The sequence below is a fragment of the Caryophanon tenue genome (genome assembly GCF_001700315.1).
Taxonomy (GTDB): Bacteria; Bacillota; Bacilli; order Bacillales_A; family Planococcaceae; genus Caryophanon; species Caryophanon tenue.
In genome coordinates this window covers 57,672-115,342 of record NZ_MASJ01000007.1, presented here as the reverse complement: position 1 = coordinate 115,342, position 57,671 = coordinate 57,672, and the positions used below count along the sequence as shown (strand labels likewise).

Annotated in this window: 50 protein-coding genes and 1 riboswitch (2 of these 51 cut by a window edge); of the genes, 47 read left to right on the top strand and 3 right to left on the bottom strand. The window is 40.6% G+C overall.

Annotation, left to right across the window (positions count from 1 at the left end; all coding sequences use genetic code 11):
• From A6M13_RS06930 to A6M13_RS06795, 28 genes are all read left to right on the top strand, one after another.
• Nucleotides 1-119: the 3' portion of an NETI motif-containing protein gene (locus A6M13_RS06930; protein WP_066544282.1), read on the top strand. The gene continues 70 nt to the left of window position 1, outside the view; the window shows 119 of its 189 coding nt (coding positions 71-189); the start codon falls outside the window, past its left edge; its stop codon occupies nt 117-119.
• Between the two features lie 101 nt (nt 120-220).
• Nucleotides 221-318, top strand: a riboswitch (purine riboswitch).
• Between the two features lie 208 nt (nt 319-526).
• A complete protein-coding gene (purE, locus tag A6M13_RS06925; RefSeq protein ID WP_066544278.1) occupies nt 527-1,015 on the top strand; it encodes a 5-(carboxyamino)imidazole ribonucleotide mutase in 489 nt (162 codons plus the stop codon).
• On the top strand, nt 1,012-2,136 hold the full coding sequence (purK, locus tag A6M13_RS06920) for a 5-(carboxyamino)imidazole ribonucleotide synthase (protein ID WP_066544275.1): 1,125 nt from the start codon (nt 1,012-1,014) through the stop codon (nt 2,134-2,136). Before purE ends, purK begins: the two co-directional genes overlap by 4 nt.
• Before the next feature lie 15 nt (nt 2,137-2,151).
• Nucleotides 2,152-3,447, top strand: coding sequence for an adenylosuccinate lyase (purB, locus tag A6M13_RS06915; protein WP_066544272.1), 1,296 nt, complete (start codon nt 2,152-2,154; stop codon nt 3,445-3,447).
• A 17-nt stretch (nt 3,448-3,464) separates the two neighbouring features.
• Nucleotides 3,465-4,175 (top strand): phosphoribosylaminoimidazolesuccinocarboxamide synthase, encoded by a 711-nt coding sequence (gene purC, locus A6M13_RS06910; RefSeq protein ID WP_066544269.1) that lies wholly within the window; start codon nt 3,465-3,467, stop codon nt 4,173-4,175.
• 5 nt (nt 4,176-4,180) lie between these two features.
• The gene (purS, locus tag A6M13_RS06905) at nt 4,181-4,426 is read left to right on the top strand and encodes a phosphoribosylformylglycinamidine synthase subunit PurS (protein ID WP_066544264.1); all 246 of its coding nucleotides are present in this window, start codon (nt 4,181-4,183) and stop codon (nt 4,424-4,426) included.
• A gap of 4 nt (nt 4,427-4,430) precedes the next feature.
• Complete coding sequence (gene purQ, locus A6M13_RS06900) at nt 4,431-5,114, top strand: phosphoribosylformylglycinamidine synthase subunit PurQ (protein ID WP_066544262.1); 684 nt, start codon at nt 4,431-4,433, stop codon at nt 5,112-5,114.
• Complete coding sequence (gene purL / locus A6M13_RS06895) at nt 5,101-7,332, top strand: phosphoribosylformylglycinamidine synthase subunit PurL (protein ID WP_066544260.1); 2,232 nt, start codon at nt 5,101-5,103, stop codon at nt 7,330-7,332. The genes purQ and purL overlap by 14 nt, the downstream gene beginning before the upstream one ends.
• On the top strand, nt 7,308-8,729 hold the full coding sequence (purF, locus tag A6M13_RS06890) for an amidophosphoribosyltransferase (RefSeq protein ID WP_066544256.1): 1,422 nt from the start codon (nt 7,308-7,310) through the stop codon (nt 8,727-8,729). Before purL ends, purF begins: the two co-directional genes overlap by 25 nt.
• Before the next feature lie 104 nt (nt 8,730-8,833).
• Nucleotides 8,834-9,889, top strand: coding sequence for a phosphoribosylformylglycinamidine cyclo-ligase (gene purM / locus A6M13_RS06885; RefSeq protein ID WP_066544253.1), 1,056 nt, complete (start codon nt 8,834-8,836; stop codon nt 9,887-9,889).
• Nucleotides 9,889-10,470 (top strand): phosphoribosylglycinamide formyltransferase, encoded by a 582-nt coding sequence (purN, locus tag A6M13_RS06880; RefSeq protein WP_066544250.1) that lies wholly within the window; start codon nt 9,889-9,891, stop codon nt 10,468-10,470. Before purM ends, purN begins: the two co-directional genes overlap by 1 nt.
• A 109-nt stretch (nt 10,471-10,579) precedes the next feature.
• Entirely contained in the window at nt 10,580-12,115 is a 1,536-nt protein-coding gene (purH, locus tag A6M13_RS06875; RefSeq protein WP_066544247.1) for a bifunctional phosphoribosylaminoimidazolecarboxamide formyltransferase/IMP cyclohydrolase, read from the top strand.
• Between the two features lie 420 nt (nt 12,116-12,535).
• The gene (gene purD / locus A6M13_RS06870; RefSeq protein WP_066544244.1) at nt 12,536-13,792 is read left to right on the top strand and encodes a phosphoribosylamine--glycine ligase; all 1,257 of its coding nucleotides are present in this window, start codon (nt 12,536-12,538) and stop codon (nt 13,790-13,792) included.
• A 529-nt stretch (nt 13,793-14,321) separates the two neighbouring features.
• Nucleotides 14,322-16,052 carry an adenine deaminase C-terminal domain-containing protein gene (locus A6M13_RS06865; RefSeq protein ID WP_141680912.1) on the top strand — a complete coding sequence of 577 codons (1,731 nt, stop codon included), beginning with the start codon at nt 14,322-14,324 and terminating at the stop codon, nt 16,050-16,052.
• 192 nt (nt 16,053-16,244) lie between these two features.
• Nucleotides 16,245-16,571, top strand: a complete 327-nt coding sequence (locus tag A6M13_RS06860) for a YerC/YecD family TrpR-related protein (protein ID WP_066544242.1) — start codon at nt 16,245-16,247, stop codon at nt 16,569-16,571.
• Between the two features lie 129 nt (nt 16,572-16,700).
• The gene (gene pcrB / locus A6M13_RS06855; protein WP_066544239.1) at nt 16,701-17,393 is read left to right on the top strand and encodes a heptaprenylglyceryl phosphate synthase; all 693 of its coding nucleotides are present in this window, start codon (nt 16,701-16,703) and stop codon (nt 17,391-17,393) included.
• Nucleotides 17,394-17,438: 45 nt separating this feature from the next.
• Nucleotides 17,439-19,649, top strand: a complete 2,211-nt coding sequence (pcrA, locus tag A6M13_RS06850; protein WP_066544237.1) for a DNA helicase PcrA — start codon at nt 17,439-17,441, stop codon at nt 19,647-19,649.
• Between the two features lie 13 nt (nt 19,650-19,662).
• Nucleotides 19,663-21,660: an NAD-dependent DNA ligase LigA gene (gene ligA, locus A6M13_RS06845; protein WP_066544235.1), complete on the top strand. Its 1,998-nt coding sequence runs from the start codon at nt 19,663-19,665 to the stop codon at nt 21,658-21,660.
• A 10-nt stretch (nt 21,661-21,670) separates the two neighbouring features.
• Nucleotides 21,671-22,807, top strand: a complete 1,137-nt coding sequence (locus A6M13_RS06840; RefSeq protein WP_066544230.1) for a CamS family sex pheromone protein — start codon at nt 21,671-21,673, stop codon at nt 22,805-22,807.
• Nucleotides 22,808-22,945: 138 nt separating this feature from the next.
• Nucleotides 22,946-23,236 carry an Asp-tRNA(Asn)/Glu-tRNA(Gln) amidotransferase subunit GatC gene (gene gatC, locus A6M13_RS06835; protein WP_066544226.1) on the top strand — a complete coding sequence of 97 codons (291 nt, stop codon included), beginning with the start codon at nt 22,946-22,948 and terminating at the stop codon, nt 23,234-23,236.
• 14 nt (nt 23,237-23,250) lie between these two features.
• A complete protein-coding gene (gene gatA / locus A6M13_RS06830) occupies nt 23,251-24,714 on the top strand; it encodes an Asp-tRNA(Asn)/Glu-tRNA(Gln) amidotransferase subunit GatA (protein WP_066544219.1) in 1,464 nt (487 codons plus the stop codon).
• Between the two features lie 2 nt (nt 24,715-24,716).
• On the top strand, nt 24,717-26,165 hold the full coding sequence (gene gatB, locus A6M13_RS06825) for an Asp-tRNA(Asn)/Glu-tRNA(Gln) amidotransferase subunit GatB (RefSeq protein ID WP_066544218.1): 1,449 nt from the start codon (nt 24,717-24,719) through the stop codon (nt 26,163-26,165).
• Nucleotides 26,166-26,432: 267 nt separating this feature from the next.
• Nucleotides 26,433-26,987, top strand: a complete 555-nt coding sequence (locus A6M13_RS06820; RefSeq protein ID WP_066544216.1) for a thioredoxin family protein — start codon at nt 26,433-26,435, stop codon at nt 26,985-26,987.
• Nucleotides 26,988-27,029: 42 nt separating this feature from the next.
• On the top strand, nt 27,030-27,959 hold the full coding sequence (locus tag A6M13_RS06815; protein ID WP_066544215.1) for a diacylglycerol kinase: 930 nt from the start codon (nt 27,030-27,032) through the stop codon (nt 27,957-27,959).
• 138 nt (nt 27,960-28,097) lie between these two features.
• Nucleotides 28,098-29,459 (top strand): 23S rRNA (uracil(1939)-C(5))-methyltransferase RlmD, encoded by a 1,362-nt coding sequence (gene rlmD / locus A6M13_RS06810; protein ID WP_066544213.1) that lies wholly within the window; start codon nt 28,098-28,100, stop codon nt 29,457-29,459.
• 30 nt (nt 29,460-29,489) lie between these two features.
• A complete protein-coding gene (locus tag A6M13_RS06805) occupies nt 29,490-29,789 on the top strand; it encodes an EAL domain-containing protein (RefSeq protein WP_083998255.1) in 300 nt (99 codons plus the stop codon).
• Between the two features lie 173 nt (nt 29,790-29,962).
• Entirely contained in the window at nt 29,963-31,444 is a 1,482-nt protein-coding gene (locus tag A6M13_RS06800) for a methyl-accepting chemotaxis protein (protein WP_066544208.1), read from the top strand.
• Between the two features lie 221 nt (nt 31,445-31,665).
• The gene (locus A6M13_RS06795) at nt 31,666-32,178 is read left to right on the top strand and encodes a GGDEF domain-containing protein (RefSeq protein WP_066544206.1); all 513 of its coding nucleotides are present in this window, start codon (nt 31,666-31,668) and stop codon (nt 32,176-32,178) included.
• Nucleotides 32,179-32,264: 86 nt separating this feature from the next.
• On the opposite strand, the gene A6M13_RS06790 is transcribed toward A6M13_RS06795, so the two are convergent.
• On the bottom strand, nt 32,265-33,977 hold the full coding sequence (locus A6M13_RS06790; RefSeq protein ID WP_066544202.1) for a methyl-accepting chemotaxis protein: 1,713 nt from the start codon (nt 33,975-33,977) through the stop codon (nt 32,265-32,267).
• A 466-nt stretch (nt 33,978-34,443) separates the two neighbouring features.
• Here A6M13_RS06790 and A6M13_RS06785 point away from each other — a divergent pair, with 466 nt between their 5' ends.
• From A6M13_RS06785 to A6M13_RS06760, 6 genes are all read left to right on the top strand, one after another.
• Complete coding sequence (locus tag A6M13_RS06785) at nt 34,444-35,295, top strand: hypothetical protein (RefSeq protein ID WP_066544199.1); 852 nt, start codon at nt 34,444-34,446, stop codon at nt 35,293-35,295.
• Nucleotides 35,296-35,543: 248 nt separating this feature from the next.
• Entirely contained in the window at nt 35,544-35,744 is a 201-nt protein-coding gene (locus A6M13_RS06780; RefSeq protein WP_066544196.1) for a cold-shock protein, read from the top strand.
• A 159-nt stretch (nt 35,745-35,903) separates the two neighbouring features.
• Nucleotides 35,904-36,875 (top strand): tRNA dihydrouridine synthase, encoded by a 972-nt coding sequence (locus A6M13_RS06775; protein WP_066544193.1) that lies wholly within the window; start codon nt 35,904-35,906, stop codon nt 36,873-36,875.
• A 373-nt stretch (nt 36,876-37,248) separates the two neighbouring features.
• Nucleotides 37,249-37,629: a hypothetical protein gene (locus A6M13_RS06770; protein ID WP_066544192.1), complete on the top strand. Its 381-nt coding sequence runs from the start codon at nt 37,249-37,251 to the stop codon at nt 37,627-37,629.
• A gap of 18 nt (nt 37,630-37,647) precedes the next feature.
• Nucleotides 37,648-38,358, top strand: coding sequence for a hypothetical protein (locus A6M13_RS06765; RefSeq protein ID WP_066544190.1), 711 nt, complete (start codon nt 37,648-37,650; stop codon nt 38,356-38,358).
• A gap of 15 nt (nt 38,359-38,373) precedes the next feature.
• Nucleotides 38,374-39,522, top strand: coding sequence for a methyl-accepting chemotaxis protein (locus A6M13_RS06760; protein WP_066544187.1), 1,149 nt, complete (start codon nt 38,374-38,376; stop codon nt 39,520-39,522).
• A gap of 575 nt (nt 39,523-40,097) precedes the next feature.
• Here the strand turns inward: A6M13_RS06760 and A6M13_RS06755 are convergent.
• Nucleotides 40,098-40,994 carry a LysR family transcriptional regulator gene (locus tag A6M13_RS06755; protein ID WP_066544186.1) on the bottom strand — a complete coding sequence of 299 codons (897 nt, stop codon included), beginning with the start codon at nt 40,992-40,994 and terminating at the stop codon, nt 40,098-40,100.
• Between the two features lie 176 nt (nt 40,995-41,170).
• On the opposite strand from A6M13_RS06755, the gene A6M13_RS06750 reads away from it, so the two are divergent.
• From A6M13_RS06750 to A6M13_RS06725, 6 genes are all read left to right on the top strand, one after another.
• Entirely contained in the window at nt 41,171-41,674 is a 504-nt protein-coding gene (locus A6M13_RS06750; RefSeq protein WP_066544184.1) for a YehS family protein, read from the top strand.
• 96 nt (nt 41,675-41,770) lie between these two features.
• Nucleotides 41,771-43,171 (top strand): GGDEF domain-containing protein, encoded by a 1,401-nt coding sequence (locus tag A6M13_RS06745; protein WP_066544182.1) that lies wholly within the window; start codon nt 41,771-41,773, stop codon nt 43,169-43,171.
• The gene (locus A6M13_RS06740; protein WP_066544180.1) at nt 43,172-44,554 is read left to right on the top strand and encodes a GGDEF domain-containing protein; all 1,383 of its coding nucleotides are present in this window, start codon (nt 43,172-43,174) and stop codon (nt 44,552-44,554) included.
• A gap of 79 nt (nt 44,555-44,633) precedes the next feature.
• Nucleotides 44,634-45,521, top strand: coding sequence for a radical SAM/SPASM domain-containing protein (locus A6M13_RS06735; protein ID WP_066544178.1), 888 nt, complete (start codon nt 44,634-44,636; stop codon nt 45,519-45,521).
• Nucleotides 45,521-45,718 (top strand): cysteine-rich CWC family protein, encoded by a 198-nt coding sequence (locus A6M13_RS06730; protein ID WP_169817419.1) that lies wholly within the window; start codon nt 45,521-45,523, stop codon nt 45,716-45,718. Before A6M13_RS06735 ends, A6M13_RS06730 begins: the two co-directional genes overlap by 1 nt.
• 42 nt (nt 45,719-45,760) lie before the next feature.
• Entirely contained in the window at nt 45,761-47,083 is a 1,323-nt protein-coding gene (locus A6M13_RS06725) for a DUF2252 domain-containing protein (protein ID WP_066544174.1), read from the top strand.
• A gap of 39 nt (nt 47,084-47,122) precedes the next feature.
• Here the strand turns inward: A6M13_RS06725 and A6M13_RS06720 are convergent, their stop codons facing one another.
• On the bottom strand, nt 47,123-47,704 hold the full coding sequence (locus A6M13_RS06720; protein ID WP_066544171.1) for a metallophosphoesterase family protein: 582 nt from the start codon (nt 47,702-47,704) through the stop codon (nt 47,123-47,125).
• A gap of 172 nt (nt 47,705-47,876) precedes the next feature.
• Here A6M13_RS06720 and A6M13_RS06715 point away from each other — a divergent pair, with 172 nt between their 5' ends.
• The 7 genes from A6M13_RS06715 to A6M13_RS06685 form a co-directional block, all read left to right on the top strand.
• On the top strand, nt 47,877-49,016 hold the full coding sequence (locus tag A6M13_RS06715) for an acyl-CoA dehydrogenase family protein (protein ID WP_066544162.1): 1,140 nt from the start codon (nt 47,877-47,879) through the stop codon (nt 49,014-49,016).
• Between the two features lie 145 nt (nt 49,017-49,161).
• Nucleotides 49,162-50,082, top strand: coding sequence for a C39 family peptidase (locus A6M13_RS06710; RefSeq protein WP_066544160.1), 921 nt, complete (start codon nt 49,162-49,164; stop codon nt 50,080-50,082).
• Between the two features lie 128 nt (nt 50,083-50,210).
• A complete protein-coding gene (locus A6M13_RS06705) occupies nt 50,211-51,422 on the top strand; it encodes a DEAD/DEAH box helicase (RefSeq protein ID WP_066544156.1) in 1,212 nt (403 codons plus the stop codon).
• Nucleotides 51,419-52,648: an aminopeptidase gene (locus tag A6M13_RS06700; protein ID WP_066544154.1), complete on the top strand. Its 1,230-nt coding sequence runs from the start codon at nt 51,419-51,421 to the stop codon at nt 52,646-52,648. The genes A6M13_RS06705 and A6M13_RS06700 overlap by 4 nt, the downstream gene beginning before the upstream one ends.
• Before the next feature lie 15 nt (nt 52,649-52,663).
• On the top strand, nt 52,664-53,554 hold the full coding sequence (locus A6M13_RS06695; protein ID WP_066544152.1) for an SGNH/GDSL hydrolase family protein: 891 nt from the start codon (nt 52,664-52,666) through the stop codon (nt 53,552-53,554).
• 97 nt (nt 53,555-53,651) lie between these two features.
• A complete protein-coding gene (locus A6M13_RS06690; RefSeq protein ID WP_066544149.1) occupies nt 53,652-54,800 on the top strand; it encodes an exonuclease SbcCD subunit D in 1,149 nt (382 codons plus the stop codon).
• Between the two features lie 2 nt (nt 54,801-54,802).
• Nucleotides 54,803-57,671, top strand: the 5' portion of a protein-coding gene (locus tag A6M13_RS06685) for an AAA family ATPase (protein WP_066544146.1). It continues 212 nt past the right edge of the window; 2,869 of the gene's 3,081 nt are visible here — the first part of the coding sequence; it begins with the start codon at nt 54,803-54,805; the stop codon falls past the right edge of the window.

Genomic DNA, 57,671 nt, shown 5'->3' with positions numbered 1-57,671 from the left:
AGCAACAAGGCTATATGCCAGTGGGGCGACGTGAAGAACCAATTTTTCATATCGTAAATGGTGAACCGACAGTATTACGTCAAAAAATACAGTTTAAAGGCTTAAAAGTAGAAGAATAATTAATGTACAGTTGAAAAACCGAACAATATTGTTTTCTGAAAATTTATCGTTCGCATTTTTTCGTTGACGCACTGCAAATGTGTTGTTAAAATGTGAGAAGGAAAAACATTATTGAATCCCTCATATATGCTAGAGAATTGGCTCTAGTGTTTCTACCCGGCACCGTAATGCTGGACTATGTGGGAAAGCAACTTTTGGTGCGGTAACGATAGAAAGGTGTGAGCTTCATGGAGAAACCACAAACTTTATTATCACAAGGTGTCCTCAAGTAATCTGCTTTCTTATCATAGATATGATGAGAAGTAGATTGTTTGAGGACTTTTTTTGTCTTACTACATCTGAACAAGAGATTCATTAATGAGAACAAGTAAATCTACATTTTTGGAACTTTAAAGGAGCGTAATTTATGAATCCGAAAATCGGTGTCATTATGGGCAGTTCAAGTGATTGGGAAACGATGAAGCATGCTTGCGATATTTTAGACGAATTACAAATTCCGTATGAAAAGCAAGTTGTTTCAGCACACCGTACGCCAGACTTAATGTTTGAGTACGCAGAAGCTGCACGAGGGCGTGGCATTCATGTCATTATTGCCGGTGCAGGCGGTGCAGCACACTTACCAGGAATGGTTGCAGCAAAAACGACATTACCTGTTATTGGCGTGCCGGTACAATCACGTGCGTTAAATGGCTTAGATTCATTATTATCAATCGTACAAATGCCTGGGGGAGTGCCAGTTGCTACTGTAGCAATCGGTAAGGCTGGTGCAACGAATGCAGGTTTACTTGCAGCACAAATTCTTTCAACGACTGACGAAGCGATTGCAGCGCGTTTAGAAGCGCGTCGTGAAGCAACAAAACAGCAAGTGCTAGAAAGCTCAGGTGACTTACTGTGACAAAAATGATTTATCCAGGGCAAACAATTGGTATTATCGGTGGCGGTCAACTCGGTCGTATGATGGCAATTGCCGCGAAAGAAGCAGGCTTTAAAGTAGCGGTGTTAGAACCTTCAATGGATTCACCGTGTGGGCAAGTAGCAGATATTCGCATCGTTGCCAATTATGACGATGAGGCAGCGTTAGAGGAATTAGCAGAAGTAAGTGATGTCATCACGTATGAGTTTGAAAACATCGATTATGACGGCTTAAAACGTTTAACGACAATCGCCTATGTACCACAAGGCGCAGAGCTTGTTCGCATTACGCAAAACCGTGTAACGGAAAAAGCAGCGATTGTTGAAGCTGGATGTCCAGTAGCACCTTATATTGTAGCTAATACATATGAAGAATTAGTTGCGCAAATTGAAACGATTGGCTATCCTTGCATCGTGAAAACAGCACGAGGCGGTTATGACGGTAAGGGACAGCAATTATTAAAAAGTAACGAGGATTTACCACTTGCAGAAAGTTTATTTGAACATTCACAATGCATCGCAGAAGGATTTGTACCATTTACAAAAGAAATTTCAGTGATTGTTCAGCGTAACGGTAACGGCGAAACGTGTTGCTTACCGGTAGGCGAAAACATTCATGTTCATCATATTTTACACGAAACAATCGTGCCAGCACGTATTGATGAAACGACAGCACAAAAAGCAGAGAAAGCGGCGACACAAATTGCAGACTATTTAGATTTAGTCGGTACAGTCGCTGTAGAAATGTTTGTATTAGAGAACGGGGATATCGTTATTAACGAATTAGCACCGCGTCCGCATAACTCAGGGCATTATTCAATCGAAGCTTGTAATGTGTCACAGTTCCATCAGCATATTCGCGCTGTGTGTGGTTGGCCATTACGTAAACCGAAGCTATGGGCACCGTCGATTATGGTGAACGTTCTAGGACAGCACGTAATGCCACTAAGCAACTCCATTTCGAACTACCCGGATTGGTCACTTCACTTATATGGCAAGGCGGAAGCGAAAGTAAACCGCAAAATGGGCCATGTGACGATCATGACGGAAGATGTTGAGAGAACATTAGTTGAAATTGAAAAATCTGGTATTTGGCCAGAATAAAGGAGCAAACTACAGATGATTGAACGTTATACGAGACCCGAGATGGGCGCAATTTGGACAGAGCAAAATCGTTATCAAGCATGGTTAGAAGTGGAAATTTTAGCATGTGAGGCATGGGCTGAGCTTGGTGATATTCCGAAAGAGGATGTTAAATTAATTCGCGAAAACGCGTCATTTGACATTGACCGTATTTTAGAGATTGAGCAAGAAACACGTCACGATGTAGTAGCATTTACTCGTGCGGTATCTGAAACACTGGGTGAAGAGCGCAAATGGGTTCACTACGGATTAACGTCAACAGATGTAGTCGACACAGCACTTTCATATTTAATTAAACAAGCGAATGATATTTTACGTAAAGACATTCAAAACTTTATCGACATTATTGAAGCGCGCGCAAAAGAGCATAAAAACACGGTTATGATGGGACGTACGCACGGTGTACATGCAGAGCCAACAACATTTGGCTTAAAACTTGCATTATGGCGTGAAGAAATGCTGCGTAACCAAGAGCGTTTTGAAGCAGCAGCAAAAGTAATCGAAACAGGTAAGATGTCAGGTGCGGTTGGGACATATGCCAATATCGACCCAGCAGTAGAAGCATACGTTTGTAAAAACTTAGGTTTAGCTGCCGCAACGATTTCAACGCAAACATTACAGCGTGACCGTCACGCACAATATATGTCGGCATTAGCATTAATTGCTGCATCAATTGAAAAGTTTGCGACAGAAATTCGTGGCTTACAAAAATCAGAAACGCGTGAAGTGGAAGAGGCATTTGCAAAAGGCCAAAAAGGCTCGTCTGCAATGCCGCATAAACGTAACCCAATTGGTTCTGAAAATATGACAGGTATGGCACGTTTAATGCGCGGTTACATGGTAACAGCGTTTGAAAACGTAGCGTTATGGCATGAGCGTGATATTTCACACTCGTCAGCAGAGCGCGTAATCATTCCTGATGCAACAATCACATTAAATTATATGTTAAACCGCTTTGGCAACATTGTGAAAAACTTAACGGTATTCCCTGAGAATATGAAGCGCAATATGACACGTACATTTGGCTTAATTTATTCTCAACGTATTTTACTAGCGTTAATCGACAAAGGATTATCACGCGAGGAAGCATACGATACAGTTCAGCCACTAACAGCACGTGCATGGGATGAGCAAACGCAGTTCCGTCCACTGGTAGAAGCAAATGAAACAATTACTTCGCATTTAACACCGGAAGAAATTGAAGACTGCTTCGACTACAACTATCATATTCAACAAGTTGATATGATCTTTGAACGTCTAGGACTAAACTAAACTGGGGGAATCACACAATGAATAAAGGTCAGCTTTTATATGAAGGTAAGGCAAAACGTTTATACGCCACAGAGGATGAGCAAATCCTCTTTGTGGAGTATAAAGATAGCGCAACAGCATTTAACGGTGAGAAAAAAGCCGAAATTGATGGTAAAGGTAATCTTAATAACAAAATCACAACCTTAATATTCGAAAAATTACAAGCAGCCGGAATTGCGTCACATTTCGTAAAACAATTGTCGCCAAACGAACAGCTTGTACGTCGTGTAGATATTATTCCAATTGAAGTTGTAGTGCGCAATATTGCAGCAGGCAGCTTATCGAAGCGTTTAGGCTTTGACGAAGGAACAGCACTACCACGTCCAATTGTTGAATATTATTACAAAGATGATGCACTTGGTGATCCACATATCACAACGGAGCATATTGATGTATTAGGGATTGCAACTGCAACAGAAGTAGAAGAACTGTATAAGCAAGGGTTAGCAGTAAACGATATTTTACGTCCACTATTTGCGGAGGTAGGTGTTGAGCTAATTGACTTTAAGCTAGAGTTTGGACGCGATGGAGCAGGCAATGTGTTATTAGCAGATGAAATTTCACCAGATACATGTCGCTTATGGGATGCTACTACAGGACAAAAGCTCGACAAAGATGTATTCAGACGTGACCTAGGTAACTTAACAGAAGTATATGAAATCATTCTTGAAAAACTTGGAGGCAAATAATAGTCATGAAAAAGGTTAAAATTTACGTAACGTTAAAAGAGAGCATTTTAGACCCACAAGGTTCAGCAGTACAAGGTTCATTACACAAAATTGGTTACGAAGAAGTTGCAGATTTACGTATCGGTAAATATTTAGAAGTAACAATCGCTGACACGGATCGCGATGTGGACGCAATCGTAAAAGAAATGTGTGAAAAAGTGTTAACTAATACGGTAATCGAAAACTACCGTTATGAAATCGAGGAGGCTTAATTCCATGAAATTTGCAGTACTCGTTTTCCCAGGGTCTAACTGTGATATCGATATGTATCATGCGATCAAAGACGAATTAGGTGAAGAAGTAGAATACGTTTGGCATACAGAAACAAGCTTAGAAGGCTTCGACGGTGCATTAGTACCAGGTGGCTTCTCATACGGCGACTACTTACGTTGTGGCGCAATGGCGAACCAATCAAACATTATGACAGCGTTAAAAGACTTTGCAGCACAAGGTAAGCCAGTATTAGGTGTATGTAATGGATTCCAAATCTTAACAGAGTCAGGTTTATTACCAGGCGCACTATTACGTAATAAAAACCTTAAATTCATGTGTCGTACAGTGACGTTAAAAGTAGAAAACAACAACACATTATTTACAAACCAATATGCGGCGGGTGAAGAAATTCAAATCCCAATCGCACACGGTGAAGGAAATTACTACTGTGACGATGCGACATTAGCGCAGTTACAAGCGAATAACCAAATCGTGTTCACATATTCAGGTGAAAATCCAAACGGTTCTTTAGAAGACATCGCAGGGATTGTAAACGAACAAGGTAACGTTCTTGGAATGATGCCTCACCCAGAGCGCGCAGCAAACGAAATCGTTGGCGGAGCAGACGGTCTAAAATTATTCAAATCAATTGTTAAGCAGTGGAGGGAACAACATGTCAACAACTAAATTCGAGCCAACAGCGGAGCAAATTAAAGAGCAACGTCTGTATGCTGATATGGGTATGACAGATGCAGAGTACGACTTAGCTGTCGAAAAATTAGGGCGTATGCCAAACTGGACAGAAATCGGTTTATTCTCTGTAATGTGGTCTGAACACTGTTCTTATAAAAAGTCAAAGCCAGTATTACGTAAATTCCCAACGTCAGGTCCTCAAGTGTTACAAGGTCCTGGTGAAGGTGCAGGGATTGTTGATATCGGTGATGAGCAAGCGGTTGTATTCAAAATGGAATCACATAACCACCCATCTGCTATCGAGCCGTACCAAGGTGCAGCAACAGGTGTAGGCGGGATTATCCGTGACGTATTCTCAATGGGCGCACGTCCAATCGCGATGTTAAACTCATTACGCTTTGGTGAATTAAAATCAGCGCGTGGTAAATATTTATTTGAAGAAGTTGTCGCTGGTATTGCTGGTTACGGTAACTGTATCGGAATTCCAACAGTTGGTGGCGAAGTCCAATTTGACCCTTGCTATGAAGGCAACCCGCTTGTAAATGCAATGTGCGTTGGATTAATCGACCATAAAGACATTCAAAAAGGTGTAGCAGCAGGTGTTGGCAACACGGTTATGTACGTAGGGGCAAAAACAGGTCGTGACGGTATTCACGGGGCAACATTCTCATCTGAAGAATTATCAGAAGAGGCTGACGAAAAGCGTTCAGCAGTTCAAGTTGGTGACCCATTCATGGAGAAGCTATTACTTGAAGCTTGTTTAGAAGTTGTAAAATCAGACGCTCTTGTTGGGATTCAAGACATGGGTGCAGCAGGTTTAACATCATCTTCAGCAGAAATGGCTTCTAAAGCAGGTACTGGTGTAGAAATGAACTTGGATTTAATTCCTCAACGTGAAACAGGCATGACGGCTTACGAAATGATGCTTTCTGAGTCTCAAGAGCGTATGTTAATGGTTGTAAAAGCTGGTCGCGAAGATGAAATTAAAGTAATTTTTGATAAATATGATTTAGACGCAGTAGCAGTAGGTCGCGTAACAGACGACAAAATGTTACGTCTTATCCATAACGGTGAAGTAGTGGCAGAAGTACTTGCTGATGCACTTGCAGAAGATGCACCAGTATACATTATGCCAGAAGCAGAGCCAGCATACTTTGCAGAGTACCAAGCAATGGAAAATGCTGAGCCAGCTGTAACGGATTATAAAGAAACATTATCTGCTTTATTACAAGCGCCAACAATCGCTTCTAAAGAGTGGGTATATGACCAATACGATTACCAAGTACGTACAAACACAGTCGTAGCACCTGGTTCAGATGCTGCTGTATTACGTGTGCGCGGTACAAATAAAGGTTTAGCAATGACTACAGACTGTAACTCTCGCTACATTTACTTAGACCCAACAACAGGTGGTAAAATTGCAGTTGCAGAAGCGGCACGTAACATCGTTGCTTCAGGCGGTAAGCCACTTGCCATTACAGACTGCTTAAACTTCGGTAACCCAGAAAAACCAGAAATCTTCTGGCAAATTCAAAAATCAGCTGACGGTATCGCTGCAGCATGTTTAGCATTAGATGCACCAGTTATCGGTGGTAACGTGTCAATGTACAACGAACGTTCAGGTGAAGCGGTTTACCCAACACCAACAATTGGTATGGTTGGTCTTGTACAAGATTTAGCACATGTAACGACACAAGATGTGAAAAACGCAGGCGACATCGTGTATGTAATCGGTGAAACGAAAACAGAATTCGGTGGTTCTGAATTACAAAAGCTTGTAGAGGGACGTATTTTCGGTCAAGCACCGACAATCGACTTAGACGTAGAAGCGAAGCACCAAGCACAAGTTCTTGAAGCGATTCAAGCAGGTGTTGTTGCATCAGCACATGACGTATCAGAAGGTGGTTTAGCAGTAGCACTTGTTGAATCAACATTCGCTGCAAACGGCTTAGGGATTCAAGCAACACTTTCAGGTTCAGCAACAACAGCATTATTCTCTGAGTCTCAATCTCGCTTCGTGATTACCGTGAAGCCAGAACATAAAGAAGCATTTGAAAAAATCGCAACAGACGCAACAGAAATTGGTGTCGTAACAGACGATGCAAAACTTACATTAAACGGAGACGCTGGCGTGTTAGTAGAAGGTTCAGTGGAGGAATTCCGTTCTGCTTGGAAAGGAGCAATCCCATGCTTACTGAAATCAGAGGCTTAAACGAGGAATGTGGCGTCTTTGGCATATGGGGCCATCAAGAAAGTGCACAGCTAAGCTATTATGGCTTACATGCACTACAACACCGAGGACAAGAAGGAGCAGGTATCGTCGTGACAGATGGCGAAACTTTGCGTCCGGTTAAAGGTGAAGGTTTAGTAAATGACGTATTTAATGAAGAAAAACTACGTGCAGCGACAGGTCATGCGGCCATCGCGCACGTACGTTATCCAACTGCTGGTGGTGGGGGCATTGAAAACGTACAGCCACTATTATTTCGTTCATCAACAGGTACTTTAGCGATTGCGCATAACGGGAACTTAGTAAATGCTAATCACTTAAAGCAAAACCTAGAGCGTTCAGGGAGTATTTTCAATTCAACATCTGATACAGAAGTAGTTATTCACTTAATTAAAAAGTCGTCGCACTCACCGTTCCGAGCGAAAGTGAAAAATGCATTATCTTTATTAAAAGGTGCATTTTCACTGCTGATTTTAACAAAAGATATGATGATTGTTGCGCGTGACCGTAACGGTTTACGTCCACTCGCATTAGGTAGATTAGGCGATGCTTGGGTTGTGGCATCTGAAACATGTGCATTTGATTTAATCGGTGCAGAATTTGTACGTGATGTACAGCCAGGCGAACTACTGTACATTACTAAAAATGGTTTAGAAGTCGATAGCATTATTGAAGAGCAACATCCGCGCGCAATGTGTGCGATGGAATATGTATACTTTGCACGTCCTGACTCAAATATTGACGGTGTAAATGTACATATGGCACGTAAACGTATGGGTCGTGAATTAGCACGTGAATGTGGCTCTATTGAAGCGGATGTTGTAACCGGTGTACCGGATTCATCGCTATCATCAGCGATTGGTTTTGCAGAAGAAAGTGGGATTCCATACGAATTAGGTTTAATTAAAAACCGTTATGTGGGCCGTACTTTTATTCAGCCAACACAAGAGCTACGTGAGCGCGGTGTTAAAATGAAGCTTTCACCGGTTGTACAAGTGGTGAAAGGAAAGCGTGTCGTGATGGTTGATGATTCAATTGTACGTGGTACGACATCAAGACGTATTGTACGCATGTTAAAAGAAGCAGGGGCAGCGGAAGTACATGTCATGATTACATCACCACCAATGACAAATCCATGCTTTTACGGCATTGATACATCAACGCCTGAACAATTAATTGCTGCGAGTCACAATGTGGAAGAAATTCGTGAAGCGATTGAAGCGGACACATTAACATTTTTAACACCTGAAGGCATGGTGCGTGCCACTGCGCGTCCATTTAATGATGCAGATGGTGGGTTATGTATGGCATGCTTTACAGGGAAATACCCAACAGAAATTTATTCAGATACAGTTTTACCACACGAAAAAGAGTGTTAACGTCATGCGCATTCGTGCGAGATGCACGAATGCGTTTTTTATAAGCGTTCAGCTAGGTATTCAAAAAGTGTGAATGATGCGTTTTAAAATTTAGGAGGATCAAGATGTCGAAAGCATATGAACAAGCAGGCGTAAATATTGAGGCAGGTTATGAGGCGGTTCAACGTATGAAGTCTCATGTTGAGCGTACAAATCGTTTAGGTGTAATGGGGACATTCGGTGGGTTTGGCGGTATGTTTGACCTGTCTACATTGAACTTAAAAGAGCCGGTATTAATTTCAGGTACAGATGGCGTTGGGACAAAATTAAAATTAGCATTTATGGTAGATAAACACGATACAATCGGAATCGACTGTGTAGCAATGTGTGTAAATGACATCGTTGCACAAGGCGCAGAGCCATTATACTTCTTAGACTACGTAGCAGTAGGAAAAGCGGAGCCAGCGAAAATCGAGCAAATCGTAAAAGGTGTGGCAGATGGTTGTGTACAATCAGGTGCAGCATTAATCGGTGGCGAAACAGCAGAAATGCCAGGGCTATATGAAGAAGATGAGTATGATTTAGCAGGGTTTGCAGTAGGTGCATGTGAGAAAGCAGATATCGTAACAGGTGAAAAGATTACAGAAGGCGATGTATTAATCGGTATCGCTTCAAGTGGTGTTCACTCAAATGGTTATTCATTAGTACGTAAAGTTGTCTTTGCAGATCATAACTATGCAGTCGATGCAGTCGTAGAAGGCTATGAAGATTTAGGCCCGATTGGCGAAGCATTACTCGTACCGACAAAATTATACGCAAAACCAGTACTTGCAGCATTAAAAGCAGCGGACGTTCATGGCTGTGCACACGTAACAGGTGGCGGTTTCTATGAAAACTTACCACGTATGATGCCAGAAGGGTTAGCGACTGAAATTGATTTAGGTTCTTGGCCAGTATTACGTATCTTTGAATTCCTAAAAGATAAAGGGCAATTAGCAGATAAAGATTTATATAATGTATTTAATATGGGTATTGGTTTCGTTATTGCCGTGCCACAAGCAGACGCAGATAAAGTAATTGCAGCAGTTGAAGCAAACGGTGAAAAAGCTTTCACAATTGGTCGTGTTGTCAAAGGTGAAGGGGTTATTTTCAACGGAGAGCATGATGGGAGCTTAGTGTAATGACAGCAAACATTGCGGTATTTGCTTCAGGAAGTGGTTCGAACTTCCAAGCGATTCAAGAAGCGATTGTACGTGGTGAACTAGATGCTAACATTGCACTAGTTGTAACGGATAAGCCAGGCGCATATGTCGAAACACGCGCAGCGAACTTTGATATTCCAGTGTTCGCGGTAAGCCCGAAAAGCTTTGCTTCAAAAGCGGCATATGAGCAAGCAATTGTCGATGAACTACGCGCAAATAACATCGAGTGGGTTGTATTAGCGGGTTATATGCGCTTAGTATCCGACACATTATTAACAGCGTATGCATCGAAAATCGTCAATATTCATCCATCCCTATTACCGTCATTCCCAGGAAAAGATGCAATCGGTCAAGCGCTAGCACACGGTGTGAAAGTAACGGGCGTAACGGTGCATTTTGTCGATGAAGGTATGGATACAGGTCCGATTATTGCACAAATAGCAGTGGACGTAATTGATGGCAACCGTGAGCTTACAGAAGCAGCGATTCATAAAGCAGAGCATAAACTGTATACACAAGCATTACAACAATTATTTGCTGGCAAAGTGCGAGTAAATTAAAGAATCGTTTCATCGTTTACAACATGAAGACGTTACGCAGCGTAGCAAGCAAAAACATGCCGCTTACGCTGATACAAAAAGCAACATTACATTCAAGGAGGCAGTCGTCGTGACTAAACGCGCACTTATTAGTGTTTCAGATAAAAATGGTATTTTAGAGTTTGCAAAAGAATTAGTAGCACTTGGCTATGAAGTATTATCAACAGGTGGTACAAAACAGTTATTACAAGATAATAACGTTGCCGTAACAGCGGTTGATGAAGTAACGAAGTTCCCAGAAATTTTAGATGGACGTGTGAAAACATTAAATCCAATGATTCACGGTGGTCTTTTAGGGAAATTTGATGAGCCAAGCCACGTTGCGCAAATGGAAGAGCACGGGATTGAGCCAATTGAAATCGTTTGTGTAAACCTTTACCCATTCGTTGAAACAATTTCAAAGCCAAATGTATCATGGGATGATGCAATCGAAAACATCGATATCGGTGGTCCAACAATGCTACGTTCTGCAGCGAAAAACCATGATTATGTAACAGTAATCGTAGATGCGAACGACTACACGCAAGTACTTGCTGAATTAAAAGCAGATGGCAAAACAACGATTGAAACACGTCGTGCATTAGCTGCAAAAGTATTCCGTCATACAGCAGCGTATGATGCATATATTTCAAATCACTTAACATCTGCTATTGGTGAAGAGTTCCCAGAAAACTTAACCGTAACGTATGAATTAAAGCAAAATTTACGCTATGGTGAAAACCCACACCAAAAAGCAGCGTTTTACCAAAAGCGTCTAGGTTCAGATTTCTCGATCGCGTATGCAACACAATTACACGGGAAAGAACTTTCTTACAACAATATTCAAGATGCAAATGCAGCCTTACAAATTGTGAAAGAGTTCGATAAGCCAGCAGCAGTAGCTGTGAAGCACATGAACCCTTGTGGTGTTGGTACAGGTGCAACAATTGAAGAAGCCTTCAACAAAGCATATGAAGCAGACCCAACATCTATCTTTGGTGGTATTATTGCACTAAACAAAGAAGTAGATGCAGCAACAGCTGAAAAGTTATCAACAATTTTCTTAGAAATTATTATTGCACCTTCATTCACAGAAGAAGCATTAACAATTTTAACAGCGAAGAAAAATATTCGTTTAATGACAATCGACTTCTCACAAGCGAAGCAAGATCAATTCAACGTAGTATCAGTTGAAGGCGGCTTACTTGTACAAGAGCCAGACCGTTTTGGCTTTAACGAAGCGGATATTAAAGTTGTGACAGACCGCGAGCCGACAGAAGCGGAGTGGGATGCTATGAAACTTGGTTGGTCAGTTGTGAAACATGTAAAATCAAACGCTATCGTTGTAACAGATGCACAAATGACGTTAGGCGTTGGTGCTGGTCAAATGAACCGCGTAGGCGCAGCGAAAATTGCGTTTGAGCAAGCGGGTGAAAAAGCAAAAGGGGCAAGCTTAGCATCAGATGCCTTCTTCCCAATGAGCGATACAGTAGAAGCAGCAATTGCAGCAGGTATTACAGCAATCATTCAACCAGGTGGTTCTATTAAAGACCAAGACTCGATTGATGCAGCAAATAAAGCAGGTATTACAATGGTATTCACAGGTGTACGTCACTTTAAGCACTAATCTTGTACAAAATCAAAAAATAATAGATTTTAATAGCAACTGACGACAACTCGCAGTATAATAGAATACATGCTTCGTTCCTATTCTGGCCGGATAGGCACGAAAAGCGTTTCAGACAATACCGTTCACATCGCCGTCTTCTGGCCGGAGACATTGCGATGTAAGGGTAAGGTTAAACCACTTTGGCCGGGGGTTTAATCGACTTAAAAAACAAAGCTATTGCTATCAACTTTGGTCGGGGGATAGCCGTAGTACATATTATGCTACGGATTATACAACACTATTCTGGTCGGATACTGGTGTATTGTTCGGCATAATAAAAAACGCTCGCCTCTTTTTAGGCGGGCATTTTTTATAAACTTTTTTAAGTAGAAGCGCTTCTATTGAGCGGTTGTCCGTTAGTCAACGGAGGAGAACAGTATGAATATTTTAGTAATCGGTAGCGGTGGTCGTGAACACGCCATTGCCAAACAATTTAACGAAGCCCCATCAGTAACGAACGTATTTGTGGCACCAGGAAATGACGGGATGAAGCAAGATGCACAAGTTGTTGCCATCGATGCGCTTGACTTTGAAGCGTTAGCAACGTTTGCAAAAGACAATGATGTTGCGTTAACATTTGTTGGTCCTGAGCAACCACTTGCAGCAGGTATTGTTGATTATTTTAACGAGCAAGGTTTGACAATTTTCGGGCCGACAAAAGCAGCGGCACAAATTGAAGGGTCTAAGTCGTATGCAAAGGAAATCATGAACAAATATGATATTCCAACAGCTGCGCACGAAACGTTTACAGAAGCTGATAAAGCAGTGGCGTACATTCAAGCACAAGGCGCACCAATCGTTATTAAAGCGGACGGTTTAGCAGCGGGTAAAGGTGTAATCGTTGCGATGACGGAAGAAGAAGCGATTGAAGCAGTACAAGATATGATTGGTAACCAACGTTTCGGTGAGTCATCATCACGCGTTGTGGTAGAAGAGTTTTTAGACGGTGAAGAATTTTCATTTATGTCGTTCGTACATAATGGACAAATTTATCCAATGGTTATTGCGCAAGACCATAAACGCGCATATGACGGTGATAAAGGGCCAAACACAGGTGGAATGGGTGCGTATTCACCAGTGCCACAAATTTCAGATGATATCGTAAAAACAGCATATGACACAATCGTTGTGCCAACTGTAAAAGCGATGGAGCAAGAAGGCGTATCGTTTACAGGGATTTTATATGCCGGTCTTATTTTAACGAAAAACGGTCCGAAAGTAATTGAGTTTAACGCGCGCTTTGGCGACCCAGAAACACAAGTAGTACTACCACGTATGGCATCTGATTTCGGTTTATTTATGCAAGCATTAATGAATGAAGAAGCATTTGATTTACAGTGGTCAGAGGAAGCAATGCTAGGTGTTGTAATCGCAGCAGACGGCTATCCAGGGGATGTTGAAAAAGGCAATGCACTACCAAACTTAGACGCATTAAGTCAATCACATGCCGTATTCCACGCAGGAACGAAAGAAGTGGACGGTACATTTGTTGGCAATGGTGGTCGCGTATTATTAGTCGGTGCAAAAGCCGCGACATTAAAAGAAGCACAGCAAAAAGTATATGCTGGTATTCAAACGGAGAAATGGACGAACTTCTTCTACCGTACAGATATTGGCTGGCGTACATTTCAGTAAATAAATGCTTATGTTATGCTGAGGTAAAGCGAGAACAGCGTGCAGGACAGAAGTAGAAGAGTGACTGGGACAAAACGAAATATCCTTCAGCAACGACAACTGCTGAAGGATATTTTTCTGCTTTGTGTGCTACTCCACATAGCGGACGCGTTTCGCAGGCATGGCTTGAGGCAAACACGATGTTTGTCACATCTGCCCTGCCACACGACGTGGCGTTCTTGGCAGATGTTCCTCTTAGGAGTCTCAAGCTCATGCTCCTGCGGTTACTCGTCGCAGAAAAACATTGCTATTCCTGCTGAAGTCGCCGCTTGTGTCGGAACGCACCAACACATTTTTATCATCTCAATACACTGATTTTCATCAAAAATAGGGTTCTGTTCCAGCTTCTTTATTTTGTCCGCACGATGTTCTTTTTAAATGACATATGTATGAAATGTAAAATTTTAACCATTAGGAGGATTGCACTTTGCTATGTTAAAGTACGGTGTGGTACTATGAAGGAAAGAGTAGCTGTAAGGAGGAATGTTGTGTGTTTGAACCGGTTTGGAAAATGGGAGAAATTCGTAATCAAGTAGCGGTTATTGATGGTCTTGTTGCACCAACAATCGTCCTACAAAACGCACGTTATTTACATAGTGTTTTTCGTGATTGGCGCTTCGGCAATATTTGGATTGCTGGCGACCGTATTGTGTATGTAGGTGCAGAAATGCCTAAAAATATAACGAATACAGAAATTGTCGATGTGGCTGGAAAAACGATTGTACCAGGCTATATTGAGCCACATGTACACCCACATCAATTATATAATCCTATCTCATTTGCGAAATATGCGATGAAGACAGGAACATCGGTTATGCTTTGTGATAACTTAGTGTTATTTTTATCTTTGCCAAATAAGAAAGCGTTTTCAATTTTAGATAGCTGGAAGAAGCTCCCGACGCAGTTTTATTGGTGGGTGCGCTTTGATTCGCAGTCTCAGCTTGAGCATGAGTCCGAAGTATTTTCAATGGAAGCGGTGCTAGAATGGATTGAACGCCCGGATGTTTTAATGGGTGGTGAATTAACAGGTTGGCCACAGCTTATGGCTGGTGACGACCAAATGCTGTATTGGATACAAGCGGCGAAATTAAAAGGCAAAAAAATTGAGGCGCATTTACCAGGAGCTTCTGAAAAGACGCTCGCCAAAATGCGTTTATTCGGTGCGAATGGTGACCATGAGGCGATGACCGTTGATGAGGTTGAGGCACGCATTAACCAAGGTTATGCTGTGACGCTACGCCATTCATCGATTCGCCCAGATTTACCAGAGCTTTTAAAAGGTATTATGGAACGTCAGTGGAATATTTTCCATCATTTAATGATGACAACAGACGGTTCAACATCAACATTTTATGAAGACGGCATTATGGATAAGTGTATTCGCGTGGCATTAGAAGCGGGCGTTTCACCAGTCGATGCGTACAATATGGCAAGTTATAATGTAGCGAAATATTACGGGGTGTCGAATATACACGGCATGGTCGGAACAGGTCGATTTGCGACACTTAATATACTTGAAGATGAATTTCATCCAACACCACAAGCAGTTATGGCAAAAGGGCAGTGGATGTACCGTGATGGTGAGGAAGTATATGACTGGCCTGAAACAGATATGGCACAACTTGGGCAATTAAATATTGATTTTGCGCTAACAGAAGAGGATTTCCAATTCTCGATGCCATTTGGAATTGAGCTTGTGAACAATGTTATTACAAAGCCGTATAGCGTCAATTTGCATCTTAATAAAGGTTCAGTTGTCCAAAATGAAGATGAATGTTATTTAATGCTGCTTGATAAATATGGGCATTGGCGTGTCAATACGTTCATTAAAGGCTTTGTCGGTAATGTAGAAGGCTTTGCGTCCTCGTATTCTACAACGGGTGATATTATTTTAATCGGTAAAGATATTCAAGCGATGAAACAAGCATTTGAACGCTTGAAGCAATTGAACGGTGGGATTGTCCTAATTGAACAAGGCGAAGTTGTACATGAAATTCCATTAACGGTGGCTGGCTGTATGTATGATGGAACGATGGAGCAGTTAATCGAAGTGGAACGTACATTAATTCATGTGTTAGAACAACGTGGATTTTCAAAAGGCGACCCGGTATATAGCTTATTGTTTTTACAGTCGACTCATTTACCGTATATTCGCATTACACCAAAGGGCTTATATGACGTCATGAAAAAGAAAATTTTAATGCCTGCAATTATGCGATAATACAACAATCAAGGAAAATAGGAATAAATTTGCTAAGGCTTTAGCAATTTAATCTGAAAAAGTGTTTTTCTCTTTTTATGCGAATCTGATTGGTGTTAATATAGGAGAAGTAATATAAAGTGTTTGTAAAATATATGTGGAGTGGCATATATGTGAAATAGAGCAGATAGCACGAAAAGGGAGGAATTTATGATGCAAATTGAAAAAATTCGAGGACATCAAACAGAGCAGCTATTTAAAGCGGTTTTAGAATTAAAGGACATCGAGGAATGCTACAAGTTTTTTGATGACTTATGCACAATTAGCGAAATTCAATCGTTAGCACAACGATTTGAAGTAGCACATTTATTACGTTTAAAAAAGACGTACGAAACAATTAAAAAGGAAACGGGCGCATCAACTGCGACAATTTCGCGTGTACGTCGTTGCTTCGACTACGGAAATGACACATATGATGAAATGTTAGGTCGTCTTTATCCAGACGAAAAACCGTTCCAACCAGGAAAAGGCACAAAATAATACTGCATAGCTGAGGTTCAAGGGACGCATACTTGGAACTCAGCTTTTTTATTGTCACGTGAAATGCATAATCATCTAAATTCCGCTATACTAAGGCAAGAACAAAATGTTAAAGGTAGGTTACGGAAAATGGATTACAAACAGTGGAGACACGTATTTAAAATAGACCCAGCAAAAACAATTTCAGATGAAGATTTAGAGCGTGTGTGTGAATCGGGCACAGACGTTATTTTAGTTGGCGGTACGGACGGCATTACACTTGATAATGTACTGGATATTTTAGTACGTGTACGTCGTTTTAGTGTGCCGGTTGCACTTGAAATTTCAACAATTGATGCGATTACACCAGCATTTGATTATTACTTCATTCCAACTGTATTAAATAGTGAGAACCCGAAATGGATTAAAGGTTTACACCATGAAGCGATTAAGCAGTTCGGCGATGTGATGGTATGGGATGAGCTTGTAGCAGAAGGATATTGCGTGCTAAATCCAGATTGTAAAGTAGCGCATGCAACGGAAGCAAAAACAGATTTAAGTATTGATGATGTTGTGGCGTATGCCCGTTTAGCAGAAAATTACTTTAAGTTACCGATTTTTTATGCGGAGTATAGTGGCACATATGGTGATGTCGAAGTGGTGAAAGCTGTAAGTGAAGTATTAGAAAATACGCGCCTATTTTACGGTGGTGGCATTACAAACGTTCAACAAGCAGCGGAGATGGCACAATACGCCGATACAGTCGTTGTTGGCAATATTATTTATGATGATTTAAAAGCGGCATTAAAAACAGTAGACGCTGTAAAAAATGTGATAAAATAAGAACAAATGTTCACTTTTGTGAGTGTAGAGTAAAGAGGTGTAAATGTGGAGCATATTACGAAAAATTTATTACAAGGTATGAATAAAGAGCAAGAAGCAGCGGTAAAGGCAACGGAAGGCCCGCTGTTATTAATGGCAGGTGCAGGTTCGGGGAAAACACGTGTATTAACACATCGTATTGCGTATTTAATTGTTGAGAAGCAAGTGTACCCATCGAATATTTTAGCGATTACATTTACGAATAAAGCAGCACGTGAAATGCGAGAGCGAATTGATGGCATTTTAGGTGCAGGTACAGGTGAGCGTATGTGGGTATCGACATTCCACTCGATGTGTGTACGTATTTTACGTTACAATATTGACCGCATTGGCTACTCGAAAAACTTTTCGATTTTAGATGGTAGTGACCAGCTTTCAGTTGTGAAAGGTGTGTTAAAGGAACAAAATATCGACCCGAAAAAGTACGACCCACGTGCGCTTTTAAATACGATTAGTTCAGCGAAAAATGAAACGATTGATGTAGCAACGTTTAAGGCGAATGCGAATATGAACAATCCATTCGAAAAAATTGCGGCGCAAGTATATGAAGGCTATCAAGAGCGTTTACAGCGCAATCAATCTTTAGATTTTGATGATTTAATTATGAAGACGATTGATTTATTTAAGCAAGTACCGGATGTGTTAGAGTACTATCAAAATAAATTCCAGTATATTCACGTCGATGAGTACCAAGATACGAATAATTCGCAGTACCAGCTTGTACAATTACTTGCGGCGAAGTTTAAAAATATTTGTGTTGTTGGTGACTCGGACCAATCGATTTATCGTTGGCGCGGAGCAGATATCGGTAATATTTTATCGTTTGAAAAAGATTATCCAAATGCGCAAGTGATTTTACTCGAGCAAAATTATCGTTCAACAAAAACGATTTTAGAAGCGGCAAACGGCGTTATTTCAAACAATTCAAGTCGCTACAAAAAAGCGTTACGCACAGACAATCCACAAGGTGAGCGCATTACGTTATTTAAAGCATCTAATGAGTTCGAGGAAACGCGTCATGTTGTCGATACGATTAAAACATTAATGCGTACAGAAGGACGTAAATTACAGGATTTTGCGATTTTATATCGTACGAACGCACAGTCACGTGGTATGGAAGAAACGCTTGTGAAATCGAATTTACCGTATCAAATTGTTGGCGGTACAAAATTCTATGACCGTAAAGAAATTAAAGATATTTTGGCGTACTTACGTCTTATCGCAAACAATGACGACGACTTATCGCTCGCACGTATTATTAATGAACCAAAGCGTAGTATTGGTGGCACATCATTTGATAAAATGCTTGATTTTGCGGTGCAGTATAACCGCTCTATTTTTGACTCCTTACAAGAAGTCGACTTTATGGGCTTAACGGCTCGTGCTGCGAATGCTGCTATGAAATTCCGCGAGATGATTGAAAACTTTACGAAGCAGTCAGAGTTTTTATCGGTTACGGAGCTTGTCGAGCTTGTGATTGACAAGTCAGGTTACCGCGCAATGCTTGAAGGTGAAAAGTCGATTGAAGCGCAAAGCCGTCTTGAGAACTTAGAGGAGTTCTTAACGGTAACAAAGGCGTTTGAGGCGCGCAGTGAAGACCAATCATTAATTGCCTTTTTAACAGATTTAGCGCTAATTGCGGATATTGATGCACTCGATGAAGAGGAAAAAGAGCAAGGCACAATTATTTTAATGACGATGCACGCTGCAAAAGGATTAGAATTCCCCGTCGTATTCATTATTGGGCTAGAGGAAAATATTTTCCCACATGCGCGTTCATTGGAAGATGATGATGAAATGGAAGAGGAGCGTCGTTTGATGTATGTCGGCACAACGCGTGCTGAGGAACGTTTATACTTATCTTGCGCAGGTTCGCGTACCATTTTTGGGCGTAGTCAATACAATCGTCCATCGCGCTTCTTGGATGAAATTCCGCAGCAGTTAATCGAGCATGTATCGAAAGCGCAACCTCGCGCGGCAACATTTGACCGCTATCGTCCGCAAACACAGCAACGTACGACGACACCGACATATAGTGCACCGAAGCCAGCAGGACAAAGTTGGAAAGCCGGCGATAAAGCGGTGCACAAAAAATGGGGTACAGGGACAGTTGTGACCGTACGCGGCGAAGCAGATGATATGGAGCTAGATATTGCATTCCCAGGTGAGGGCATTAAACGTCTACTTGCAAAATTTGCACCAATCGAGAAAGCGTAAGCAGGAGGTTTATATGAACGAATTAGAAAAACGTCTAGAAGAATTACATGAGTTATTGCATCAATACGGCTATGCGTATTATGTGTTAGACAATCCTGTTGTCCCTGATGGTGTGTATGACCAGCTAATGAATGAATTAATCGAATTAGAAACGCAAAATCCATCGTTTATTTATCCACATTCACCGACGCAGCGTGTTGGCGGTACAGTGCTCGCAGGCTTTGAAAAGGTGACGCATACAACACCGATGCTGAGCTTGTCGAATGCCTTTAATGAAGAGGATTTACGTGACTTTGACCGTAAAATCCGCCAAGCAATTGGCGATAAGTTTTCCTATGTATGTGAGCTGAAAATCGATGGTTTAGCGATTTCATTGCGTTATGAAAATGGTGTATTTGTACAAGGTGCAACGCGCGGTGACGGCTCAGTTGGTGAAGATATTACGACGAATTTAAAAACGATTAAAGCGATTCCGCTACGTTTAACGAAACCGGTGACGATAGAGGTGCGCGGCGAAGCGTATATGCCAAAATCGTCATTTGATGCATTAAATGTCCAACGTGCAGAAGATGAGCTGGAGCTATTTGCGAATCCACGTAATGCAGCGGCAGGTTCATTGCGTCAGCTGGACCCGAAAATTGCTGCAAGCCGTAATTTATCGACATTTATTTATTCGGTTGGTGGCGACGGCGAACAGTATGGCATTAGTGGGCATGATGCGATGCTGACGTATTTAGACGAGCTAGGATTTAAAACGAACCGTGAGCGTCAAGCATGTATATCGATTGACGAGGTGCTTGCTTACATTGAAAAATGGACGACAGCACGACCAGATTTACCATATGAAATTGATGGTATCGTTATTAAAGTAGATAGCTTTGCACAGCAAGACGAGTTAGGGTTTACAGCGAAAAGTCCACGTTGGGCAACTGCATACAAATTCCCAGCAGAAGAAGTTATGACGAAGTTAGTCGATATTGAATTAACGATTGGTCGTACCGGTGTGGTAACGCCAACTGCCATTTTAGAGCCAGTGCTTGTCGCTGGAACGACAGTGCAACGTGCGTCTTTACACAATGAAGATTTAATTAAGGAAAAAGATATTCGCATAGGTGATACCGTGATTATTCGGAAGGCAGGCGATATTATTCCTGAAGTTGTGAGTGTCGTATTAGAGCAACGACCAGACGGAACAATTCCGTATGAAATGCCGTCTCACTGTATAGCGTGTGAAAGTGAACTTGTGCGTATTGAAGGTGAAGTGGCACTGCGTTGTGTCAACCCGACATGCCCTGCTCAATTAGCAGAGGGGATTAAGCATTTTGTGTCACGTAATGCGATGAATATTGATGGTTTAGGTGAAAAAGTTGTTGAGCAATTATTACGTGAACAATATATTCAAGATGTGGCAGACCTATATGATTTGCAAGTAGAGCGTTTAATGGAACTAGAGCGTATGGGGCTGAAATCTGCGACAAACCTAGTGGAAGCGATTGAAAAATCAAAGGCAAATTCACTAGAGCGTTTATTATTTGGCTTAGGCATTCGTCATGTAGGTGAAAAGGCGGCGAAAATTTTCGCGGCACATTTCGGCTCATTGGATGCGTTAAAAGCTGCAACGGTTGAAGAATTAACAGCGATTCATGAAATCGGTGACAAGATGGCTGATTCTGTCATTGCGTATTTTGAGAATGAAGACGTTCAGCAGTTAATCGATAAGCTGAAGGCTGCTGGTGTGAATATGGAGTTTACAGGCAAAAAGGTAGAAGTCTCACAAATTGATAGCATTTTTGCAGGCAAAACAGTCGTGTTAACAGGGAAACTGACACAGCTAACGCGCAACGAGGCAAAGGCACAGCTTGAAGCACTTGGCGCAACGGTATCCGGTAGTGTCAGCAAAAAAACAGACTTAGTGATTGCGGGCGAAGATGCGGGTTCTAAGCTGGCGAAGGCGGAGCAGCTAGGTATTGATGTTTGGGATGAGGCACGCCTAATTGAACAATTAGCGTAAGGAGAAGGCGATGAAAAAAATCATGCCCATGGTGTTAGCATCTGCATTATTACTTGCAGCATGTACACCGGATAAAGAAGTAGATGAAGAAGTTGTACAAGAGCAGAAAAGAGTAGAAACAACGATTATTCCGAGTAACCAACTAAGCGCCAACTATTATCGTACACTTGTACCGTATAAAGAAAGCGCTGCGCGTGGTGCGGTTGTGAGTAATCTGTATACAAAATACGATGTCTCAGAAGTAGAGACAAGTTTAATGCGTTTATCACAAAGTATTTTTGATACCGAGAAATATTACTTTCAAGAAGGTCAGTATATTGACCGTGACACCGTATACAATTGGATTGGACGCTATGATGAAGAAAAAAATGAGTTCGGTTTAAATCCGGCAGCGCCAGCGGATATGGACCCGACACAACGCGCGAAGGAAGCACCGAACTATTTAGCACATATTGTCGAGCAAAACTATTTGACGAAAACCGAAGATGGTAAAGTAACGTTAGGTGGCGTCTCGATTGGTTTAGCATTAAACTCGATTTATTATTACCAGCGTGAGCAATATGGTGATTATTTTGAAGAGCCGATTAATGAAGAGAAGCTATTAGCAGAAGGAAAACGTATTGCCGAGGAAGTCGTGAAGCGTTTACGTGCGACAGATGGTTTAGGCGATGTACCGATTATGGTTGGCTTATTTAAACAGGAGTCACGCAACTCGATTGTACCAGGCACATATATGGCTACGGCTATCGCGGAGAAGGGTGCAGCGACAATAGGTGATTGGACAGCACTTAATGAACAATATGTGACATTCCCGATGTCGTCACCGGAAGATATTTACCGTGAGCTAAACACAAGCTTCCAAAACTTTAAGCAAGATATTGATAGTTATTTTGCGAACTATACAAGTGTGATCGGTCGTGCTTTTTATAAAGACAATGTTGTGCAACAATTAAATATTGAAGTACCGATTCAGTTTTATAGTAAATCTGAAATTATTGGCTTTACACAATATTTAACGGGCATTCTTTATAATGAATTCCCAGCGGATTTAAGTATCGAGGTTGATATTAACTCGATTAATGGTACGGAGGCACTTGTATTAAAAGAAGCAGGTTCAACTGAGCCAACTGTTCATATTTATCATTAAGCGCTTTTACAAATGTCTATGAAATATCTATGAATTTTACTTTAGTAGAATAGTGCAGTAGAGCATACTGTACTATTCTTTTTGTGTGAAAAATGGTATGATTATTGGCAGGTTTTAAGAATTCGGAGGTGTACAAACATGGCAAAATTATCAACTGAAGAAGTAAAGCACGTTGCGCATTTAGCGCGTCTTGCAATTACGGATGCAGAAGCAGAAAAATTTGCAGAGCAACTTGGTAAAATTACTGATTTCGCAGAGCAATTAAACGAATTAGACACAACTAATGTTGAACCAACTTCACACGTATTCCCAATCGTAAACGTAATGCGTGAAGACGTAGCTGGTAAAGGTTTAGACCGTGAAAAAATGATGCTTAACGTGAAGGAACAAGAAGCTGGCCAAGTGAAAGTTCCATCAATTTTAGAATAGGAGGTTATCATCACATGACGTTATTTGAACGTTCTTCAACAGAACTACAAGAAGGCTTACATAATGGTGAGTTAACAATTACACAATTAACGCAAGAAGCTTTTGATCGCATCGAGAAGTTAGATGGTGACGTACAAGCATTCTTAGCTTTAAACAAAGAAAAAGCATTAGCAGAAGCTGCTGAAATGGATAATACGCCTAAAGAAAACCGCGGGCCATTATTCGGTTTACCTATCGGGGTAAAAGACAATATCGTAACTGAAGGCTTAGAAACAACATGTGCTTCTAAAATTTTAGAAGGCTTCATGCCAATCTATGACGCAACAGTTGTGAAAAAATTACGTGAAGCGGGCATGGTAACTGTAGGTAAGTTAAACATGGACGAATTCGCAATGGGTTCTTCAAACGAAAACTCAGCATTTAAAACAACGAAAAACCCTTGGAACTTAAATCACGTACCAGGTGGTTCTTCAGGTGCATCTGCAGCAGCAGTAGCAGCAGGCGAAGTACCATTCTCATTAGGTTCTGATACAGGTGGTTCAATCCGTCAACCAGCAGCATACTGTGGTGTTGTAGGGATGAAACCAACTTACGGTCGTGTATCTCGTTTCGGTTTAGTTGCATTCGCATCTTCTTTAGACCAAATCGGGCCACTTACACGCAACGTACGCGACAATGCTTTATTACTTGAAGCAATCGCAGGTGTGGACGAAATGGACTCAACTTCAGCTGACGTACCAGTACCAAACTACGCAGCAGCATTAAACGGCGACATTAAAGGCTTAAAAATTGCTGTACCAACAGAATTTTTAGGTGAAGGTGTTGGCGAAGCTGCGAAGCAATCAGTATTAGATGCACTTGAAGTATTAAAAGGCTTAGGCGCAACAGTTGAAGAAGTTTCTCTTCCTCACTCAAAATACGCATTAGCAGCTTACTACATTCTGTCATCTTCTGAAGCTTCTTCTAACCTTTCTCGTTTCGATGGTATCCGTTACGGTTACCGTGCTGAAGGCGCGAAAAACTTAATGGAGCTTTACAAAGAAACACGTGCACAAGGTTTCGGTGACGAAGTAAAACGCCGTATTATGCTTGGTACGTATTCATTATCTGCAGGTACGTATGATGCTTACTACAAAAAAGCACAACAAGTTCGTACATTAATTAAAGCAGACTACGATAAAGTATTCGAAAACTACGATGTGATTATCGGACCAACTGCACCAACTCCAGCATTCGCTATCGGTGCTAACATTGACGATCCGTTAACAATGTATGCAAACGACATTTTAACAATCCCAATGAACTTAGCAGGTGTACCAGCAATCTCAATTCCATGTGGTTTTGAAGGTGGCTTACCATTAGGCTTACAAATTATCGGTAAACACTTCGATGAAGAAACACTTTACCGTACTGCTTACGCTTACGAGCAAGCAACAGACTTCGGCACGAAAACTCCAGCATTATGGGAGGGTAAATAATTATGACAAACTTTGAAACAATTATCGGTTTAGAAGTACACGTTGAGTTAAAAACAGATTCTAAAATCTTCTCTAGCTCACCAAACCATTTCGGTGCTGAACCAAACTCAAACACATCTGTAATTGACTTAGGTTATCCAGGTGTTTTACCAGTTTTAAATAAAAAAGTAGTAGACTATGCAATGCGTGCAGCATTAGCATTAAACATGGAAATCGAACAAGAAACAAAGTTCGACCGTAAAAACTACTTTTATCCAGATAACCCGAAAGCATACCAAATTTCACAATTTGATAAGCCAATCGGTAAAAATGGCTGGATCGAAATCGAAATTCCAGAAAAAGACGGTAAACCAGGTTATAAAAAGAAAATTGGTATTACACGTTTACACATGGAAGAAGATGCTGGTAAATTATCACACGCAAACGGCTACTCTTTAGTTGACTTCAACCGTCAAGGTACGCCACTTGTTGAAATCGTTTCTGAGCCAGACATCCGCACGCCAGACGAAGCGTATGCTTACTTAGAAAAATTAAAATCAATCATCCAATATACAGGCGTTTCTGACGTACGTATGGAGGAAGGTTCACTTCGTTGTGATGCCAACATCTCTTTACGTCCTTATGGTCAAGAGAAGTTCGGTACAAAAGCGGAACTTAAAAACTTAAACTCATTCAACTTCGTACGTAAAGGTTTAGAGTATGAGGAAATCCGTCAAGCGGAAGTATTATCTTCAGGCGGTATCATCGAGCAAGAAACATTACGTTTCGATGAGAAAACAGGCAAAACCATTTTAATGCGTGTCAAAGAAGGTACGGATGATTACCGTTACTTCCCAGAGCCAGACTTAGTGCGTCTTTCTATTTCTGACGAGTGGGTTGAGCGCGTACGTGCTGAAATTCCAGAGCTTCCAGACCAACGTAAAGAGCGTTACGTATCTGAGCTTGGCTTAACAGCTTACGATGCAAACGTATTAGTTATCAACAAAGAAATCTCTGACTTCTTCGATGCAACGGTATCTAACGGTGCAGACGCGAAGCTAGCAGCAAACTGGTTAATGGGTGATATTTCAGCGTACTTAAACGGTGAGCAAAAAGAGTTAAAAGATACAGCGTTAACACCAGAAAACTTAGCAGGTATGATCAAGCTAATTTCTAACGGCACAATTTCTTCTAAAATCGCGAAAAAAGTATTCACTGAGCTAGTTGAAAACGGTGGCGATGCAGAGAAAGTTGTAAAAGCAAAAGGCTTAGTACAAATCTCTGATCCAGAAGTAATCCGTGGTTTTGTAACGACTGCACTTGATGCTGATCCACAATCTGTAGAAGACTACAAAGGTGGTAAAGAGCGCGCACTTAAGGCACTTTTAGGTAAAATCATGAAAGAGTCTAAAGGACAAGCGAACCCACAATTAACAAACGAAATTCTTCTTGAAGAAATTAACAAACGTTAATTTTTTACAAGATGTCCAAGCATCCTATCCATTTTTGGATAGGGTGCTTTTTTGTATAGGGAAGATGATTTTCAGCGAGGCATGGTTTCGGGACGCACCAACTAAAATCACGAACCTTTGACAGCACATGGAAAAGTAATGGTGAAGAAAAGAAGTGTTTACGAGAAGCGCTTCTTTTTTCTTATGTATTTTGGTTTGAATAATTGTCTTTTGTACATAGAACGGGCATTATAGACATATGAACTACTTAGTTTGGGGGCGAATTTAATGAAAACAGAACAACAGTATTTTAACGAAGCAATACCGATGACCGAGTATGTAGAAAAAATGACACAGGCAGCTTTAAAAGCAGGAAGTGAAGAAATTTATGCGAAGTTTACTGTACCTGCAGATGGCTTTGTCGATACATTAAAAGGCTACCGTATTTTAACGATTACTGAAGACTGGTGTGGGGATGCGATGCTGAATAATCCAATTTTACAACGCATTGCAGAAGCAGCAGGCATTGATATTCGTTGTGTATACCGCGATGCAGATACGGATTTAATTGACCGTTATTTAACAAATGGTGGACGTGCTATTCCAATCTATTTATTTTTAAATGATGCAGGTGAAGTTGTGACAACATGGGGACCACGCGCACCGGAGTTACAACAATTAGTAGTGGATGCACGCGCGACGTTACCCGATAAAGAAGACCCGACTTTTGATGAGGCACAAGCAGCACTGTATACGAATTTACGCAATCGTTATTTAACGGACGCACAATGTTGGACATGGGTGTATGAAGACGTGAAACGTACGGTACAGGCTGCGCAATAAGACAAAAATGCGGATGAAATGTAGTAATGGAGAACGAATAATATGAATGAACAATTAAAACGAGCAAGAATTATTTACAATCCAACATCTGGTCGTGAACTATTTAAAAAGCATTTACCAGAAGTATTAGAGAAGCTAGAAGTTGCAGGGTACGAAACATCATGCCACGCAACAACGGGAGAAGGCGACGCAACAAAAGCGGCTGCGATTGCTGTTGAACGTGGTTATGATGTAGTTATTGCAGTTGGTGGAGATGGTACGTTAAATGAAGTGGTAGCCGGTATGGCACCGTATGAAAAGCTGCCGAAGCTCGGGCTAATTCCGATGGGGACAACAAATGATTTCGCGCGCGCTGTCCAAATTCCGCGTAAAATCGATGAAGCCCTTGAGATTATTATTCAAGGTGATACGATTCCAGTTGATGTTGGCGTTGTCGATGGCAATCGTTACTTTATTAATATCGCTGCAGGTGGACGTATTACTGAGCTGACGTATGAAGTGCCAAGCAAGATGAAAACAATGCTTGGACAGCTTGCGTATTATTTAAAAGCAGTGGAAATGGCGCCATCGATTAAAGCGACACATATGCGTATTGAATACGATGACGAAGTGTTTGAAGGCGAAGCATTAATGTTTTTATGTGCCTTAACAAACTCGGTTGGCGGTTTCGAGAAGCTAGCACCGGATGCGAGCATTAACGATGGACATTTCACATTATTAATTTTGAAAAAATGTAGCTTAGCGGAAATGATTATAGTTGCATCAGCGGCGGTTCGTGGTGAGCATTTAGAAAACCCGAATGTCATTTATGTAAAAGCAAAACGCGTAAAAATCGAATCAGATGAGACGGTACATATTAACTTAGACGGAGAGTTTGGTGGAGATGCACCCGTTGTATTTGATAATTTATACCGCCGTTTAAACATATTCGTGCCGATTAACGATATTCGTCCAGAAGACCGCGTTGAATAGAGGATAGTAGGAGTTGTGTCAGAAAGTGTACGCTTTCTACATAACTCTTTTTTCGTTCATGAAAATACAAGACAAGGCATTTCTTCTTCACTCAAAATCATGATACAATAGAAAAATTGAAATGGAGGATATCATCATATGTCTACACCTGTACAAAAAAATGACCGTTTAACGGTAACAATAGAAGACTTAACACATGATGGTAACGGCGTTGCGAAGGTAGATGGCTACCCGCTATTTATTCAAGGTGCGTTACCAGACGAAACAGCAGAAGTGCATGTTTTAAAAACATTAAAAAACTACGGCTTTGCAAAAGTGATTAATATCGTGACACCATCCCCAGACCGCGTGGAGGCACCTTGCGCATATTTTGCACAATGTGGCGGTTGCCAATTACAGCATATGACATACGAAGGTCAGCTGAAATGGAAGCAAAAGATGGTCGAAAATGTCATGCGCCGCATCGGTAAAATTGATGCGCCTGTACACGCTACAAAGGGTATGCAAGACCCTTGGCGTTACCGTAATAAAGCACAAATTCCGTTTGCTGAGCAAGACGGACGCATTATGGCAGGCTTCTATAAAACGAAATCACATCATATTGTCGATATGGACCGTTGCTTAATTCAAAATACAGAATCAGATGCCATTATGCGCGAATTAAAATTAACGCTGCAACAGCTTGGTGTACGCCCGTATAATGAAGAAAAGCATAAAGGTGTACTGCGCCATGTTGTTATTCGTAAAGGAAACGCAACGGATGAGGTGATGGTGGTGCTTGTGACACGCACGCACGCTTTACCTGAGAAGGAAGCGGTTATCGAAGCGATTAAAGAAATGGTGCCAAACACAGTATCCATTGTACAAAACGTAAACTCGAAAAAAACGAACGTTATTTTCGGCGATGAAACATTTGTCTTATACGGCAAAGAAGCAATTGTTGATACGATTGGCGACGTGAAATTTGAAATTTCAGCGCGCTCATTCTATCAAGTAAATCCAACACAAACAGAAGTGCTTTACAAGCAAGCACTAGACTATGCACAGCTACAAGGTGGCGAACGTGTCATTGATGCTTACTGTGGTATCGGCACAATCTCACTGTTTTTAGCACAAACAGCTGCGCACGTATCAGGTGTTGAAATCGTACCACAAGCAATTGAGGACGCAAAACGCAACGCAGAGCTAAACGGCTTTACGAACACATACTTCGAGGCAGGTCCAGCAGAAGAAGTAATCCCACGCTGGTATAAAGAAGGCAAAGGTGCTGATGTACTTGTTGTCGACCCACCACGTAAAGGCTGTGACGAGGCACTATTAACAACGATTTTAACGCAACAACCAAAACGTGTTGTCTACGTATCATGTAACCCAGCAACACTCGCCCGCGATTTACGCATTTTAGAAGATGGCGGTTACAAAACGAAGGAAGTCCAACCGGTGGATATGTTCCCACATACAGCGCACTGTGAAGCGGTGGCGTGGTTGGAGTTAGTATAAAGAGTATTGACGTTAATTTGATACTTTAAAATTGATGATTTTGGCACAGGGTACTCATCGTTTAATTATTTAAAAACATTTGAACTAGATGGTGTGAAAATTGACCGTTCATTTATTCAAAATATTGCACAACAGCCGGTAAATGCTAGTATTACGTCAGCGATGATTAAAATGGCGCAATATTTAAAGCTAGAAGTGATTGCAGAAGGTGTCGAAACGGAAGATGAACTGGCGCATTTACATGATGAAGGATGTTATATGATTCAAGGTTTTTACTACAGTAAGCCGCAGCCAATTGAACAGTTTGAACAGCGATATATAGTTGATTAACATTGATCCCCTCGTCATACAGGGGATTTTTGTTGTTTTTGAGCTAATTTTCACCAATTGTTTATCATTAATTCTGAAAGTGTCATAATTCGTGAAATTAGGACTATAATATTACTGTTTTAATGTTGTAAATCATTTTACAATTTCATGATAAATGGAAGGGGCATTACGCCGTGGAAAACAAACATTTTTCCTTTGATGTAAAGAAAGTGCATCTATTAAATTTGAAGATTACGTGCTTGATGGTTGTGCTGATCGTAGTACCGTGGATCGTACGAGATGGATTTGTGGAGACTCAATCGTATATTATTGCAGGCTTAGGCATTATCGTATTTGGCATGATTAATTATTTTTTAAACATATCTGATACGATAAAAGCAGTGCTATTTGCAGCGATGCCAGGGACGATTATTTTTATTATATTTTTAGTAGATGACTATAGCTTAAATAAACATTACTTGATGTTTATCACAATAATTATGGCAACGATTTATTTTAATCGTCGTATTTTAATTATGTATGGTGTAATTGTACAGACCTATATTTTAATACTTTACATTGTCGTTCCTGAAAAGTTATTAGGAGACGATGTGTCGTTCACTGGGTTTATCGTGCTTTTTGCGGTATATAACGGCATTCAGTATATGTTAGCAAAATTAAATGAATGGGGTGGCAGTTTAGTAACGGCCTCTCAACAGCGTGAACAGGAAGCTACTCGTTTATTAGAAGAAGCAAATGCGCTTGTGCAAAAGCTAGAACAAAGTGCACAAACACTTGGTGTAGAAACAGACAGTGTGAATCGTACGGCGACTTCATTGTCTGCGACGAGCACAACAATTTTAACGTCGACAGAGCAAATTGCACGGGCAATTCAGCAGGAAGCAGATTCAATTTCGACGATGCATCACGTTATGCACGATGCCCAATCAGAGTTATTGCATACAGTCGATTTATCGAGAGAAGCGATGGCGCAGTCACAACAAGTGAATGACCAGCTCGCCACTAATGCGCAGAGTGTCAATGAAGTAACAATGCAAATGGGTGACCTTAGTCATTCGATGGATGTAACGGTACAGACGATGAACGAACTGCAACAAAGCTTACAAACGGTCAATGAGCTACTGAGTGGCATTACAAAGATTGCAGACCAAACGAATTTATTGGCGTTAAATGCAGCGATTGAAGCGGCACGTGCTGGTGAACACGGTGCTGGATTTGCTGTTGTTGCTGATGAAGTGCGTAAACTAGCCGAGGAAAGTGCGGTAACGGCAACACAGATTACAAAAGTAACTGCCCAACTATTTCATAAGTCTACAGCAGCGCAAGAGCAGTCATTACGAGGGCAGGTAACAGCAGCTGAAGGGCGAAAGTTACTCGAAGAAATTGCAGCGGCATTTAATGAAGTAAAAGTAGTGAGTGACCATTCCAGTAATAATGTATTACAAAGTGTTAATGCAATTGAAAACATGAGCAAACAATTTGTCGAGCTGTTACAAGAAGTCGAAATGTTATCAGTGATGTCGCAACAAAATAGTGCGGCAACCGAGGAAATTGTTTCATCGATTGCTGAGGAAAATAAATTGCTAGAGGCGATTAATACGGCAACAGCGAAGCTACAACTATTAAATCGAGAGCTCGTACAAAGTACAAAGTAATGAGAAAAAGCTTAGATATGCTGATGAGGCAAATCTAGGCTTTTTGATTTTAGAATGTGCGAGGATATTCATAGGGAAACTCTATCTCCTGGCGTCTCTTTTATTAGAGTTTTTATATTATTTTGTTATTCTGTTGATATAAATGATATTTTTGTGCTATGGCAGTCGCGTTGTATTTTTGGAATTTTGTCTAAATGACACATAAGGAGATGTTCTAAGAAATGGAAGACATTTTAAAACACTACTATCATATAAATAAGCACGCTTTTGATAATTTAGACATTCCAAAAAGTTTACTTCAGGAATGGCAAAGCATCATCAATTTGCTTGCGCATCTTGGTGGCGCCTCAACGGGAATTATTATGAAAGTCGAGCAAGAGGAATTGAGCGTTCTCGTTGCGAGCCAGTCTGAAGAGAACCCATACAATGTAGGGGATAAAGCGATATACGAAGATTCAGGGCTATACTGTGTAGCGGTCATGATGAGTCAGGAAAGCCTTTATGTGTTGTTACGAAATACGACAGCGCAACAAGCGGTCGCTATTGCGGAAAATATTCGACAAAAAGTAGCGAACCATACCTATATCGGAGAACAGCATGTCACGGCAAGTATCGGTGTAGCAGAATGGCTCATGGATGAGACGGTAGCGGATTGGTACAATCGTGCTGACCACGCGTTATATACCGCTAAACGACAAGGACGCAATACAGTGCGACTATATGAAAGTGAATAAATTGGCATAAGGAACATACATGAAATCGTAAAAAAGCGTTCAGCAATGATAACTGCTGAACGCTTTTTGTTTTTTACAGATGATCGTTAAATTTTAAAGTGTTGAATCGACATCGCTAAATTGTTTGCCGTAGTGGATAAGTTCGTTGTCGAACTACTTACTTCTTCTGTTGAAGCAGCTTGTTGCTCAATTGTAGCTGTTACTGTTTCAACGGCAACTGCATTATTCGTAGCCATCGTTAGCACTTCTTGTGAATGTTTCTCTAACACTTCAAACTCCGTCACCATTGTAGAAAGAGCGTCGGTTACTTGTTGCATTTTTGGTGAAATGGCCAATGTTAGCTCCATAATCTCTTCAAATTTCGCCGCTGTTTGCTGTGATTTTTGAAGCCCGATAACAGCATCCTCATTGACGTGTTGCATCACATTTACGGTCTGTTTACTATCTTCTTTAATTTCTTCAATAATGGTAGAAATGGATTGCGTTGCATGTAAAGATTGTTCCGCGAGCTTTCGTACTTCGTCTGCGACAACGGCAAAGCCTTTTCCATGCTCGCCTGCACGTGCTGCTTCAATTGCAGCATTTAAAGCAAGTAAGTTTGTTTGGTCGGCGATATTTGTAATCGTTGTTAGTACTTCATCAATCTTCGTTGTTTTATCAACTAAAACAACAACTTGTTCATTCGAGCGTTGTACAGATGATGTAATATTTTTCATTTGCGTCACATTCTCCGTAATGAGTAATGCGCCTTCTTCAGAGTGCTGGAAATTAAGCTGAGCTAGGTTTGTCACATCTGCTAAGTGTTCTTCAATTACAACAATATCACGCTGTACACTCAGTAAACTTTGTGTATTCGCTTGAATATTTGTTTGTGTTTGGTCACTGCTTTTTGCGATGTTTTGAATGGCACTAACAACTTCCTCGATAGATGCAGTCATTTCTTCAGCGCTTGCTGCAAGTTCAGAAGACGTTGCATCTACGTCGATTGCAGAATGCTTTGTTTGATGTAGGACATGTACTAAATTATCCATTGTCTCATTATAAGCAAGCGTTAATTTCCCTAACTCATTTGTAGAAGCGTAGTCGCTACGAACGGTTAAATCACCTTGTTTCGTTTGCTCTAGCACATCCACAAGTGAATGGATTGGTTTTGCAATATGTTTAGATAGTAAGTAAATGCTACCAATTAATAAAATTGCAGCGATGAAGAAAATAATGAGAAGTACATTCACAGTTTCTTTGCCATTTTCGACCGTGTTATCGATAATTGTTGTCACTTTGCCCATTTTCAATTCATTAATCGCTAATAATGCATCAATTAAATCACGGCGAGGTTGTTGTACTTCGGCTATATATAGCGCAAATGCCTCTGCATTTTTATTTTGACTTGCTAATGTCATTACTTCTTGCTGAGGCGCTTCAAATTTGTCCACAGCTACGTAGAAATTTTCAATTAATGTACGTTCTTCTGCTGATAAATCCATCGCTTCAAATTTTGCGAAGTTTGCTAACACTTCATCAATACCTTCGTTTGTTTCATCATGTAGTTGCTGCTTTTTCTCAATATCTGTAATAAGCATCATTTCTAATAACACGGCATCTAAGCGCTGATTAAATTCAACCGCGGCTGACACCCATTGAGATGGGATATATTGTTGTTCGTTAATGATTTGCATATTTTTCGTAGTAGATGAAATCGTCAAATAGCTAAACATGCCAATGATACCGATACAAATGAGCCCGATAATCGCGTTAATCATCATCTTTGGCATGATGTTCAAATTATTAAATAGTTTCACGTCATAAAAATTCCTCTCTGTTTTACATTCCTTGTGTATTATACACATTCTTATTTACTAGGTCTATTGGTATGTTTTTCTAATAGAGAATTATACTAAAGATATAATTTTGCTGTTACATTTAATGAAATTCAAAAAATATATGAAAAGAGCATGATTTTTTTTGACAAAAGAGTGAATAAAGAACGGGATTTTTAAGAGGAGATAGTGAAAATAAATGTAGTGAAAAAATATTAAATTTTTAATTCTATAGTACAGATTAATGGCTGTCAATAATATTGTGGCAGTTTTTTTGAAAAATGGTATAATAGAAAGAAGCCGTATTTGAATTCCGCTGTACTTGAAGCAGATAGGAGAGCAAAACGGCTTTTATTTTTTTATGTCAACAGCTTTGTGAACTTCAAGGGTGGGCAGCCACCGCAACAGCATACACGAAATGTGTTGCTATTTTAAGGAGGATTAACCAATGGACTTTATCGGTAAAAAGGTTACACATAAAACGTTCGGTGAGGGTACTGTAACAAAGCACGAAGAGGATAGTTTAGAAGTTTCATTCGGCACGGAAACAAAGTTTTTCATTTTTCCAGATGCTTTTGAGAAATTTTTAACGTTATCAGATCCAACAGAGGCACAGCAGTTTCATGATTTAACTGTCGCAAAAGAGCAAATTATGCAGGCAGAGCAATTAAAGGCACAGGAAGAGGCGACATTACGTCGCACAAAACAAGAACGTCAAGTAACAAAAGAGAAGTTATTGAGCACATATAAAGTTCATCCGAAGTCACAAGTTGTATTTCGTTGTGATGCAACGGAGCAAAAAGAAATTTTTACAACATGGACGATGTTTGCAGGGACAATTAAAAGTGGCGTGCATAAAGGTGAGCCGAGTAAGTTAATTCGTCTTTATCCAAATAGTGCCGTTTTATTGACAGCACTAGCACACGGACGCCCTGAGGAAGAGCGACGCATTATTGGTGCATATATGGTGCCAGCCAATTATATTGGAAAATTTGCGACGAATGGTGCGATTCCAGCAAACGAATCATATAAATTACAATTATCTACGGAAGCATCAAAGCAACTATTGTTTTGGAATTATTATACGAGCGATAAAGGCAATGGCAAAGCAACGTGGAATTCAGGCAAGCATCGTTACTTTGATAATGAGTGGATGGCACAAATTTTAGCAGATGCCGAGCACTTCGAAGAAACATCTGAACAGAAAGAGCAGGCGGCGAAGTTTTTAGCCTACTTCTGTAAATTAAATGAACTACACCCACCAAAAAGTACGAAAAACCAGCCACAATTAACGCTTTAAAATAGCGCAAAACCCTATAAAGACGGCGTTTCACAAGGCCGTCTTTCATTTTAAAAAAATTTCTGAACAGAAAATGTAGACAAGCTAAAAAAAATGATGTATAATTACGGTAATACAGATTATGACGAATTCACCTATTACAAAGCGTATTTGTTGTTCTTAAAATACTTTTTGTAATATGTGAATTTTTTTCTTTCTCAAGAAGAAATGTGATCTTATTAATTTTAATCAAATGGAGGTCATTCAACATGACACAAGGTACAGTTAAATGGTTTAACGCAGAAAAAGGTTTCGGTTTCATCGAGGTTGAAGGTGGAGCAGACGTATTCGCTCACTTCTCAGCAATCCAAGGTGACGGTTTCAAAACTTTAGAAGAAGGCCAAAAAGTTGAGTTTTCTATCGAAGACGGTCAACGTGGTCCTCAAGCTACAAACATCGTAAAACTTTAATTTTATGATCCAAAAAGGCATCCTTTTATAGGGTGCCTTTTTTTGTGTTGTTTACACGCATATCGCAAATCTACTCCTTTGCGATATGCGTGTAAACACGTTAAAATGGAAAGGTTGATTATCGAGAATATGAACAATCATGAGAGGATTGAAAGAAATATGAAAGAAAATTTCTGGCAAGATTTACCGAAGCCATTTTTTGTATTAGCCCCAATGGAGGATGTAACAGACGTAGTATTCCGTCATGTTGTCGCTGAAGCGGGACGACCAGATGTATTTTTCACGGAATTTACGAACTCAGAAAGCTATTGCCATCCAGAAGGAATTCAAAGCGTACGTGGTCGCCTATTATTCACGGAAGATGAACAGCCAATGGTCGCGCACATTTGGGGAGACAACCCTGAAAACTTCCGTAAAATGAGTATCGGTGTAGCGGAGATGGGCTTTAAAGGCATCGATATTAATATGGGGTGCCCTGTACCGAATGTTGCGCAACGTGGTAAAGGTAGTGGTTTAATTTTACGTCCAGACGTTGCAGCGGAATTAATCGAAGCAGCAAAGGCAGGCGGTTTACCAGTAAGTGTGAAAACACGTTTAGGTTTTAAAGAAGTGGATGAATGGAAAGAATGGTTAACGCATATTTTAAAACAAGATATTGCGAACTTATCAATCCACCTACGTACACGTAAAGAAATGAGTGCCGTTGATGCACACTGGGAGCTAATCCCTGAAATTAAAGCGTTACGTGATGAAATTGCACCGCATACATTATTAACGATTAATGGTGATATTTTAGACCGTCAAATGGGCTTAGAGCTTGTAGAGAAATATGGTGTTGATGGTGTGATGATTGGTCGCGGTATTTTCAAAAACCCGTTTGCATTTGAAAAGGAGCCACGTGAGCATAGCACGAAAGAATATTTAGACTTACTACGCTTACAACTTGATTTACATGAGCAATATATTGAAGAACTGCCACGCTCAGTGACAGGTTTACACCGCTTCTTTAAAATTTATGTAAAAGGCTTCCGCGGTGCAGCGGAGCTACGTAATGCATTAATGCAAACGCGCAGCGTTGAAGAAGTACGCGCATTACTTGATACATTTGATACAGAAGAAGCGGAAGGATAAAATCTTCGTAATAAGACTTGCAAAATGGATGTTCAAGTATGCTTAGCTATACAAAAAATTAGCTCTCGACAAAATATGTCGAGGGCTTTTCCTTGTTCATTGAAACCCTTTTAAATAAAAAATTTGTAAAAATTTCAAATTAAATTAATGTTTATTTGATTTTGTTGAGACCGTTTGATGACAAAATATCCGTTTTAAACAATAATATCTTTAGTCCAAAGCACTATTGTGGATAATTTTTTATATATTTATTATACTAGTTAAGGTTTATTTCTCTGTGAGGAATATACCTTTATTTTGATTGGATTAGATGTATGGAAGATCATGAGAAATATAGATTTTCTAGTCATAGTATTGAAGGAGGAATGGCAACATGCTTGTAGTAGAAAAAGAAAGGTACAACATGGCGATTTACGAAGCCAAGCAAGAACTGCACGTACAAATTTTAGGGTTTATACGTGATGACGTTGTTGATGAATATATTGCCGATTTAACAGCAACAACGAAAAGAGTATCGAAAAATATGTACACATTAGTAGTAGATGCAACGTATCAAGCACCTGTGCCACGTAAAGTATCAGCGAATTTAGGTGCTACGATGATGACGTACGGTACACTAGGGTTTAAAGAAATTTTGATTATTATGCCAGTTTCTAAAATTGCGTATGTGCAGATTCGTAACGGTTTAGAGCCATATAATTTCCCAGGAAAACTGTATGATACGTTGGCAGAGTTCGAAGCACGCCAACGATAATGAAGCGGAGCGGTTAATATGACAACAACTTATACATATGAAATTTTAACATTAGAAGACCCAACACTAATTCATCAAACAGCGGTATGTTTAGGCAAAGCATTTGTAGGAATTGAAGTAGAAAATAAAGTGATTAAAGAGCCTATGATTAGTTATTCAGGCTTAACATTTGAAGATTTTTCTAATTTTTCACAGCAATATTTAGAAGAAAATGTACAACAAGGGTATTGCGCAGTCGCATTAAATGAGCAACGTGAAGTGGTCGGTGTATTAGCAGCAGATATTAACCAAGTAGAAGTACATGGGGATTACGCATTTGAAGGGTCATTTCAGCGTATGAATTATGTAATGGAAGCACTCGAAGAAATTGATTCATTATTTATTGAAGATTATAAGAAGCGTTACGGGCACGTGCCACAGGCGGGTGAAGTGTTACATATTTTCTTATTGGGAACGATTGCGGAGCATGGTCGACATGAAATCGTTCAGGCATTAGGCGATTTATTAATTGAAAAAGCGACAGCGAATGGTATGAAAATGGTGATCGCAGAAGCGACGAATCCAAAGTCATTACGTGTTTTTGAGAAGTATCATCAAATGACAAAATATGTAGATGTAAATGGGAACTATCTTGTACATAACTATGCGACGAGTGAACATTTTTCAATGATTCCTGAAGACGTTGCGGATGGTGTGTACATTATTGCACGACAATTACAGTCAGAGTAAACGAGGGAGAGTTTTATGGATATCATCATGTTTATTGGCATCATCGTATTATTATTTACGACGATTTATTTTGCTTATCAATATTTTACATTAAAGCGACAAAATACTGTGGAAACAGATATGATTACAGGGATGAAACTGTTAGCATCTGGAGAGCTAGCGCCAAAAATCAGCGGCACATCTAAACAGCATGAAGCCTATAATGAACTCGTGGAATTTATTACACATGTTCATAAAGACTTTGAAACAGTGGCACGAACGTTAGAGCAAAATGGTCAAAATATTTCAAGTAATGGTGAAATGGCAACAGAAAAAGCTGAAATTGTACGTGCGGCAATTGACGAGGTTGGTAAAGGCTTAAATAAACAGCTTATTGCAACGGAAGAAAGCACATTATCGGTAGAAGATATGACCGTTGCAATTGAGGAAATGTCAATTCGCGCAAGCCAAATTTCAGAGCAGTCCAATATGACGTTAGATTTAACGGAGCAAGGGAACGCAAAGCTATTATTATCGATGGATAAAATGGAGCAATTTAATACAACGATTCATTCAACATTTGACGCGATTACTATATTAGGTGATAAATCTGTTGAAATTGGGGATATCGTTAAAGTGATTACAGGTATTTCAGAGCAAATTAACTTATTAGCGTTAAATGCAGCGATTGAGGCAGCACGTGCAGGCGAACACGGAAAAGGCTTCGCCGTTGTAGCGGATGAAGTACGAAAGTTAGCAGAGCAGTCGCGTCAATCAGCAGCGGAAGTATCACAAATTGTTGGTAACATCCAAGGTGAGACAAGCAAAGTGGTTGTCTCGATGAAAAAAGGAACAGAAGAATTTGCGCAGACGAATGAGTTAATTCAAGAAATTGTCGCGATGTTTGGGAAGATTGTTGAATCTACACAAATTATTGCCGAGAGTAATGGAAGCTCTTCAGCAGGTGCAGAAGAATTAGCATCAAGCTCACAACAGTTAAGTGCTGCGATGAAAGAGATTTCGTTTATTTCACGTGAGTCTGTTGAGATGTTTGACGAGCTAGTCGGCATTAGTGATGATGAATTAGCAATGATGGAAACATTATTAACAGCAGCGAAAAGTTTAGATAATGTTCAAGGCGCGACAATACGTGTCGCTTCTACATTTGAAAAGGATGCTGCTTAAGTAAAAAGCGAGGGTATTTGGAGCAACATTGCTCCGTACCTCTCGTTTTTTTTATGTAAAATGCGCTGAATATTCAGTTATTTTAAGGGACCATTATAAGGTTTACTAATATTTAGAGAGAAAGTGAGATACGATTCATTATTTGTGACAAAGTGCGAAAATTTCAGAATTTTTATCTTTAGCCCATAGTAGCAAGGGTTTTTGTCGCTTTTGTAAGGTGAAGTGTTCACAATTTCACAAATAGAACCACAATGTTTTTCGACATGTATTTACATTAGTTTCACTTATGTTAGAATAATCACATGAGGTTAATGATTCAAGTAATCGCATTGTTCGACATTTTAAAAAACTACTCCCCTAAGTAGCTAGATAAATACTAAAAATCGAACCTCTCATAAATGATAACTGCTCATGAAAGTGTATCATTTAAACACCCATTAAACTGTTTTCTTAGCCGTGGGAAAACACTTTAATAAAACAGCAATTCCTGTAATTGCTGATGTAGATTTATACATTATAAATCTCCTCCCTCAAGATGAAAGCCCCTTCGATTTATCGAAGGGGCTTTCTTATATTTAGTCGCAAAATGGTAAAAAGGCTTGGATAATTGTCGCTTGTGGATGTTTCGTTGAGTATACATAGCCATATTGTTTATAAGGTGGACCATATTCAAGCGTGATAGGTACACGATGAATGCATGCTTGGTCGATGAGGACATCATCTTCTAATAAGTAATTCGGTAAAATACTAATGCCAATACCTTCAGCGACCATACTTTTAATAACAGCTGTATTTGACGTCATTAATAACACATTTAATGGGCCGTATTGTTTCTCATAAAACGTAATAAACTTTTCCCAATAAGGTGTTTTATGAAAAATCATCGGCAATGTTAAAATATCATGAATCGTCAGTGGCTGAGGCTTCGACAGTAACGGTGAGTTTTTAGAAACAATCAGCTCTGCAATAGGAACTTGTCCAAATTGGCGAAACTGTATACCTGAGGGTAATGCCGTTAAAATATCATCATGCACACCCGCGATGCCAATATGAAACGTGAAATCATCTAATGTTTTGAGAATTTGCTGATGGGTTGTTTCTAAAACGGTAATATTGACGTGCGGATGTTGCTGTTTGAAGCGGCCAATCACTTTTGGTAATTTATGAATAAGTGTCGTGTCGGCTGCGAGGCGTAAATCTCCAGTCAAAAACTTCGATGTAATGCGTGCATCTTCTTTAATGTCATCAATGGAGCGCAAAACATCTAAAGCTTTTCGGATAGTTGATTTCCCTTCATCTGTTGGAAACGTCCCGTAGCGCGAACGTTTGAATAAGCGAATGCCCAATTCTTGCTCAAGCGAAGAAATAGATTGGCTAATCGCGGACTGCGAAATGCCGAGATTTTCAGCCGCTTTTGTAATGGACTTCGTTTGGCTAATCTCCTTAATATATTCAATTTGTTCAAGATTCATAAATCCCATCCTTTAATAATCATGAAAAATCATGAAATTCTCTACCATTGTATCGTAAAATGCTCCCTATTGTCTCTGTTTTCTAACAAGTGACAATGATTCGATTTTCGATTACAATTAATGTTTATGAACAGACGCACATGTTTTAGGAAGTACGAAACAAAAGGAGAACAACTATGACAAATAATGATTTATTAATTCGTTTACGCTATGCGTTAGATTTGAAAAACCGTGAAATGGTCGAAATTTTCGCGTTAGGTGGCTACAATATGTCGCCGGAAGTATTACCAAAATATTTAGCGAAACCAACACTAGATGAAGATGGAGAGTTCGTACAAACGGATGATTATATCGCATGTAATGACGCGTTATTTGAGAAGTTTATGAACGGCTTTGTTACTTATAAACGCGGTAAGCAAGAACAAAAGCCTGGTCAAACACCACCGCCAGCACCGACGAAAAAAGATCATTCAAACAATTTAATGTTAAAACGTGTCAAAATTGCTTTAAGTTTAACGACAGAAGATATGATTGCAATTTTTTATGATGCAGGACTAAACGTTTCAAAAGGTGAGCTAGGGGCAATTTTACGTAAGGCAGACCATCGCAATTATAAAGAATGTGGCGATAACTTCGCGCGTAATTTCTTAAAAGGTTTAACCTTAAAGTATCGTCAATAAAGAAATCAAAGAACTTTCTCGGATTTATTTTTCGAGAGGGTTCTTTTTTGTTACAATAACTGTAAATTAGAAACGGAAAGTAGGTGTAACGGTGTTATGAGCGAGTATATCGAGACATTACAACAATTTATAAAGCAAGATCAGTATCAGGAATTTTCATCCTTATATCCAGTAGCAGTGGCTGAATTACAGCAGCAACGAGCATATGAACAGCTTGTAACAGTCTTTATCGAAAAAGCGAAAATGGAACTGCAGGCAGGTAATATACAAGAGCTTATTCAGCATATTGTGCAATCCATTGCATTTATTGAACAATACGGCAGTCGTAAAGATGTCATTCAATATAAAAATGCACGCGCGTTAGGGTTAGATTTACTTGGATACCGTGAAGGGTTTTATGAAACGATGTTGGAAGTGCAGGAGTATGCGCTCGAATATGGTGATAAGTATGCATTGTTTGATGCGTATACAAATATCGCTTTATATTACACCGTTGAACAGCGCTACAAAGATGCAGAAGCTTTTTTAAAAAGGGCGCATTGTGTAGCGCATCAATATAAAGAGCAGGACGAATGGAAGTTTCAGCATGATGACTGCTTATGTATTAGCAATTTATTATGTACGTATATCTATTTAGAGGATTATGACGAGGCGGCTAAATATGTGAAGCTACGGCATAAATTTACCGATGCGCCAGAACGTTTACAAATGTTATACGACCTCAATTACATTCATTATCACATTCATATGAATAACGATGCAGAGGCGATGCGTGTTGTAGCAACGCTAGAGCCGAAAATTCGTGCAAGTATGCAGCGACATCTGTTTATTGCGCTATATGAATTGAAAATTAAGTTAGCGAAAAAACGTGGCGATGTATACGAGCAAAAAAAGCTGTATCAACAGTTGATTGAACTTGTAAAAGGGGACGAGCGACGCGTATTATTACAGTTACTTATACAAGGAGAGCATGCATGGAAAACGCAGCAATTAAGCGAAATTGTGTCGCGGGATGCGTTGACAGGCTTATACAATCGTCGAGGGTTTTCACAACAAATTCAGCAATGGCAGCCTGAAAGTCGCTATATTGGCTGTGCGTTTTTAGATGTCGATAACTTTAAGCATATTAACGACCGCTTCGGACATTTAGCGGGGGATGCCGTGTTGCAACAATTTTCCGACGTGCTTGCCCAATTTATCGAGCCGCATGGCATTGTCGCACGGTATGGCGGCGATGAATTTGTTGCATTACTCTCGTTTAATGATGTAGCAAACGCGGCGCATATTTTAGAGAATATACACGTAGCTATACAACAAACACCTTTTGTATATGAGGACCATATGTGGTCATTAACGGTAACCATTGGCTGTGCCTATTGTGTGTATACGAACGAATTGTCCATTGAACGTTTAGTGACAATTGCCGATAAGTATATGTATGAAGGGAAATCGCAAGGGCGCAATCGTTTGGCGATTCAAGAAGTGGAGGTAGAGTAAATGGAGCAAGCGGCAAAAGAACTGTTTGAAACAGTCGAAGAATATTTCCAAACACGCGAATTTAAGCAGTTTTTTCACTTTGTAGACGCGGCAATTTATTTAGCACAACAAATAGCGGATGTAGCAAAGGAAATTCATTTGCTTTTAAATAAAGCTGTTGCGTATTATCAACTCGGTGATAGCGAAGTGGCCGTGAAAACCATTCGAAAACTCCAACCATTTGAAAGGCATATGACGGCATCACAGCGGATCCGTTATTTAAATACGGTGGCAGCTATTTATCATACATTAGATGATACGGCCCATTATTACGAGTATTTAATGCAGGCATATGCGCTTGCAACGGACATGAATGAAGAGATCGCTTTACTCTTTTTAGAAGGGAATTTAGGTCACTATTATTATGAGATGAAGGAGTATGCGAAAAGCTTTATGCATATGGAGCGTTGTCTTATGTATTGTGAACGCTTAAATTTTGAAGCGCATGAACCGTATATCATCGGACGTGTGCAATATATTAATACGAGTTTAGAACTGGGGAAAATGGCTATAGCAGAAGCACAATTTGAGCGGCTAGAGCAATTCCCACATATATTGACGAATCACCACTATGTTTTGGCGAAGGGGCATTACTATTGTATATGTGGAGATAAGCAACGAGCATATGAATTATTAGCACAAGTGATTCGACATGATGGACAGCATGAAACGATTTTATCTACGCTATACGAACGTTTTTTACATGTTGCAGAAGAAGTTGAAACACTCGAACAGTACGTCGAAACGCTCGAAACGTATTATCATTATTTAGGACGCCTAAAAGAAGCGCAAGCGAAAAAACAAATCGACCAAATGAAAATCTATTTAAATACAGAGCTTTTAGAAGAAATGCTTTGGCATGACCCGTTAACAAAAGTGAAAAATCGAAGGTATTTAGACGAAAAAATGCCAATATGGCTTGATGAACAACATTCATTCGTAGGGCTTTTATTATTTGATGCCGATCATTTTAAACAGATTAATGATTGTTTTGGTCATCGTGTTGGCGATGAAGTGATTTGTTTAATGGCAGAACGTGCTAGGCAATTTTTCTCATCGGAGTCTGCTGTTGTTATTCGTTACGGTGGCGATGAGTTTGTCGTATTTTACAGCGTGAAGCAGTTAGAGGGAATTGAAGTGATGCTCGCACAATTTCATGCGCATATGCAACAATGTGCATTTACAGTAAAAGGCGAGGTTCATCACGTAAGCATTAGCATCGGCGCAACAGTAGTCCGAGCAAATGTCCCGATTGAGGTATTGTTGGAAGAAGCGGACCGCGCGCTCTATCAATCGAAACAGCAAGGGCGCAATCGTTATACACAATTCCAACAACATGCATGAATCATACGTAGTATTGTACGTTTTGATGAAAAGTTTGTTACAATACTCTTTATGAACAAATTAGGAATGGTGAATACATTTGAAAACATTTAAAAAAGTATATATTGAAATTACGAGTGTGTGTAATTTAGCCTGTAGCTTTTGCCCGCCGACATTACGTACAAAAGGAATGATTAAGCTAGAGCAGTTTGAAAAAACGTTAGACCAGCTTGTCGGTCATACGAAATATATTTATTTGCATGTAAAAGGAGAGCCACTTCTGCATAACCGAATTGACCAGTTATTAGACGCGGCACATGCACGTGGGTTTAAAGTAAATATTACAACGAACGGCACACTGATTAAAAAAAATCGTCATAAATTACTTGGTAAGCCAGCGCTGCGCCAAGTAAACTTTTCACTGCATAGCTTTGATGGGCATGAGGGCTCAGAAAATCGTGAAAAATATTTGGAAGATATTTTAGAATTTGTGCGTGATTCACGCGAGTACAACACGATTATTAGTTATCGCTTATGGAATTTACAGCGTGATGAGCAAACCGATGTGGACCGCCGTAAAAATCGTGAAACGTTAGAAATTTTGGAGAACGAATACAATTTAGATTTCCGCATTGAAGAGCGTGTAGAGCCAGGCAAAGGCGTGAAGATTGGCAAGAATGTTTATTTAAACCAAGATCATGAATTCCGCTGGCCGAGTCTCCTTGCACCAGAAGATAAAGGCAAAGGCTTCTGTCATGCATTGCGTAGTCACGCGGCTATTTTAGTAGATGGCACAGTTGTTCCTTGTTGTTTAGATGGAGAAGGCGTGATTAATTTAGGAAATATTCACGACCAAAAATTTGGGGATATTGTAGACGGTGAACGCGCAAATAACTTAGTAGAAGGTTTCTCTCGTCGTGAAGCAGTTGAAGAGCTTTGCCGTAAATGTGGCTATCGTCAAAAGTTTGGTATGGAGATGGACTGGTAGTGAACTGCCCGCTTTGTGACGCCGACAACCAATGCTTAGCGAATACACCAAATGTCGCCAATTGCTGGTGCATGACGAAGACATTTCATGAGTGGGTACTAGCGCAAATCCCTGAAGATGCGAAAAATAAAGCATGTATTTGTGAAGGATGTTTGACGAAGTATAGCGAACTGTTAAAGGAGTTACCGAATGACTAGGTAACTCTTTTTTAGTACCGTTATAGAAAGGATGGGTGAACGATGCAACCGACACAACAACGTATTCAACAAACAAAGGAACAATTACGCGCAACATTTCTTGAACATGTTTTTCATGAGTTTGATGAGGCTATTTTAAATTTATCGCCGGAGGGCCGGGACGAAAAATATACGAAAATGCTAGAGAGTCCGTTTCGTTTTTTCCGAGGCAGTGCGTATTTATTTTACGCCGACCATGCGACGATACCTTCGTTATACCACACGCCTGACGAATATCCAGCTTGGATTCAAGGTGATTTACATATGGACAATTTCGGCGCGTTTCAAAATGAAGCGGGGGAGCTTGTCTACGATATCAATGATTTTGATGAAGGGTATATCGGTTCGTATTTATACGATATCATCCGTATGAGTGTGAGCATCGCCTTATATACAGAAACGGAAGGATATCGGGTCGAACAACAATCACATTTTATCGATACATTTATTCATGCATATGTGAAGCAACTTCAACGATTTGTCGCGAATAAAGAAGACCCAATGGCACTGCGCTTTACAAAAGATAATACAACTGGCCCGATTAAAAAGGTGCTAAAGAAGCTAGAGAAGCGGAAAGAACATCATTTATTAGCAGATATTACATTTGTCGATGAGCACGGTCACCGTAATTTTGTATGGTCTGACGAGGTGGAACAAGTATCACCGGAGGAACGTAGTGCGATTCAACAAGCAATTAGTGAATACCGTGTACAGTTAAGTGATGAAAGTCGCGCAGCCATTCAAATTCATCACATTCAAAGTTTGGCACGTAAGCACGGCACGGGCACAGCATCAATTGGTTTAGATCGTTATTACGCGCTTGTAGAAGGTGAGCGAGATGCGAGTGGACGTGAAGACTTAGTACTAGAAATTAAAGAAGTGCGTGCGGCGATTCCGGCATACTTTTTACCGTACCGTGACGCCTTTTGGGCACGCTATGCACATCAAGGACACCGCGTTATTCGCACACAGAAAATTATGCATCATTTAGAGGATCCTTACTTAGGTTATGTCACGATGAATGAACGAGAATTTTATATTCGTGAGCGTTCCCCATATAAAAAGAAGGTTAAACCAAAAAATTATAAGGACGCGACTGACTATGAAAAAACATTAACGATTATGGGGAAGATTACAGCGAAGTGTCATAGTCGTGCAGCGGTCGCTTTACAGCAAGTTGTTGAATACCGCAGTGAAGAGGAAATTTTGCGAGCGATTCGTGATGTCGCCTCGTTTAGTCATTACATAACAGTCCACGCTTTGAGTTACAAAGAGCGTGTAAAGAAGGATTACGAGTTGTTTCAACAATTTGTTGCGCGACGATAAAAGAGCTTGGCTAAGCAGACGCTTAGTCAAACTCTTTTTTTAATAGCCTACTTTTTTAAATGTCACCGTTTTGGCGACGGTATCGTATAGTGCCCATTCAAGATGGTCGACAACTGAACCGACGTTAATAAACGATTGTGTGACATGTTCTGTGTATAACACAGCATTCGGTTTCGCAAGGATGCGTAAGTTATCCACATAATAGGCAGCTTGGTGCGAATGACCGAAAAAGATAATTCTTTGTGGATAATTTGGAAATGTTGGTGTCCAGTCGACACTCCATTCGAATTGATGACCGTGAATAAATAGAAGGTCATCTATTGTAATGGTTTCGGGATAGTGCTCAAACTTTTCGAGCCCCGTTACTTTCGCAATACGCTCTTCTTGGTTGCCGCGAATGGTTAAGAAGCGCAATAGCTTTTGGAATTTTTCTGATGTAATCGCTGCATGTTCTAGCGACATATTTCGTAAGTGCTGTGCCTTCTTTTTACTAACAGTACATTCAAATAAGTCGCCTAAGCAAATAATCGGTGCTTGTGGTGCAACGTCTTCGATATGTTTTAATACAGCTTTTAATGCTTTTGTATTCGAGTGAAGATCGCTAATAATGGCTAGTTGCATAGTGAGTACCTTCTTTATAGAGAAATAATGTAATGACATCATACCATCTCATTAGGAAATGCGTAAATAGAAAATAAAATGCTTGAAAATGCGTGTTTTTTGTTCTTTAAGAAGGAATATTTTTGTTTTCGCCGAATAGTATAAACAATAAATATTAAAGGGGTGTTACACAATGTGGACAGAGGAGCATAAAATGTTTCGCAATGCATTACGGAAAATGTTAGAGCAAGAGGCGTATCCACATTTTGATGTGTGGGAAGAGCAGCGTTTAGTACCGCGCTCATTTTGGCGCAAGCTTGGAGAAAATGGATTTTTATGTCCGATGGTAGAGGAAGCATACGGTGGTTTAGCACTCGACTTTACATATTCCCGTATTCTTGCAGAGGAATTAGAGCGTGTCGGCGCAGGTGTAGCAGCAGGCATTGCGCTTCATTCAGATATTGTCACACCGTATATTTCAGCGTACGGAAACGAGGCACAAAAGGAAAAGTACTTACCGAAAAGTGTAAGTGGTGAGTGGATTTCAGCGATTGCGATGACAGAGCCAGGCGCAGGGTCGGATTTGGCTGGCATTCGTACAACCGCACGTCGGGAAGGCGATATGTATATTTTAAATGGTGAAAAAACATTTATTACAAATGGTATAGAGGCAGATTACGTTATTGTGGTATGTAAAACGGATACGCAAGTGACACCTGCATATAAAGGGATTAGCTTGTTACTTGTCGATACGGGAACGCCTGGCTTTAAGCGTGGGAAAAAACTGGAGAAGGTCGGAATGCATTGCTCAGATACAGGCGAGCTTATTTTTGAAGATGCACAAGTACCCGCTGAAAATTTATTAGGCGAAGAAGGCAAAGGTTTTTATTACTTAATGGAAAAGCTACAGCAAGAACGTTTAGTCGTAGCTGTTGAAACGCAGATTGAAGCAGAGCGCTGCTTAGAATTAACGATTGACTATGTCAAAACGCGCCAAGCATTCGGCAAAATGATTAGCGATTTCCAAAACACACAATTTAAGCTAGCAGAAATGGCAACGGAAATAGATTTAGGGCGCACGTATGTTGATTCATTAACAGCGCGACATGTAGCAGGTGAAGATATTGTGAAGGAAGTGTCGATGGCAAAATGGTGGATTAGTGAACTAGCTAAACGCGTATCTAGTCAATGTATGCAACTTCATGGTGGATACGGTTATATGGAAGAGTATGAAATTGCGCGTCGCTTTAGAGATATCCCGGTTGCGGCGATTTATGCAGGCTCTAATGAAGTGATGAAGACCATTATCGCCAAACAATTATTAATATCGTAAAAAAACGGCATCTATTCACGACATTGGTCTGAGTAGATGTTGTTTTTTGTAAAGGGATATGGACAGATTAAAGCCATCAGCATGTATGGTCGCGCAATAAACTAGCGTATAATAAGAGCAAATGATTGTATAGGGGAGACGCAGTATGAAAAAAGTTCTGTTTGTCGTGCTGCTTTCTTTAATAGTAAGTGGTTGCGCAGAGCGACAACTAGAAGTGTTGAGCGTAGAATTTAGTAGTGGTGCAGTAGTCGAAGATGTTGACATCGCGTTACTAGACGGCGAAACAGAAGAAGTAATCGAAACGAAGCGCGCTGATGAAGAAGGACGCGTGACGTTTACTGATTTAAAGCATAATCATCCGTATATGATTAGTAATGCCTCGTTACATGAAGCGGTATTGTCACATCCACAGCGTTTTACGTATACAAAAGAGATGACGTATATTGTGTTTGAAACACACTATGCTTACAATACACAAGGTTTAGCCGTACCAGCAATGATTGCACCAGACAGTATGAAGTCAGGCAGTGCGATTGTGTCACTAACATCAGTATTGCGTTATTATGATGTGCCGGCGACGATGAAAGAAATTTATGAAGCGATGCCGCGTACGGACTTTACGGTGGTAGATGGGCATGTGCAAGGACCACATCCAAACGAACAATTTGCCGGAGATGCGTATACAGAAAACGGTTACGTATTGGCGCAACCAGTAGCGGCTACAGCTGTTCAACTGTTGAAGAAATATGAAGCGGCTTTTTCTGTTTACAATGCATCAAATCTGCCGAATGAGGAAATTATGACGATTATTCGTAGTGGTGTGCCGATTATTGCATGGGTAACAAAAGATGTCGCCGATGTACAGCAAGGGAAACCATGGCAAATACGAAATACAGAAGAAACATATACGCCGATAACAAACTTAGAAACGGTTGTAATTATCGGAGAAAACGCAGGGAAAATACAAGTGCTACAGTCGCGTGAAGGTATTAAAAAATACGACACGAATCGTTTTTTAGAAATGTTTCAAGCAAGTGGTGCACAAGCAGTTGTCATTCGAAAATAAAGTCAAAACATGCTATACTACAAGTTGATAAAATGATGGATGAGGAGGTCATATTTATATGAGCCTCCTTTTTTTCAGATTCAGAAACAATCGCCAAATAAATTGGCTAGAATAGAAGGTGGAACACAATGTCAGTAGTACAATTATTAAATGAAAACTTACAAGCAAAATGGACGTTTAACGAGCCAATGAAAATCCAAGAAGAAATGATTCCTGCTATGTTAGATGGAGCAGATATCGTTGCGCAATCGCCAACAGGCTCAGGGAAAACATTAGCGTTCGTTTTACCGATTTTAAACAAGGTAGACGGCAAGAAAAAACAAACGCAAGCATTAATCGTTGCACCATCACAAGAGCTAGCAATGCAAATTGTTAACGTTATTCGTGAATGGACAGAGGGTACCGATATTACGGTACAGCAACTAATTGGTGGCGCAAACTCAGCGCGCCAAATCGAAAAGTTAAAGAAAAAGCCAACGATTGTTGTCGGGACACCAGGTCGCTTAAACGAGCTAGCACGTGCTGGTAAACTGAAGTTAAAAGAAGTTGAAACAGTTGTATTAGATGAGTGCGACCAATTATTAAGCCGCGAATATCGCGTTGTTGTAAAATCATTTATTGATGGTGCAGCGTTTGGTCGTCAAGTTGTTATCGTATCAGCAACGGTAACAGAGGAAATTGAATTAGTAGCAGAGCGTTTAATGTTCGAGCCGAAGCGTATTATTGTTCGTCCAGAAGATATGCCAGCTTCAGGCAAAGTGACGCATTCATTTGTGAAAGTCGATGAGCGTGATAAAACGGATTTATTACGTCGTTTATCGTATCAAGAAGGCTTACATGCATTAGCGTTTGTGAACAATATTGACCAAGTTATTATGAAAGAAAATAAATTAAAGTTCCGTGACGCAAAAGTTGTGACGTTACATTCTGAAATGAAAAAAGAAGAGCGCCAAAAAACATTACAAGCATTCCGTAACGGCGAAGCGAAAATTTTAATCGCGACAGATATCGCAGCACGTGGATTAGATATTGATGGGTTAACACATGTAATTCATGTAGATGTACCGCGCACAGTAGAGCAATATTTACACCGTTCAGGACGTACAGGTCGTGCTGGTGCAGATGGGGAAGTAATTGCGTTCTTATCATACCGTGACGAAAAAGACTTCAAAAAATTAACGCGTGATTTACCGAAAAAGCCAATTCAAAAAATTTGGCATGACGGTGCGTTAGTAGAAGGAAATTCAAAAACAGTAGCGACAAATACAGCGCCAAAAGCAGCGAAGCCGGCTGTGAAAAAATATACACCAAAATCAAATAAAGGTGGGAAACGCGGATGACATTTAATGAAAAATTAGCGGCATTTGCTGAGCTTGCTGTAAAGGTAGGCGTAAACATTCAGCCAGGGCAATATTTATTAATTAACACGTCTGTTGAGACATTACCATTTACACGTTTAGTCGTGGATGCAGCGTATAAAGCAGGCGCAGGTCGCGTACATGTTCAGTTAACAGATGATTTTATCGCACGTGCTTTTTATGAAGGCGGTAGCGAAGAAGAGATGGCGAAATATCCGAAATGGATTGTGGCGCAGCGTGATGAGTTAATCGAAGAAGAGGGCGCACTACTGTGGATTGATGCACAAGACCCAGATTTATTAGCAGGCATTCCAGTAGAGCGTATTGCCACACAGCAAAAAGTTGGTGGCGAAGCGCTTGCTAATTATCGCAAAGCAGTGATGACAGACCAAATTGCTTGGTCAATTATTGCCGTACCATCTGAAAAATGGGCAGCAAAAGTGTTTGCGCATTTACCAGAAGACGAGCAAATGGGCGCAATGTGGGAAGCGATCTTCCATACGGTGCGTATCGGTGAAGGAGATGCCGTTGCGAAATGGCGCGAGCATGTGGCGAACTTAGAAAGTCGTGCACAGCAGTTAAATGATAAGCGCTTTAAAAAGCTACATTATAAAGCGCCAGGTACAGCGCTAACAATTGAATTGCCAGACAAGCATGTATGGGCTTCAGGTAGCAGTAAAACACCGCAAGATACAACGTTTATTGCTAATATGCCAACGGAAGAAGTATACACAATGCCGGCGAAATATGGTGTGGACGGCTATGTAAGTAACACGAAGCCGCTTGTGTACCAAGGGAATATTATTGATGGCTTTACGCTATGGTTTGAGGGCGGTAAAATTGTCAAAGCAGAAGCGAAAGTCGGCAACGATTTATTACAGCAATTAATTCAAAACGATGAAGGCTCAAGCTATTTAGGTGAGGTTGCATTAGTGCCACACAAATCACCAATTTCATCTTCCAATATTTTATACTACAACACATTATTCGATGAAAATGCATCAAACCATTTAGCGATTGGTGCCGCTTACCCAACGAACTATGAGGGTGGTCGTGACTTAACGGAAGCACAAATGGAAGAAAAGGGTATTAATACATCGATTACACATGAAGACTTTATGATTGGCTCAGGAGAAATGGATATTGATGGCGAGCTTTACGACGGCACAGTTGAACCAATTTTCCGTAGCGGTGAGTGGGCATTTTAATAAAGGGGTGATGAGATGAGACGATTGTGCATTATGATACTAGGATGCTGGTTATGTATGGTGCCAGCAACATCGGCACAGCAATACTATGTTGCATTAGGTGACTCCTTAGCGGCAGGGCAAACGCCAAACCGTATGATTGATGCAGGCTACGCAGATTTCATTGCACAACGTCTTGCATCACAACGACAGCTTACACATTTTACGAAACAATTAGCGTTTTCTGGTTTTACAACAGCGCAAGTGCTTGAACGTGTTCAAGAGCCACTGGCACAGCCAGATTTACAAAAGGCGACACTTATTACGATTTCAGCTGGTGCAAATGATTTACTCGGGCTTGTGTCAACAGATGCCGCGACGGGTGAAGTGCGCTTTGACCAATTAGCTGCGGACTTTGCGTTAAATGAAGTGCGGAAAAATATGCAGCTTATTTTGGATGAGCTTGCAACGCGCGCACCGCAAGCGACAATATATGTGATGGGCTATTATTTCCCGTATCCTTATGTGCATGATGTACAGAAGGAAGGGTTAATGCGCCAACAAGATATATTAAATGCGATTTTACAGCAAGTAGCGGCTGCAAACGATGCAATATTTGTTGATGTCGCAACAAGCTTTAATAAGCAGGCAGTAACGTATTTACCAAATGCTGCAGATGTACATCCAAACTTTGAAGGTTATCGTGTCATGGCGAATGCTTTTTTACGCGCGTACGGTGCACCGGAGTTACGTAGCGAAGAATTGCCCCAACCGAATCCGTTAACGTTTGAGGAAGTACTTACACAATTAACGGAGCGAGTTGAACAGCAAAGTGAACCGATTGCACAGCAGCAAGCAACGGTAGAGCGTTACGCGATGCCACATGGTTATTATGCATTGCAGCGTTTATATGCGGTCGCACGTTAACGCAAAAGAGCCACGTGAAAGGGAAACCTTTTACATGGCTCTTTTTCATAAGGAAATAAAAAAGCATGGTAAAATAAAGAAAAAAGGAGGGGTACGGATGAAGTTATTTCATACAGCTGATTGGCATTTAGGTAAGCTAGTGCAAGGCGTGCATATGACGGAAGATCAAGCATTTGTACTACGCCAGCTCATTGCTCATATTGAACAGCAACAGCCAGATGCTGTCATTATTGCAGGAGATTTATATGACCGTGCGTTACCACCAGTTGAAGCCGTAACGCTTTTACATACATTACTTGAAGAAATTGCGATGACTAACAAAACACCAGTTTTAGCGATTGCTGGCAACCATGATAGCCCAGCGCGTATTCATTTTGGCAATAAGCTAATGAAGAAAGCGGGTGTGCATCTTGTTGGTGAACTTCAAAGTGCGTTTGAGCCGACAGTATTTCACGATGAATACGGAGAAGTACATGTGTATTTACTGCCATATGTAGACCCAGCACAAGTGAAGCATTATTTCAAAGAGGATGCGGTTGTATCGGAGCAAACCGCAATGTCACGCATTATGCAGCACTACAACGAAGTATTACAGCCACATGCGCGCAATGTGTTAGTCGCGCATGCTTTTGTTACCAAACATGGTGAGGAGCAAGACAATACGAGTGATTCGGAGCGCGCATTATCGGTTGGCGGCTCGGATTGTGTCGAAGCAACACTATTTGAGGCATTCGATTATGTGGCACTCGGACATTTACATCAGGCACATCACGTACTACGAGAAACGATTCAATATGCAGGGTCGCCGCTGAAATATTCGATTTCAGAAGAGCATCATAAAAAAGGTTATTTACATGTGACCTTACGCGAAAAAGGAACTGTTCAAATTGATAAAGTACTGCTTGCGCCGCGTCGTGATATGCGCACAGTGAGTGGTTATATAGACGAAATTTTACAACATGCACGTAGCGAAGATTATGTATTTGTCCGTCTATTAGATGAACAAGTGGTGCAATCACCGATGGAACAAGTGCGTTCCGTTTATCCAAATGCCATGCATGTAGAGCGTGTGGTGACAGTAGCAAATGAACAAGTAGCAACGCGTAGTGAACGTCAGCAAATGTCGACGTCACAATTGTTTAGTAGCTTTATCGAAGAGATGACGGGACAGCCAGCCAGCCCAGCGATTCAAATGATTTTTGATGACATGCTACAGGAAACATTAGTAGCGGAGCGTGAGGTGTAATCATGAAACCAATCCAATTAACATTAACAGCATTCGGTCCATATAAAGAAAAAGAGGTTATTGATTTTAGACAGCTTGGCGCTCATCGATTATTTGCCATTTCTGGACAAACAGGTGCAGGGAAAACAACGATTTTTGATGGCATTAGCTATGCATTATTTGGCAGTGGTAGTGGTGAAGATCGGAAAGATACAAAGACGATGCGTAGTGATTTTGCAGATGACAAAGATTATACAGCTGTAGAGCTCTTATTTGAACTGCGCGGAAAAACATACCGCATTTTACGTCAACAAGGGCATGTGAAAAAAGGCAATAAAACGGCGACCGGTGAACGCTTTGAATTTTTTGAAGTGCATGCAGATGGCACGGAAACACCAGCGGTTGACCGCCAAAAAGTATCCGATATTAATAAGCGTTTAGAGGAGTTACTTGGTTTAACACAGCAGCAGTTTAAACAAATCGTGATGTTGCCACAGGGAGAGTTTCGTAAATTATTAACGTCGGATTCTAAAGAAAAAGAAGAGATTTTACGTAAAATTTTTAAAACAGAACCATATGACCAACTCGTAAAAAAATTAGATGCTAAACGTCTAGTGATGCAAAAAGAAACTGCAAAGGCACGCGCGACATATGAGGCGCAAGTTCAGCAACTACGTGCGAATTTACCGCAGCGAGAGAGTGAATTATTTACGGTACTGGCACAGGAAAATCATAATGTGTATCAAGTGCTAGAAGCGTTAAAGGCTGAAGAAACGTATTATACGGAGCAATTGCCACTGCATGAAGCGACGTTAAAGCAATATGAACACCAGCAAAGCGCGCTCTATGAACAGCTTGGGCAAGCGAAGCAATTTAATGACCAGTTATCGCATTATGAGCAAACATTCACGCAGTTGACAGCGCTTGAGGCACAACAGCAAACCATGCGTGCTGTGCAGCAGCAGCTGGAGGCAGCGTTGCGTGCAAAAGAAGTACACGTCTATGAGCAACAACGCACTGTAGCAATGCAGGAAATGCAGCAAGCGAAGCAAGTCATTACAACGGTGGAAGCCGAACGAAAACGCTTGTCGAAGCAATTTACAACAGCACAAGCTAGTTATCAAGAGCAACAGGCACAAACAGCGGCGCGTGAGGACGACCGTATTCAGCTAGACCGTTTACAGCAGTTATTACCGTTATATGAAGCGCGCAATGAAAAGCATCGGGCACTACAGCAGTTGCAGGCAGAGCAAGAAAAAGCAAAGCAGCAGTATGATGAACACCAAGAGCGTCTAACAAATTTTAAAATTTTGCTTGAAAGTGTCGAGCGTGATTACCGTGAACAAGCACAAAAAGCGAGTGATTTAAGTGAGGCGGAGCGTAGTTATTACGAAGCACAAAAGCGTTATGATGCTTATCGTGCGTTACAACAGCAGCAACAAATTGTACAAGCGACGTTTGAAAAGGTAGAGCAGCAATATGAAAAGTTCCGTATAGCCGATGAACATTATCGCCAGCAATATGAATGTTGGCTACAAAATGAAGCGGCACAGCTTGCAGATTTATTAGAAGACGGGAAGCCATGTGCAGTATGTGGAAGTACTGAGCATCCTAAAAAGGCACAGCGCGCGGCGGATGTATTATCAAAAGCGGAGATCGAAAAGCTACAAGCGAATGCGACCGAGCAGCAACGTATATATAGTGAATGTAAAGCGATACATACACAGGCAGCGCAGCTACGAGATGAGTATATGAAGCGTTGTGAAGAACTAGCGATGACCGAAGCCGATTATCCACATATTGCAGCCCAACTTGAAGCACAGCGACAACGTGTGGATATAGCGCAACAAGCGCAGCAGCAAAGTCAAAAATTGCTCAAGCAATTAGATAATGGCAAGCTAAAGCTGACACAGGAGCTTGAAAATGAACGTGCGCAAGTAGCAGTGTTGCAACAGCTACAAATGAAGGTTCAAGTCGACACCGAAAGCTTGCGTGAAGTGACAGCTCGTTTGCCACAGCAATTTGCGTCAGAGGAAGCACTGCGTGAACAAATAACGCAGTTGCAACAACAGCTTCAGCAAGCAACAAAACGTTTTGAACAAGCGGAAGCACAGTATCAACACGCACAAAGGCAGTATGAGGCAATCGAAAATCGCCTGAAGTTTAGTGAAGAGGCACTTCAAAAAGAAAGTGTACGATTTGAGCAGGCGACGACACGATTCGATGAGGCATTAGCGGCATTGCAATTTAGTGATGAAGCACACTACAAAGAAGCGAAGCGCAGTGATAGTGAGCGTGAAGCAATGCGTGAGCAACTAGCGACGTACGAGGATGCTTATAAGCGAACAAAAGCTATTGTAGAAAATGGGGAAGCACAGTTTAGTGGCAAACAGCGTATTGCACTTGAACAGTTAGAGCAACAGCTACAACAGGTGACGGCACTGGTTCAGCAAGCGCAAGCAACGCATCATCAACTCACACAATATGCGACGTTTAGTGCACGCTGTTATACGGATATTGCAGCGTCATCAAAAGAGGTAGATGCGTTACTACAGCAAGAAAATGAGCTAACGACTTTATATGATGTACTGCGTGGTAAAAATCCGAAGAAGATTTCCTTTGAGCGATACGTACAAATTGGTTTCTTAGAGCAAATTACCGAAGCGGCAAATATTCGCCTACGTTATTTATCAAATGGACAGTTTACACTACAGTGTTCAGACCGTTTAGAAGGTGGCGGGAAGCAAAGTGGTTTAAGCTTAGATGTGTATGATGCGTATACCGGCTTAATGCGTGATGTCAAAACATTATCCGGTGGCGAGAAATTCAATGCGTCCCTTGCCCTTGCACTTGGTATGGCGGATGTTATTCAAAGCTTCCAAGGCAATATTC

What these genes read in the sequence shown, in the direction of transcription:
- A6M13_RS06775 (WP_066544193.1), top strand. Translation starts at nt 35,904, where the DNA reads ATGAAAGAAAATTTCTGGCAAGATTTACCGAAGCCATTTTTTGTATTA.
- gatA (WP_066544219.1), top strand. Translation starts at nt 23,251, where the DNA reads ATGACGTTATTTGAACGTTCTTCAACAGAACTACAAGAAGGCTTACAT.
- A6M13_RS06725 (WP_066544174.1), top strand. Translation starts at nt 45,761, where the DNA reads ATGCAACCGACACAACAACGTATTCAACAAACAAAGGAACAATTACGC.
- purF (WP_066544256.1), top strand. Translation starts at nt 7,308, where the DNA reads ATGCTTACTGAAATCAGAGGCTTAAACGAGGAATGTGGCGTCTTTGGC.
- purC (WP_066544269.1), top strand. Translation starts at nt 3,465, where the DNA reads ATGAATAAAGGTCAGCTTTTATATGAAGGTAAGGCAAAACGTTTATAC.
- A6M13_RS06710 (WP_066544160.1), top strand. Translation starts at nt 49,162, where the DNA reads ATGAAAAAAGTTCTGTTTGTCGTGCTGCTTTCTTTAATAGTAAGTGGT.
- purB (WP_066544272.1), top strand. Translation starts at nt 2,152, where the DNA reads ATGATTGAACGTTATACGAGACCCGAGATGGGCGCAATTTGGACAGAG.
- purL (WP_066544260.1), top strand. Translation starts at nt 5,101, where the DNA reads ATGTCAACAACTAAATTCGAGCCAACAGCGGAGCAAATTAAAGAGCAA.
- A6M13_RS06755 (WP_066544186.1), bottom strand. Translation starts at nt 40,994, where the DNA reads ATGAATCTTGAACAAATTGAATATATTAAGGAGATTAGCCAAACGAAG.
- A6M13_RS06760 (WP_066544187.1), top strand. Translation starts at nt 38,374, where the DNA reads ATGGATATCATCATGTTTATTGGCATCATCGTATTATTATTTACGACG.
- A6M13_RS06720 (WP_066544171.1), bottom strand. Translation starts at nt 47,704, where the DNA reads ATGCAACTAGCCATTATTAGCGATCTTCACTCGAATACAAAAGCATTA.
- purD (WP_066544244.1), top strand. Translation starts at nt 12,536, where the DNA reads ATGAATATTTTAGTAATCGGTAGCGGTGGTCGTGAACACGCCATTGCC.
- A6M13_RS06860 (WP_066544242.1), top strand. Translation starts at nt 16,245, where the DNA reads ATGCAAATTGAAAAAATTCGAGGACATCAAACAGAGCAGCTATTTAAA.
- A6M13_RS06780 (WP_066544196.1), top strand. Translation starts at nt 35,544, where the DNA reads ATGACACAAGGTACAGTTAAATGGTTTAACGCAGAAAAAGGTTTCGGT.
- A6M13_RS06815 (WP_066544215.1), top strand. Translation starts at nt 27,030, where the DNA reads ATGAATGAACAATTAAAACGAGCAAGAATTATTTACAATCCAACATCT.
- A6M13_RS06750 (WP_066544184.1), top strand. Translation starts at nt 41,171, where the DNA reads ATGACAAATAATGATTTATTAATTCGTTTACGCTATGCGTTAGATTTG.
- A6M13_RS06740 (WP_066544180.1), top strand. Translation starts at nt 43,172, where the DNA reads ATGGAGCAAGCGGCAAAAGAACTGTTTGAAACAGTCGAAGAATATTTC.
- A6M13_RS06785 (WP_066544199.1), top strand. Translation starts at nt 34,444, where the DNA reads ATGGACTTTATCGGTAAAAAGGTTACACATAAAACGTTCGGTGAGGGT.
- pcrB (WP_066544239.1), top strand. Translation starts at nt 16,701, where the DNA reads ATGGATTACAAACAGTGGAGACACGTATTTAAAATAGACCCAGCAAAA.
- A6M13_RS06715 (WP_066544162.1), top strand. Translation starts at nt 47,877, where the DNA reads ATGTGGACAGAGGAGCATAAAATGTTTCGCAATGCATTACGGAAAATG.
- gatB (WP_066544218.1), top strand. Translation starts at nt 24,717, where the DNA reads ATGACAAACTTTGAAACAATTATCGGTTTAGAAGTACACGTTGAGTTA.
- A6M13_RS06840 (WP_066544230.1), top strand. Translation starts at nt 21,671, where the DNA reads ATGAAAAAAATCATGCCCATGGTGTTAGCATCTGCATTATTACTTGCA.
- A6M13_RS06765 (WP_066544190.1), top strand. Translation starts at nt 37,648, where the DNA reads ATGACAACAACTTATACATATGAAATTTTAACATTAGAAGACCCAACA.
- A6M13_RS06690 (WP_066544149.1), top strand. Translation starts at nt 53,652, where the DNA reads ATGAAGTTATTTCATACAGCTGATTGGCATTTAGGTAAGCTAGTGCAA.
- purQ (WP_066544262.1), top strand. Translation starts at nt 4,431, where the DNA reads ATGAAATTTGCAGTACTCGTTTTCCCAGGGTCTAACTGTGATATCGAT.
- A6M13_RS06745 (WP_066544182.1), top strand. Translation starts at nt 41,771, where the DNA reads ATGAGCGAGTATATCGAGACATTACAACAATTTATAAAGCAAGATCAG.
- purE (WP_066544278.1), top strand. Translation starts at nt 527, where the DNA reads ATGAATCCGAAAATCGGTGTCATTATGGGCAGTTCAAGTGATTGGGAA.
- purS (WP_066544264.1), top strand. Translation starts at nt 4,181, where the DNA reads ATGAAAAAGGTTAAAATTTACGTAACGTTAAAAGAGAGCATTTTAGAC.
- purN (WP_066544250.1), top strand. Translation starts at nt 9,889, where the DNA reads ATGACAGCAAACATTGCGGTATTTGCTTCAGGAAGTGGTTCGAACTTC.
- A6M13_RS06770 (WP_066544192.1), top strand. Translation starts at nt 37,249, where the DNA reads ATGCTTGTAGTAGAAAAAGAAAGGTACAACATGGCGATTTACGAAGCC.
- rlmD (WP_066544213.1), top strand. Translation starts at nt 28,098, where the DNA reads ATGTCTACACCTGTACAAAAAAATGACCGTTTAACGGTAACAATAGAA.
- gatC (WP_066544226.1), top strand. Translation starts at nt 22,946, where the DNA reads ATGGCAAAATTATCAACTGAAGAAGTAAAGCACGTTGCGCATTTAGCG.
- A6M13_RS06705 (WP_066544156.1), top strand. Translation starts at nt 50,211, where the DNA reads ATGTCAGTAGTACAATTATTAAATGAAAACTTACAAGCAAAATGGACG.
- A6M13_RS06795 (WP_066544206.1), top strand. Translation starts at nt 31,666, where the DNA reads ATGGAAGACATTTTAAAACACTACTATCATATAAATAAGCACGCTTTT.
- ligA (WP_066544235.1), top strand. Translation starts at nt 19,663, where the DNA reads ATGAACGAATTAGAAAAACGTCTAGAAGAATTACATGAGTTATTGCAT.
- A6M13_RS06820 (WP_066544216.1), top strand. Translation starts at nt 26,433, where the DNA reads ATGAAAACAGAACAACAGTATTTTAACGAAGCAATACCGATGACCGAG.
- A6M13_RS06695 (WP_066544152.1), top strand. Translation starts at nt 52,664, where the DNA reads ATGAGACGATTGTGCATTATGATACTAGGATGCTGGTTATGTATGGTG.
- purM (WP_066544253.1), top strand. Translation starts at nt 8,834, where the DNA reads ATGTCGAAAGCATATGAACAAGCAGGCGTAAATATTGAGGCAGGTTAT.
- A6M13_RS06700 (WP_066544154.1), top strand. Translation starts at nt 51,419, where the DNA reads ATGACATTTAATGAAAAATTAGCGGCATTTGCTGAGCTTGCTGTAAAG.